General features: G+C 65.7%; 40 protein-coding genes and 2 pseudogenes. 21 read left to right on the plus strand and 21 right to left on the minus strand.

Features of this window, described 5'->3' with window-relative positions; translation table 11 throughout:
* Positions 1-88 precede the first annotated feature (88 nt).
* Together JHD82_RS30480 and JHD82_RS18685 are read left to right on the plus strand one after the other, a co-directional pair.
* Positions 89-181 (plus strand): annotated as a pseudogene (locus tag JHD82_RS30480) (hypothetical protein); the annotation flags it as partial.
* A gap of 18 nt (positions 182-199) precedes the next feature.
* Positions 200-337, plus strand: a complete 138-nt coding sequence (locus JHD82_RS18685) for a hypothetical protein (RefSeq protein ID WP_233174796.1) — start codon at positions 200-202, stop codon at positions 335-337.
* Between the two features lie 62 nt (positions 338-399).
* Here JHD82_RS18685 and JHD82_RS18690 read toward each other — a convergent pair whose 3' ends face one another.
* The gene (locus JHD82_RS18690) at positions 400-1,242 is read right to left on the minus strand and encodes a hypothetical protein (RefSeq protein WP_199138053.1); all 843 of its coding nucleotides are present in this window, start codon (positions 1,240-1,242) and stop codon (positions 400-402) included.
* Positions 1,243-1,343: 101 nt separating this feature from the next.
* A complete protein-coding gene (locus JHD82_RS18695) occupies positions 1,344-1,778 on the minus strand; it encodes a hypothetical protein (RefSeq protein ID WP_199138054.1) in 435 nt (144 codons plus the stop codon).
* A gap of 371 nt (positions 1,779-2,149) precedes the next feature.
* Between JHD82_RS18695 and JHD82_RS29920 the strand changes: the two genes are divergently transcribed.
* Together JHD82_RS29920 and JHD82_RS18705 are read left to right on the plus strand one after the other, a co-directional pair.
* A complete protein-coding gene (locus JHD82_RS29920) occupies positions 2,150-2,500 on the plus strand; it encodes a hypothetical protein (RefSeq protein WP_233174797.1) in 351 nt (116 codons plus the stop codon).
* Positions 2,501-2,592: 92 nt separating this feature from the next.
* Positions 2,593-2,889 carry an H-NS family nucleoid-associated regulatory protein gene (locus JHD82_RS18705; protein WP_199138056.1) on the plus strand — a complete coding sequence of 99 codons (297 nt, stop codon included), beginning with the start codon at positions 2,593-2,595 and terminating at the stop codon, positions 2,887-2,889.
* 284 nt (positions 2,890-3,173) lie between these two features.
* Here the strand turns inward: JHD82_RS18705 and JHD82_RS18710 are convergent, their stop codons facing one another.
* Positions 3,174-3,812: a hypothetical protein gene (locus JHD82_RS18710; protein ID WP_199138058.1), complete on the minus strand. Its 639-nt coding sequence runs from the start codon at positions 3,810-3,812 to the stop codon at positions 3,174-3,176.
* A gap of 133 nt (positions 3,813-3,945) precedes the next feature.
* Between JHD82_RS18710 and JHD82_RS18715 the strand changes: the two genes are divergently transcribed.
* Positions 3,946-5,784 (plus strand): DNA cytosine methyltransferase, encoded by a 1,839-nt coding sequence (locus JHD82_RS18715; protein WP_199138060.1) that lies wholly within the window; start codon positions 3,946-3,948, stop codon positions 5,782-5,784.
* Positions 5,785-5,975: 191 nt separating this feature from the next.
* The gene (locus JHD82_RS18720; protein WP_199138062.1) at positions 5,976-6,221 is read left to right on the plus strand and encodes an AlpA family transcriptional regulator; all 246 of its coding nucleotides are present in this window, start codon (positions 5,976-5,978) and stop codon (positions 6,219-6,221) included.
* On the opposite strand, the gene JHD82_RS18725 is transcribed toward JHD82_RS18720, so the two are convergent.
* Positions 6,208-6,642: a hypothetical protein gene (locus tag JHD82_RS18725; RefSeq protein WP_199138064.1), complete on the minus strand. Its 435-nt coding sequence runs from the start codon at positions 6,640-6,642 to the stop codon at positions 6,208-6,210. The two genes, JHD82_RS18720 and JHD82_RS18725, sit on opposite strands and share 14 nt — an antisense overlap.
* Positions 6,639-7,481, minus strand: coding sequence for an integrase arm-type DNA-binding domain-containing protein (locus JHD82_RS18730; protein ID WP_199138066.1), 843 nt, complete (start codon positions 7,479-7,481; stop codon positions 6,639-6,641). The genes JHD82_RS18725 and JHD82_RS18730 overlap by 4 nt, the downstream gene beginning before the upstream one ends.
* A 188-nt stretch (positions 7,482-7,669) precedes the next feature.
* Between JHD82_RS18730 and JHD82_RS18735 the strand changes: the two genes are divergently transcribed.
* Entirely contained in the window at positions 7,670-8,686 is a 1,017-nt protein-coding gene (locus JHD82_RS18735; RefSeq protein ID WP_043781876.1) for a D-2-hydroxyacid dehydrogenase family protein, read from the plus strand.
* A 46-nt stretch (positions 8,687-8,732) separates the two neighbouring features.
* On the opposite strand, the gene JHD82_RS18740 is transcribed toward JHD82_RS18735, so the two are convergent.
* The 3 genes from JHD82_RS18740 to JHD82_RS18750 are packed head-to-tail and all read right to left on the minus strand — an operon-like array spanning position 8,733 to position 11,624.
* Positions 8,733-9,566 (minus strand): hypothetical protein, encoded by an 834-nt coding sequence (locus JHD82_RS18740; protein ID WP_199138068.1) that lies wholly within the window; start codon positions 9,564-9,566, stop codon positions 8,733-8,735.
* Between the two features lie 3 nt (positions 9,567-9,569).
* Complete coding sequence (locus tag JHD82_RS18745; protein ID WP_012205376.1) at positions 9,570-10,001, minus strand: DNA polymerase III subunit chi; 432 nt, start codon at positions 9,999-10,001, stop codon at positions 9,570-9,572.
* Positions 10,002-10,046: 45 nt separating this feature from the next.
* On the minus strand, positions 10,047-11,624 hold the full coding sequence (locus tag JHD82_RS18750; RefSeq protein ID WP_199138070.1) for a leucyl aminopeptidase: 1,578 nt from the start codon (positions 11,622-11,624) through the stop codon (positions 10,047-10,049).
* 23 nt (positions 11,625-11,647) lie between these two features.
* Here JHD82_RS18750 and lptF point away from each other — a divergent pair, with 23 nt between their 5' ends.
* From lptF to JHD82_RS18800, 10 genes are all read left to right on the plus strand, one after another.
* Complete coding sequence (gene lptF / locus JHD82_RS18755) at positions 11,648-12,775, plus strand: LPS export ABC transporter permease LptF (protein ID WP_199138072.1); 1,128 nt, start codon at positions 11,648-11,650, stop codon at positions 12,773-12,775.
* On the plus strand, positions 12,775-13,884 hold the full coding sequence (gene lptG / locus JHD82_RS18760; protein WP_199138073.1) for an LPS export ABC transporter permease LptG: 1,110 nt from the start codon (positions 12,775-12,777) through the stop codon (positions 13,882-13,884). Before lptF ends, lptG begins: the two co-directional genes overlap by 1 nt.
* A gap of 10 nt (positions 13,885-13,894) precedes the next feature.
* Entirely contained in the window at positions 13,895-14,308 is a 414-nt protein-coding gene (locus tag JHD82_RS18765; protein WP_199138074.1) for a sirohydrochlorin chelatase, read from the plus strand.
* Positions 14,309-14,372: 64 nt separating this feature from the next.
* On the plus strand, positions 14,373-15,314 hold the full coding sequence (locus JHD82_RS18770) for a CysB family HTH-type transcriptional regulator (protein WP_034398475.1): 942 nt from the start codon (positions 14,373-14,375) through the stop codon (positions 15,312-15,314).
* A gap of 58 nt (positions 15,315-15,372) precedes the next feature.
* Positions 15,373-16,539 carry a pyridoxal phosphate-dependent aminotransferase gene (locus JHD82_RS18775; RefSeq protein WP_199138075.1) on the plus strand — a complete coding sequence of 389 codons (1,167 nt, stop codon included), beginning with the start codon at positions 15,373-15,375 and terminating at the stop codon, positions 16,537-16,539.
* 105 nt (positions 16,540-16,644) lie between these two features.
* The gene (locus tag JHD82_RS18780; protein ID WP_199138076.1) at positions 16,645-18,339 is read left to right on the plus strand and encodes a tannase/feruloyl esterase family alpha/beta hydrolase; all 1,695 of its coding nucleotides are present in this window, start codon (positions 16,645-16,647) and stop codon (positions 18,337-18,339) included.
* Positions 18,340-18,449: 110 nt separating this feature from the next.
* A complete protein-coding gene (locus JHD82_RS18785) occupies positions 18,450-19,412 on the plus strand; it encodes a helix-turn-helix transcriptional regulator (protein ID WP_199138077.1) in 963 nt (320 codons plus the stop codon).
* A 77-nt stretch (positions 19,413-19,489) separates the two neighbouring features.
* Positions 19,490-21,709, plus strand: coding sequence for a TonB-dependent siderophore receptor (locus tag JHD82_RS18790; protein WP_233174798.1), 2,220 nt, complete (start codon positions 19,490-19,492; stop codon positions 21,707-21,709).
* A 234-nt stretch (positions 21,710-21,943) separates the two neighbouring features.
* The gene (locus tag JHD82_RS18795; protein ID WP_199138080.1) at positions 21,944-23,635 is read left to right on the plus strand and encodes a PQQ-binding-like beta-propeller repeat protein; all 1,692 of its coding nucleotides are present in this window, start codon (positions 21,944-21,946) and stop codon (positions 23,633-23,635) included.
* Between the two features lie 522 nt (positions 23,636-24,157).
* Positions 24,158-25,150 carry a tripartite tricarboxylate transporter substrate binding protein gene (locus JHD82_RS18800; RefSeq protein WP_013802632.1) on the plus strand — a complete coding sequence of 331 codons (993 nt, stop codon included), beginning with the start codon at positions 24,158-24,160 and terminating at the stop codon, positions 25,148-25,150.
* Here JHD82_RS18800 and JHD82_RS18805 read toward each other — a convergent pair.
* The 9 genes from JHD82_RS18805 to JHD82_RS18845 all read right to left on the minus strand — a co-directional run bounded on the left by JHD82_RS18805 (position 25,086) and on the right by JHD82_RS18845 (position 35,313).
* Positions 25,086-26,315, minus strand: a complete 1,230-nt coding sequence (locus JHD82_RS18805) for an NAD(P)/FAD-dependent oxidoreductase (protein WP_199138082.1) — start codon at positions 26,313-26,315, stop codon at positions 25,086-25,088. The two genes, JHD82_RS18800 and JHD82_RS18805, sit on opposite strands and share 65 nt — an antisense overlap.
* Before the next feature lie 9 nt (positions 26,316-26,324).
* Positions 26,325-28,226: a LodA/GoxA family CTQ-dependent oxidase gene (locus JHD82_RS18810; RefSeq protein WP_199138090.1), complete on the minus strand. Its 1,902-nt coding sequence runs from the start codon at positions 28,224-28,226 to the stop codon at positions 26,325-26,327.
* 178 nt (positions 28,227-28,404) lie between these two features.
* Positions 28,405-29,892 carry a ribonuclease G gene (gene rng / locus JHD82_RS18815; RefSeq protein ID WP_199138092.1) on the minus strand — a complete coding sequence of 496 codons (1,488 nt, stop codon included), beginning with the start codon at positions 29,890-29,892 and terminating at the stop codon, positions 28,405-28,407.
* Positions 29,893-30,053: 161 nt separating this feature from the next.
* Positions 30,054-30,668, minus strand: a complete 615-nt coding sequence (locus JHD82_RS18820) for a nucleoside triphosphate pyrophosphatase (protein WP_043820971.1) — start codon at positions 30,666-30,668, stop codon at positions 30,054-30,056.
* A 127-nt stretch (positions 30,669-30,795) separates the two neighbouring features.
* On the minus strand, positions 30,796-31,263 hold the full coding sequence (rlmH, locus tag JHD82_RS18825) for a 23S rRNA (pseudouridine(1915)-N(3))-methyltransferase RlmH (RefSeq protein WP_012205361.1): 468 nt from the start codon (positions 31,261-31,263) through the stop codon (positions 30,796-30,798).
* A gap of 21 nt (positions 31,264-31,284) precedes the next feature.
* Entirely contained in the window at positions 31,285-32,070 is a 786-nt protein-coding gene (gene rsfS, locus JHD82_RS18830) for a ribosome silencing factor (RefSeq protein ID WP_199138099.1), read from the minus strand.
* A gap of 249 nt (positions 32,071-32,319) precedes the next feature.
* The gene (gene hemF, locus JHD82_RS18835; RefSeq protein ID WP_199138100.1) at positions 32,320-33,309 is read right to left on the minus strand and encodes an oxygen-dependent coproporphyrinogen oxidase; all 990 of its coding nucleotides are present in this window, start codon (positions 33,307-33,309) and stop codon (positions 32,320-32,322) included.
* Between the two features lie 4 nt (positions 33,310-33,313).
* The gene (gene purD / locus JHD82_RS18840) at positions 33,314-34,597 is read right to left on the minus strand and encodes a phosphoribosylamine--glycine ligase (protein ID WP_012205358.1); all 1,284 of its coding nucleotides are present in this window, start codon (positions 34,595-34,597) and stop codon (positions 33,314-33,316) included.
* Complete coding sequence (locus tag JHD82_RS18845) at positions 34,594-35,313, minus strand: YebC/PmpR family DNA-binding transcriptional regulator (RefSeq protein WP_012205357.1); 720 nt, start codon at positions 35,311-35,313, stop codon at positions 34,594-34,596. Before JHD82_RS18845 ends, purD begins: the two co-directional genes overlap by 4 nt.
* Before the next feature lie 78 nt (positions 35,314-35,391).
* On the opposite strand from JHD82_RS18845, the gene JHD82_RS18850 reads away from it, so the two are divergent.
* From JHD82_RS18850 to upp, 3 genes are all read left to right on the plus strand, one after another.
* Positions 35,392-36,918: a helicase HerA-like domain-containing protein gene (locus JHD82_RS18850; protein WP_199138101.1), complete on the plus strand. Its 1,527-nt coding sequence runs from the start codon at positions 35,392-35,394 to the stop codon at positions 36,916-36,918.
* Positions 36,919-37,065: 147 nt separating this feature from the next.
* The gene (locus tag JHD82_RS18855; RefSeq protein ID WP_043783498.1) at positions 37,066-38,043 is read left to right on the plus strand and encodes a threo-3-hydroxy-L-aspartate ammonia-lyase; all 978 of its coding nucleotides are present in this window, start codon (positions 37,066-37,068) and stop codon (positions 38,041-38,043) included.
* A 56-nt stretch (positions 38,044-38,099) separates the two neighbouring features.
* Positions 38,100-38,729 (plus strand): uracil phosphoribosyltransferase, encoded by a 630-nt coding sequence (upp, locus tag JHD82_RS18860; RefSeq protein WP_012205354.1) that lies wholly within the window; start codon positions 38,100-38,102, stop codon positions 38,727-38,729.
* Positions 38,730-38,801: 72 nt separating this feature from the next.
* On the opposite strand, the gene JHD82_RS18865 is transcribed toward upp, so the two are convergent.
* A complete protein-coding gene (locus tag JHD82_RS18865; protein WP_012205353.1) occupies positions 38,802-39,503 on the minus strand; it encodes a YebC/PmpR family DNA-binding transcriptional regulator in 702 nt (233 codons plus the stop codon).
* Positions 39,504-39,795: 292 nt separating this feature from the next.
* Here JHD82_RS18865 and JHD82_RS18870 point away from each other — a divergent pair.
* Positions 39,796-39,936 (plus strand): annotated as a pseudogene (locus JHD82_RS18870) (PQQ-dependent sugar dehydrogenase); the annotation flags it as partial.
* A gap of 20 nt (positions 39,937-39,956) precedes the next feature.
* On the opposite strand, the gene JHD82_RS18875 reads toward JHD82_RS18870, so the two are convergent.
* From JHD82_RS18875 to JHD82_RS18885, 3 genes are all read right to left on the minus strand, one after another.
* A complete protein-coding gene (locus tag JHD82_RS18875) occupies positions 39,957-40,949 on the minus strand; it encodes a tripartite tricarboxylate transporter substrate binding protein (protein WP_199138102.1) in 993 nt (330 codons plus the stop codon).
* A 63-nt stretch (positions 40,950-41,012) separates the two neighbouring features.
* Entirely contained in the window at positions 41,013-41,846 is an 834-nt protein-coding gene (locus tag JHD82_RS18880) for an amidohydrolase (RefSeq protein ID WP_199138103.1), read from the minus strand.
* Positions 41,846-43,009: a CoA transferase gene (locus JHD82_RS18885; RefSeq protein ID WP_065345714.1), complete on the minus strand. Its 1,164-nt coding sequence runs from the start codon at positions 43,007-43,009 to the stop codon at positions 41,846-41,848. Before JHD82_RS18885 ends, JHD82_RS18880 begins: the two co-directional genes overlap by 1 nt.
* Between the last annotated feature and the right edge of the window lie 154 nt (positions 43,010-43,163).

Consider the following 43,163-nt stretch of genomic DNA (forward strand, 5'->3'; position numbering starts at 1 on the left):
CCCCCCCCCCCCCCCCCCCCCCCCCCCCCCCCCCCCCCCCCCCCCCCCCCCTTTTAGATGTGTATAAGAGACAGTGCCGGAAGTGATCGTGGAAGAGCGCGGCGCACCCCCTGCGCCTGGTTGGCACTGGGTGAACGGGTACTGGCGTTGGGAGCGGGACCAGTGGGTTTGGCAGAGAGGTCACTGGGTTGCCAACACCGTGCCGCCAATGCCTCCCGTCATCGTCGAGGTGAGGCCAGCGCCACCCAGCCCGGTTCACTACTGGGTGCCTGGCCACTGGGTGTGGCGCGCGGACATCAACAACTGGTTCTGGGTGAAGGGCCAGTGGCACGGCTGATCAGCCCAACTTCACAGGCCCGCCCAGCGGGCCTTTTTATTGGACTGGGACTGGCACGGGCGTCACGAGGCGATGAGCAGCCCCTTCTTGCCCTCGAAGATCTTGGCCAGGGCATCCCTCACGTTCTGCAGTTCGACGCCGGTGGCCTTCAGGTTCACGACGTACTGGCGTGTCCCATCCAACTCCCGCGCGACCTCCGGCGGCAAATCGGCGCGCAGCACGTTGCCATCCAAGATGACTTCGACATCTCGCACTCTCGTAATCGACTGGTCCAACACCCTCAGCTCGATCTCGTCCTGATAGGGGAAGCGCGAGAGCGAGAACACATAGTTCGCCTCATGATCCACGCAATACACGAGCGCCATCTCGTAGTGTTCGTCATGCGGCGACGCGAAAACCTCGGCCTTCAGGATTCGGGGTGCCTGATGCAGATCGGACAGTGAGATCGTTGGTGCCAATTCCCCAGCCAACCCCGAGAACAATGGTTTAGCGCTCTCCCCGGTCGAGCGATAGTTGTCCCAGAAGGACGAGTCGCGCCAGGTTGAGGCCACGAGCCAGGGAGTACCGCCCGTGTCCAGCAGGACGGCCATGAGCGCGAGCACGCTGGTGCCCAGGCCACCAAAGCCGAACCCGCAGGCCAGCAGGACCAGCAGCGATCCGATCCCTGGCGCACCTGAGACGTGCGAGAACTCGGTGAGGCCTCGGACCGTCGAGAGCCATATAGGGCGCAGGAAAGCCAAGGAGAAGTTGAATACACCCACCGCCAGCGCTGCGCCAGCCAGCCACAGAGCCTCTTCACGCGGATAGTTCACGGCCTGTGCCAGCGACGCCAACGCCAGCCAGAGTGGCAACAGACCCAGCAGAAGGCCGAGGCTGCGCCGCAGCCAGTTCTTTTTTTGTCCCATTGACCCCACCTCCATCTGCTGATCAGCGGCGCATCGTACGTCACGGATAGCCCAAAAACGACGAAGCCCGCGCGGGGCGGGCTTGGTTGGGGTACGGCCGGTTACTTGGCCGGCTGGGTCACAGCTGCAGCCGGGGCCGCAGGAGCAGGCGGGTTCTTTGCTAGGTCAACTTGCATGAGGCCGATGATGATCGCCGCTCCGCCGACTACAACAGTACCGACCACGAACTGCAGCATGTTGATCGAGGACTTCAGTCCATCAACCTTGCCTTCCAGGCCTTCAACTTTTCCACCTACGTTCGCAACAGCCACGCCAGTCGCCGCCATCTCCTTAGTGACGTCCTTCAGCATGTTGGCGAAGTCAGCGCGCAGACTCTGCATCTCGGTCAGCATCTGCCCTTGCATGGTGGCCATCTGCGTGTTGAGCTGGCCCATCGCAGCGACGGTCTCCTTGGATGACTCTGCGATAGATGCGCGCACCTCAGCGCACACGCTGTCGAGCTTCGCGTCGAGTAGTTCACGGGTCACTTCGGTCATGGCGTCAGTCTGCCCAATTGTTTCGGCCCCTGCAACCGCCGGGCTGCTTGCGGGAGCCTCAGGTTTCGGAGGGTTCGCATATGTGATGCTTCAAATCACAAGCGTTTTTGTGGTGGTCAGCTCTTCAGGGTTTCTGAAGCCTTTCACGCGAGAACACCCTGCTGGACCTGCTGGAGCCTGGTCTGCGCGAGCACCACTACTGCAATAAGGCGGCCACGGCCGGCCAGGAGGCGCTGCCCGGTGTCCTGATCCCGCTGCCGAACCTGCGGCACCCGCTGCTGCCCACCAGCTTCGCCTATGCCAAGAAGCAGAAATGGCACGGGTATCGCTTCATCTGGGACTACGGCCTGAACGACGCTCACGTCGATTTCGTGGACGCCGTCCTCAAGGGCCTAGAGTACGAGACCCACGAAGGCCGAAGCGTCACGATCCGGGGCACGGTCGAGTTCAACGACGACGAGCTCAACGACAACGTGCTCTACGGTGAGCTCTCTGGCCTGGCCTCCGAAAAGGAGGTCTACATCAAGCTGCTGGCCCCGGCGCAGCTGATCCAAGCCAAACGCGGCTACCGCGCCGGCAGGCCAGACACGCCCTCCAGCCAGCCGGACAACGCGGACCAGCGCGAGGAAGGCGAGGACGAGCCGCCGACCGACCCGAACCACCCTTTGAACCAGACGCCCGAAGACGCATTCGCGGCGGCCGTGACCGGCGAACCGGCCTGAACCATCCACTGAACCACTCACGGCGCCCGCGCGGCGCCACAAGGAACCACAAGGAACCACAAGGAACCACAAGGAACCACAAGGAACCACCCATGACCGCATACAAAGAACTGCTGGCCCAGAAAGCCACCCTCGACGCCCAGATCGAAGCTGCTCAGGCAGAGGCCAAGGCGAAGGCTGTGACCGAAGCCCGCGCGCTGATCGCAGAGCACGGCTTGACCGCTGCCGATGTCTTCCCGGCCCAGGGCAAGAAGCGCAAGGGCAGCGTCGGCGCCCCGAAGTATCGCGACCCCGCCAGCGGCGCCACCTGGACTGGCCGCGGCAAGCCGCCGAACTGGATCAACGGCAAAGACCGCGGGCAATTCCTGATCGAAATGGCCAAAAGTTAGGCGAGGGGCTGCCGATACACCAAGTAAGGAGGTGCGCGCCAAGTCTAGGCGGCGCCTCAAGCCCCTGGGGTGTGCGCTCCAGGGGATTTTTATTCCCAGGCGGCGCCCAAACTGGATCGTTGGCAAGGATCGGGAGCAATTCCTGATTGCAAGTCAGTGGCAGACGTATACACCACTGATTAAGAGTTTGTACAAAATAGCGAGCCATGAGAAATTAATATCTCGCATGGTCGCCTAAAATACAACTCAACGTAATTTATTTGCAAATGCAAATACTCTAACTATTAATTTGTGTGCCTTACCCCAAAACCACGCAAATTATCCAAGTATCCCGGGGCATTATTTGCATCACATTGCTTGCAGACGCCATCAATCCCTTTTCGAAGCAACTCTTCGATAGTGACTGGCGTTGTTGGGAGCGGGTTCTGTTCCTGTGTGACGACTATTGTGAATGTATCCCAATATATTCCTTCACCCCACGACCAACGATATTCTCCCGGTCTAAGCCCTAAACTACTAAGGGTCCAGTCATTCCATCTAGCGAGTGATTGAAGAGGTGCGCCGGACACATACCCGTTTGGCACCATTAGAGTACCCCACGATGCATCAATACCTACAGCATCACCTTCTGCATACGTGGCATCTATAACCCCGGGAGCAAATCCAAATCGATCAGGCCCAGTAACTTGCCCTAGATATATACCGGGATTACGCTTGCCTAATGCCAAAAGCCCATAACCAGAGGCAATATTGGGTTGAATAACGCGAGTATATACATCCCCCTTTAAACTTATCATATTAATTGACCCACTCCCCACCGCAATAACGTCACTGCCAGACTGATAAATTGTCACTGTGTAATGCGCATGCGCACAAACGGAAGTAGCAAAAGCAATTGCTGCAATCAGTTTTTTAAATTTCATTTAACCCCTCTTTGTTGATTACCAAATTTTACAACAAACCATTCTAATTTATCTTGAGCAATCGACAGGTATCTCGAAGCCGCCCGGCCCTGCCGCGAGCGGCTTTTTTTTGGCCCAAATTTCAAGGAGCCGCATGCTTACCCCTCAATTTCTCCTGCCGCTCGCAGCCAAGCTGGTGATCGACCTGTTTGCCGGCGGCGGCGGCGCATCCACAGGCATCGAGCAGGCCATCGGCCGCCCGGTCGATGCCGCCGTCAACCACGATGCCGACGCCATCGGCATGCACGAAGTTAACCATCCGCAAACCAGGCACTACCGCGCCGACATCCGCGAGGTGGACCCGCTGTCCGTGACCAAGGGCGAGCTGGTGGGCCTGCTGCACGCATCCCCGGACTGCACACACCACAGCCAGGCCCTGGGCGGCCAGCCGCGCAACGGGGAAATCCGGTCGCTCGCGTGGATCGTCATCCGCTGGGCCGGCAAGACCCAGCCCGATGTCATCACGCTGGAGAACGTCGAACAGATGATGCAGTGGTCCCCGCTGATTGCGAAGCGCGACCCCGCCACGGGCCGCGTCATCACGCTGGACCGCATCACGGACCCTGCCACGGGCAAAGCCACCTTCCGCGTAGCCGAACCCGGCGAGGTGGTGCCGCGCGGCAATCAGTTCCTGGTGCCAGAACCCAAGCACAAGGGCCGCAACTGGCGCCACTTCATCCAGGCGCTGCGCGACCTGGGCTACAAGGTGGAATGGCGGGTGATCTGCAACGCCACCCTGGGCTCTCGCAGCACCCGCACACGGCTGTACCTGATCGCCCGCCGCGACGGCCTGCCCATCGTGTGGCCAGCGCAGACGCACTGGAAGCATCCGAAGGCGGGCCAGAAGCCATTCCGCCAGGCAGCCGAGTGCATCGACTGGAGCATCCCCGGGCAAAGCATCTTCGGGCGCAAGAAGGAACTGGCGCCGGCCACCATGCGGCGGATCGCGCATGGCCTGGACAAGTTCGTGCTGAACAGCCCCCAGCCGTTCATCGTGAACATGGCCCATGGCGGGAAAATCGAAAAGCTCGACAGACCCATGAGCACCATCGCCACGGAGAAAGGCGGGTGCCGTGCCCTGGTGTCACCGACCCTCATCCAGATGGGCTACGGCGAGGCCAAGGGCCAGGCCCCGCGCGTGCTGGATCTGTCCCAGCCCCTGGGCACGGCCGTGGCCGGCGGCATCAAGCACGCCATCAGCTCGGCATACCTGGTGGAGGCCGGGCACGGCGAGGGCAAGGACGGCAGCAAGCGCTGGAGCCACGGGGCCAACGACATCCGGGGACCTCTGGGCACGGTGACGGCAAGCGGCGGTGGGCAGAGCCTGGCATCCGCGTTCATGGTCCAGGCCAACGGCAGGTTCAACAGCACGCCGGCACGCGACCTGCGCGACCCCGTACCGACCGTGACCACCAGCGGCAGCCAGCAGCAGCTGATCGCTGCCCACCTGTGCACGCTGCGCCGGAACAGCGTTGGCCGCGACGTGCGCGAGCCGGTGCCCACGGTCACAGCCGGGGCCGAGCACCATGCCCTGATCCAGTACCACCTGTCGCCCGAGCAGGAAGCCGGCGCCCTGCGTTGCGCAGCCTTCCTCATGCGCTACCACGCCAGCGGCGGCCAGTGGGCGGACCTGCGCGACCCGATGACCACCATCACCACGCGCGACCGCCTGGCGCTCGTAACCGTCTGGCTCAAGGGCGAGCCCTGGGTAATCGTGGGCATCACGCTGCGCATGCTGGTGCCGCGTGAGCTCTACAACGCCCAGGACTTCCCTCCTGGCTACGTCATTGACCGGACCGCCTCCGGCAAGCCACTGACGAAAACCGCCCAGGTGCGGATGGTGGGCAATTCCGTGAGCCCCGTGCCCATGCGGCAAATCGTCTCGCTCAACTCGCCCGAGTCCACGGCCTGGCAGCTACGCCGGGCCGCCTGATTCCTCCAACCCGGCCCACCACGCGCGGGCCGCCGCAATAACGCGGTTCTGCGAGCGTGCCCACGACAACAAGGAAACCTGACCATGGCCAGCAAGAAGCCCAAGAACTGGCGCGACAAGCGCGCGCCACACCGCGACGACGAACCAATCACCTGGCCAGCACCCGCTGGCCTTTTTCATTGAGGACGCCCATGTCCAAGAGCATCACCCTGAACTTTGCACCTGCCGTGCTCGGCCGCGAGCATGCCGCAGCCTACGTGGCGCTGAGCGTCAGTTCCTTCGAACAACTGGTGCGTGAGCGCCAGATACCCCAGCCACGCCAGCTGTCTGCCAGGCGCGTTGGCTGGCTGTGCGCGGAGCTCGATGACTGGTCCGCCCGGCGGCCGGCATCCGAGCTGCTGCCACCTGAGAACACCGGTGCCCCTAGGCCCCGATGAACTCCTCCAACTTCGCGTCGAGCGCCGCCAGCCATTGGCCGCGCTCGGCGTCGTACCGGTAGAGGTTGTAGCAGCCCGCCACGCCAGGGAGGACGTGGCCAAGGATCGCCTCCCCAACCTCATGCGGACAGCCCATCGACGCAAGGATGGCGCGCCCCGTCCGCCGAAGATCATGCGGCGACCAATGCGTCACGGTCAGCCGCGCCCGCTTGTGCTCGGGCTTCGTCTTGCTGTAAGGCTGCAGGTAGTGCACCTTGGTCTGCATGTAGGCCTGGGTCTGTCCTTTCAGCACAACATCGCGCCCGATGCTCGGGAACAGCCATGGCCCCTCATTCGCCAGCAGACGACGCACGATCTGCTCGGCACGACCGAACAAAGGCACACGAAGGTCATGTGCGAGCTCAACGTGCCGAATCTTCATTGCCTCCTTGGGCACGGTCCACCAAAGCCCCCCCCCTCCTCCGACAACTGCTTCTTCTGCATCTGGCAGATCTCCCCGCCTCGCGTGCATGTCCTCAGCTGCAGCGTCAGGAAATCCTGAACCTGCTGGCTGAACATCGACAGCTCACCGCCGATCAGCGTCTTGATCTCGGCGCCGCTCAGCACGCGTTTGCTGGTGCCTTTATGTTTTCCATCTCGCACTGCCCCTTTGCTGCGAAGCTTGTGGGACGTACGTTCCGCCCACCAGTTGGGCATGCCGTCTGGAATTCGCCCTGACTCCAGCCCCACGCGCCATGCAGCTGCCATCTCCGTCTTCACGGACTTGGCCAGCACGGGGCGGTCGGACAGACCTTCAATGACGTCGTAGACAAAAGAGCGCCCCACCTCGGCCACGGATGTCGACTCCCGTCCCGAGATCGCATTGCGCAGACGCTGCTCGATGTTGCGGGCGCCCTTGGCCTCCCGGTTGACCATGAGATACCGGGCGGCATAGTCGTCAACCAGCATGGTCAGTGTGTAAACCTGTGCAACCGGTTGCGCCAATGCCTTGCGCGCCAGCTTTCGCTCATCCGCCGGATCTCTTCCCTGCTCACGCAGGTCCCGTGCTGCCTGCCATTCGGCTGCAGCCTGGGCTGGCGACATGGCTGGCCATTGGCCGAGTTTGACCTGTTTGAGCTTTGCCGAATCCGCCAAGCTTCTGTAACGATAGGTCCAAGATTTCGTGCTGGCCGTCGCTTCGAGCCTCAAGCCTGGGCAACCTTGTACGACAATGTGTTCGCCCTGCTTTAGGGTCTTGGCTGAACGTGCGTCAAAGAACATCTGAAGCTACACCTCGAATGCCGGAAAAACCTACACAAAACCTATACCGAGCGGTGAAGTGCAGACGATTCCAGGCAAGCGCAGATGAAGCGCAAAGGTAAGCGCAGGAATGGAATAAATCATTTGCCGACAACATCTTGCGCGGCAAATCGGAGATAAATCAAAGGCTTATGACGGATTCACAGGCAATGAACATCATCATTCTTGACGACTACCAGGACGCCGTGCGCAAGCTGGACTGTGCTCGTCTGCTGGAGCCCTTCAACGCCAAGGTCTTCACCAATACCGTCAAGGGCGTTGGCCAGCTGTCGGTGCGGTTGCGCGATGCGGACATCATCGTGCTGACCCGCGAGCGCACGCAGATCAGCCGGCAGCTGCTGGAAAAGCTTCCGCGCCTGAAGCTGATCGCGCAGACCGGCAAGGCCGGCGCCCATATCGATGTGCAGGCCTGTACCGACCAGGGCGTTGCGATTGCCGAGGGCGTGGGCTCGCCCATTGCGCCGGCAGAGCTGACCTGGGCGCTGATCATGGCGGCCACGCGGCGGCTGCCGCAGTACATCGCCAACCTCAAGCACGGCGCATGGCAGCAATCGGGCTTCAAGGCTGCGTCCATGCCTGCGAATTTCGGACTGGGCAGCGTGTTGCACGGGCGCACGCTGGGTATCTGGGGCTACGGCCGCATTGGACGGCTGGTCGCGCACTACGGCCATGCCTTCGGCATGCAGGTTCTGGTCTGGGGCAGCGAAAGCTCGCGCCAGAAGGCGCAGGCCGATGGCTTTGCGGCGGCGGACTCGCGCGAGGCTTTCTTTACCGAATCCGACGTGCTGTCCATGCATCTGCGCCTGCATGAGGCCACACGCGGCATCGTCACGGCGCAGGATCTGGCACGCATGAAGCCGACCGCCCTGTTCGTGAACACCTCGCGCGCGGAGCTGGTGGAGGCCGATGCCCTGCTGGGTGCGCTCAACCGAGGCCGGCCGGGCCTGGCGGCCGTGGACGTGTTCGAGAGCGAGCCCATCCTCCAGGGCCATGCGCTGCTGCGACTGGAGAACTGCATCTGCACGCCGCACATCGGCTACGTGGAGCAGGACAGCTACGAGCTGTACTTTCGCGCTGCCTTCGACAATGTGGTGAACTTCGTTGCGGGGCAGCCCAGCAACATCCTCAATCCCGAGGTGTTCTCAGGCCCGGCCCGCGCAGGCTGACGACCGGATCAGGCGGGGGCTTGCGCCACCCGCCCTTGCCCTGCACTCAACGGCTGCCCTGGCCGGCGTCGCCACGTGCGGCCGTGGCGCGAAAGGCCAATTCATCGGCCACCGCCTCATAGACGGCCTGGCGCACGACGGATTCCACCTCCTCGCGCAGACGCACGACGATGGACCGTGTCTGCTGCTGAACCACGGTGGCAATGGCGTCGCGCAAGCGCTGGTCCAGCACCAGGTCCACACGCTGCATGAGGCGATGGACCAGATATTCCTCGGTGACCTGCTGCGCATGGCTGTCCCAGATGGACTCCATGGTGGGGGCTGCCGGCATGGCAGGGGAAGCCGGCGTCGGCCCGGCAGCTGCCTCTGCCACGACAGCCTGCACCACCGGGACCACCAGGTCGGCAGGGACCACTTCCCCGGCCGGTGCCACGTCGCCCGCTGAAGCCACATCTGCCGCACCTGCCACATCCGCCGCATCAGTCACGTCAGCCATTTCGGCCAGACGGCCTTCCTGGGCCAATTGCATTTCCACGGACGGGGCGCTGGGCGGCTGATAGTCCGAGAGCACGGGCTGCATTGCAGGTGTCGGGATTTCCTCGGGTGCAGCCTGCTCGGTGACCATGGGCCGCTGGGGTTCCAGGTCCTGCGGCAGTGGCGGCAGGGACGCAGGCAGGGTGACCACGCCACGCCGAGGCGCCAGCATGCCTTCGCTGGCCCAGGGCGTCGCTTCGTCCGTCAGCGGCAGTTCGGACACGGGGTGTGCCAGGGGTGCCTGGGGTTCGACCGTCTGAACCGATGCCTGCACCGCATCCACCGCAACGACATCGGTGAGCGTGGGAACAAAGCGCGGTGGGGTTTTGGAGGGAGGAGCGCTCATGGCTTACTCCTTGAGGACCAGGTCATGGCGCTTGATGGAAATACCCTGGGCCGCATAGTGCTTCCAGCGCTGCCGGGCCAGGTGGCGGTCTTCCTCGTCGGTGGCGGAAACCACTTCGACGACACGCGCAAAGCGCTCGAACCCTTCGGGCACTTCGCCGCCCAGGTTGACCAGCATGTCGTGGTGCGGCGCGCCGTCCAGCCGCTCCAGCAAAACGATGGGCGAGAAGGCCATGATGTCTGCCCCATCGCCTTCGCCCGCATGGGCCAGGAAGTCGGTGGGCGAGACACTCCACAGCCTGGGCGACAAGGCCTTGAGCAGCGGCGGCGACCCCAGCACCACCAGTTGCGTGCGGTGCCTGAGCGCCTTGCGCGCCAGGCGGCAGACATAGGCCAGCTTGTCGGGCGCGTTGAAATGGAAGGCCACTTCAGTCAAGCGATGCTCCCTTCAAACAGGCCCGGGCTGATGGGGACGATGCGCTCATGCCTGCTCCGGCTGAGCGGCAACTGCAGCCTTGCGGCGGCCGGCAGGTCCTGCCTTGGGTGGCACAGGTTTCTTGGGTGCAGCAGCTTTATGGGATGCAGCAGCCTTGGCCTGCGCCTTGCCAGCATCGATGCCGGCCAGCAGATAGTGCAGCAGCAGGCCCACGGGGCGGCCTGTACCGCCCTTGGCGGCGCCGCTCTTCCAGGCCGTGCCGGCGATGTCCAGGTGCGCCCAGGGAATGTCGCCCACAAAGCGCTGCAGGAACTTGGCTGCCGTGACTGCGCCACCCGCGCGGCCAGCCACATTGCCCATGTCGGCGAAATTGCTCTTGAGGCCTTCGCCGTACTCCTCGTCCAGCGGCATGCGCCAGCAGGGATCCAGTGCCGCATCGCCGGCCTGCTCCAGCGCGCGGGCCAGTTCGTCGCTGGGCGAGAACATGCCGCTGCGCAGCCCGCCCAGGGCGATGACGCAGGCGCCGGTCAGCGTGGCGATGTCCACCATGGCGCGGGGCTTGAAGCGGGCGGCGTAGGTCAGCGCATCGCAGAGCACGAGACGGCCTTCGGCATCGGTGTTGAGGATTTCTATGGTCTGACCGCTCATGCTGGTGACCACGTCGCCCGGCTTGACGGCAGCGCCGCCGGGCATGTTCTCGGACGCCGGAATGAGGCCGACGACATTGACGGCCGGCTGCAGCCGGGCCAGCGCATGGAACACGCCCAGCACGCTGGCGGCGCCGCCCATGTCGAACTTCATCTCGTCCATTTCAGCGGCAGGCTTGAGCGAGATGCCGCCGGTATCGAAAGTGATGCCCTTGCCGACCAGCACCACGGGCGCGGCGCCCTTGGTGCCGCCGTTGTAGTGCAGTTCGATGAAGCGCAGCGGCTGCTCCGATCCCTGGGCCACGGCCATGAAAGCGCCCATGCCGAGCTTGGCGACTTCGGCGGGGCCGTGGATCTTGCAGCTGATGCCGGGCAGCTTGGCCAGGGCGCGGGCCGCGTCAGCCAGCAAGGTGGGCGTGGCGTGGTTGGCGGGGCGATTGGCCCATTCGCGTGCCAGGGTCATGCCTTCGGCCTGGGCCACGGCGGTCTTGAAAGCGTCGGCAACGCCATTCTTGTCGCCCGCCTTGACGGCTGTGGCAATCACCAGCTTCTTGAGCGCCACGGGCTTGGCCTGCGGCTTGGTGTGGGTATAGCTGTAGCAGGCATCGGCCGCCGCCAGAACGGCGGCAGCAACGGCAGGACCTGCCGCATCGAAGCCAAAGCACAGCAAGGCCTTGCCAACACCGGTCGCCTTGAGCGCGGCACCTGCGCCGGCCACGGCCTGGCGCACTTCCCGTGCCGAGCCGTTGCCCGCGCCCAGCAGCACGACTCGGCGTGCAGCGACGGCTGGCAGGCCGTACAGTGCCAGCTGTTTGCCGGCTGCCGTTTCGAAATCTCCGGCCTTGACCGCGTGTGCGACCAGGGTGGACAGCGCGTCGCTGCCCGTGACCGTGGCTTCGGTCACCAGCACCAACAACAGGTCACACTTTTCACGTACTGCTGCGGCAGTCGTCAACGGCTTCAGTTCAAAGTTCATAATCGGCGTTTTCCTTTCAGCCAATGTTATTCGATTCATCCATACGCAAAGAGCTGGCCCGCAGCTTCGGTGCCACGGTCGTGGTGCTGATCACGGTCGTTATGACCATGATGCTGATCCGCACGCTGGGCCAGGCTTACAAGGGCAATGTCAGCCCTTCCGACGTTCTGCTGGTCATGGGCTATACGGTGCTTGGCCAGTTGCCCACGATTTTGGGCCTGGGGCTTTTCGTGGCCGTGGTCGGCTCGCTGTCGCGCATGTACCGTGACAGCGAGATGGTGATCTGGTTCGCCGCAGGCCAGGGGCTGGCCAGCCTGCTGCGCCCGCTGCTGCGCTTTGCCTGGCCGGTGCTGGCCGTGATCGCCGTGCTGGGCCTGGGCATCCTGCCCTGGGCCAACCAGCAGATCGAGCAGATCAAGACCCAGTTCGAGCAGCGCAGCGACATTGACCGCATCGCCCCCGGCGAGTTCCAGGAGTCTGCCGGCGGCTCGCGCGTGTTCTTCATCGACAAGGACGTGCCCAGCGCCACCGCTGCCAACAATGTGTTCATCGTGGCCAATGAGCGCGGGCGCGAGTCCGTGACCTCGGCGCGCGGGGCACGGCTGGAAGTGGTCAAGGGCGAGCGCATGGCCGTGCTGACCGACGGCCAGCGCATGGAAACGCAGACCAGCGACGGCTCGGTGAAGATCAGCGAGTTCAAGGAATACGGCACGCAGCTCGGCGGCGGCAGCAATCTGGCCGCCGCCGAGGAAATGGCCGCGCGCAGCACGTACACGCATGAGCTGCTGCCGCGCACCGAACCCATCTACCGCGCCGAGCTGGGCTGGCGCATAGGCCTGCCGCTGGCGGCGCTGAACTTCGTGATCCTGGGCCTGGCCGTGGCCAGCGTGAACCCACGCGCTGGCGGCAGCGGCAGCCTCATGCTCGCGCTGTTCGCCTTCATCGTGTACTACAACCTGATGACGCTGGGCGAGAACTGGGTGGCCTCGGGCAAGCTGAGCATGCCCGCCATGACGGCCCTGCTGCACGGAGGAACATTGCTGCTGGCACTGCTGGTGTTGCTGGCCCGGCACAAGCGCTGGTCGCCGCGCGACCTGTGGCGCAGGCCCTGCAAGCCGACTGCCCTGGATGACGCAAAGGCGGTGCCCTGATGAGAGTTCTGAGAAACCTGCTGTACCGCGACATCATCGCGGCCGTCGGCTATGTGACTCTGGCCTTCCTGGCGCTGTTCTTCTTCTTCGATCTGGTCGATGAGCTGCGCTGGGTCGGGCGCGGCGGCAACAACGGCTACCAGATCACGCACGCCCTGCTCTTCGTGGTGCTGCGCATCCCCAGCCACCTGTACGAGCTGATGCCCATCACCGTGCTGATCGGCACCATCTACGTGATGGCGCGCTTTGCCCAGAGCTCGGAATTCACCATCATGCGCACCAGCGGCATGGGCCCCTGGCTGGCGCTGCGCACGCTGATGGTGCTGGGCCTGGGTTTTGTGCTGGCCACCTTCGGCACGGGCGACTACCTGGCGCCGGCGGCCGAGAACGCGGGCCAGAACATCCGCGCCATCCACCTGGCCCAGCTGTCGCGCGGCGCCACGGGTGCCTGGCTCAAGGAACGCCAGGGCGATCACTCCATCGCCATCAACGTGCGCGCCATCCGCGGGCCCGGTGATTTCTCCAATGTGCGCATCTTCGACTTTGACGGCCAGGGCCGCATCTCGGCCCAGATCCATGCGCAGGCGGCGCAGGTCAGCGAGGATGGCGAATCCTGGACGCTCCAGGGCGTTGAGGCCAGCCGCCTGAAGGCGAAGGCCGACGGAGGCATGGTGCTGCTGCGCGAGAAGGAGGACAGCCTGGTCTGGAAGACCGGCATCAGCGCCGAAATGGTCTCGGCCGCGCTGCTCAAGCCCGACCGCATGTCCACCATCTCGCTGTTTCAGTACGTGCGCCACCTGGAGGCCAACGGCCAGGCCGCGCAGAAGTACGAGATCGAGTTCTGGCGCAAGGTCTTCTACCCCATGAGTTGCCTGGTGATGGTGGTGCTGGCCCTGCCCTTTGCCTATCTGCATTTCCGCTCGGGCGGCATCGCGGCCTATGTGTTCGGCGGTGTGATGGCCGGCATCAGCTTCTTCCTGCTGAACAACGTGTTCGGCTACATCGGCACGCTGCAGACCTGGTCGCCCTGGCTGACCGCTGCGGCGCCGGGCCTGCTCTACAGCCTTCTTTCATTGACCGCCTTCACCTGGCTGGTGCTGCGCCGCTAGGTCCGTTGCCATGCAAAACGACACAACAGCGGCCGGCATTGCCGGCCTGATCCTGCTGGCCCACGGCTCCCGCGACGCCCTGTGGCGCCAGCCCATCGAGGCCGTGCTCGGCGCCGTCAGGCAAACGCGGCCCCACAGCCTGGCTGCATGCGCCTACCTGGAAGCCTGTGCGCCCGACCTGCCCACCGCCGCGCGCGGGCTGGTCGAGGCGGGTGCCACGCGCATCACGGTGCTGCCCCTGTTCCTGGGCACGGGCAAGCATGCGCGTGAGGACATCCCGAAGCTGGTGCAGGAGATCCGCCACACCTACCCACAGGTGGCCGTGGAACTGGAGCCTGCCGTGGGCGAGCATCCACGTGTCACGGCCCTGCTGGCAGAGCTGGCGTTGGCGGCCACGGAGCCTTCCGGCAGGTCAGGAAGCTGAAATAACGAATCGCTTCTTTATATAAATGCAGCATAATGGCGCGCTGCACCCAGCTGTCACCGCCATGAACCTGCACCAATTCCGATTCGTCCAAGAAGCGGCGCGCCGCAACCTCAACCTCACCGAGGCGGCCAAGGCCCTGCACACCTCGCAGCCCGGCGTCTCCAAGGCCATCATCGAGCTGGAGGAGGAGCTGGGCATCGACATCTTCGCGCGCCACGGCAAGCGCCTCAAGCGCATCACCGAGCCCGGCCTGGAGGTGCTCAAGAGCATCGAACTCATCATGCGCGAGATCGGCAACCTCAAGCGCATCGGCGAGCAGTACAGCGCCCAGGACAGCGGCACGCTGTCGATTGCCACCACCCACACCCAGGCCCGCTACGTGCTGCCGCCCGCCGTGGCACGGCTGCGCGACCTGTATCCCAAGGTCACCATCAGCCTGCACCAGGCCACGCCGGCCGAGGTGGCGCGCATGGTCATCGACGAAATCGCCGACATCGGCATGGCCACCGAGTCCCTGGCCGACTACCCCGATCTCGTCACCCTGCCCTGCTACGAATGGCAGCATGTGCTGGTCATGCCCACGGGCCATCCGCTGGCGCAGAAAGAGCGCATCACGCTGGACGACATCGCCCATGAGTCGCTGATCACCTACCACCCCTCGTTCACCGGGCGCGGCAAGATCGACCAGGCCTTCGCCACGCGCCGGCTGCGTCCGCGCATCGTGCTGGAGGCCATTGACTCCGACGTGATCAAGACCTACGTGCGCCTGGGCCTGGGCATCGGCATCGTGGCCGAGATGGCCATGCGCGACGATCCGGTCAACGACCTCGTGGTGCGCCCCATGGGCCATCTGTTCGGCCAAAGCGTGGCGCGCGTGGCCATCAAGCGCGGCGCCTATCTGCGCAACTTCGTCTACCGCTTCGCCGAACTGCTCAGCGACCGCCTGACGCGCGACCTGATCATGCGCGCCATGAGCGGCCACGTGCACGACTACGAACTCTGATCCTCCGCCCCACCGGGCCCGCAGTGCGGGCCCGTTCCCGTTTTCCGCTGTCTCCGCCATGACCTCTGCCACGCCCCGCACGCCCGCCTTCCCCAGCCGCCTGCCCCATGTGGGCACGACCATCTTCACCACCATGTCGGCGCTGGCCGCCGAACACCAGGCGGTGAACCTGGGCCAGGGCTTCCCCGACTTCGGCTGCGACCCCAGGCTGGTCGATGCCGTCACGGCCGCCATGCAGGCCGGCCACAACCAGTACCCGCCCATGCCCGGCCTGCCGCAGCTGCGCCAGGCCATGGCCGACAAGATGGAGGCGCTGTACGGCCGCCGCTACGACGCGGGCACCGAGATCACGGTCACGGCCGGCGCCACGCAGGCCATCCTCACCGCCATCCTGGCCACCGTGCATGCGGGCGATGAAGTCATCGTGCTCGACCCCTGCTACGACAGCTACGTGCCCAATATCGAGCTGGCCGGCGGCGTGCCCGTGCGCGTGCCGCTGACGCCGGGCAGCTTCAAGCCCGACTTCGCCAAAATTGCCGCCGCCATCACGCCGCGCACACGGCTGCTGATCATCAACAGCCCGCACAACCCCAGCGCCACCATCTGGAGCGATGCCGAGATGCTGCAGCTGCAGGAGCTGCTGGCGCCCACCGACGTGCTGCTGATCAGCGACGAGGTCTACGAGCACATGGTCTACGACGGCTGCCAGCACCAGAGCGCCGCGCGCTTTGCCGGCCTGGCGGCGCGCGCCTTCATCGTCTCCAGCTTCGGCAAGACCTACCATGTCACGGGCTGGAAGGTGGGCACCGTCGCCGCGCCGGCCGCGCTCACGGCCGAGTTCCGCAAGGTCCACCAGTTCAACGTCTTCACCGTCAACACGCCCATGCAGGCGGGCCTGGCCAGCTACATGGCCGACCCTGCGCCCTACCTGCAGCTGCCCGCCTTCTACCAAGCCAAGCGCGACCTGTTCCGCCAGGGCCTGGAAGGCTCGCGCCTGCGCCTGCTGCCCACGGCGGGGACCTACTTCGTCTGCGCCGACATCTCGGCCGTGTCGGACCTGGACGAAGCCGCGTTCTGCCAGTGGCTGGTCCGGGAGCATGGCGTGGCGGCCATCCCGCTGTCGGCCTTCTATGGCGACGGCTTCGACCAGCGCGTGGTGCGCTTTTGCTTTGCCAAGCAAGACAGCACGCTGCGCGCGGCGTTGGAGCGGCTGCGCAAACTCTGAAACCGGGCGCGGGGCAGCGCCCACGCCGGATTGTCCCGTCATCCTCTGAGATGACATGGCCCCTCCGTCCCTGGTCTTACGCTCGGGCGACAGGAGACACAAGCCATGCGAACCGACCACGCCCCACGCGCCTTGCGGCGCGTTTTTCCATCCACGGCCGCCTTTGCCGCATCCCTTCTCATGGCGGGCTGCGGCGGTGGCAGCAGCCCCACTTTGGCCGATGCCGCAACGCCGGCGGCCGCCTGCGCCGACCTGCCTGGCAGGGCAGGCCTTGCGGCCACCCGGCTGTCCACCAGCTATGTGCCGCCCGACACCCGCAGGCCGGGCGGCGCCAGCACCGGCGCGCTGCTGCCCGGGCACTGCGTAGTCACCGGCGCCATCAACCCGCGCGTGGGCGTGGACGGCAAGAACTACGCCATCGGGTTCCAGCTCAGCCTGCCGGACCAATGGAACGGCCGGTTTCTCTTCATCGGCGGCGGTGGCAACGACGGCATCCTGCGCGACACCTCGCTGAGCTCCAGCATCTCAGGCGCAACGCCTTCGCCCTTGGGCCAGGGCTTTGCGGTGGTCTCCACCGACGCGGGCCACACCGGCACCACGGCCAGCTTCGGTGCCGACCCTCAGGCCCGGCTGGACCACGCCTACAACGCCTACGACAAGACCGCCGTGGCGGCCAAATCGCTGATCTCCACGCGCTACGGGCGCAAGCCTGAGCACTCCTATTTTTCAGGCTGCTCGGGCGGAGGACGCCAGGGCATGGTGTTCTCGCAGCGATTTCCCGACTACTTCGACGCCATCACGGCCGGTGCCCCTGCCATGCGGGTATCGAGCGGCGCCACGGTGGCCGCGATGTGGAACACCATCGAGTTCGAAGCCATCGCGCCGACCGACAGCAGCGGCCGGCGCATCCTCTCCCGGGCCTTCAGCAACGAGGACCTGAACCTGGTGGCCAAGGCCGTGACCGCCTCCTGCGATGCGGCCGACGGCGTGGCCGATGGCATGGTGAACCACGTCAAGGCCTGCCATTTCGACCCCGGCGTGCTGCAGTGCGGCGGCGCCAAGACCGGCAGCTGCCTGAGCAGCGGACAGGTGAACGCGCTCAGAAACGTGTTTGCCGGGCCGCGCAACTCGGCAGGCCAGGCCCTGTATGCGGGCCAGCCGTGGGATCCGGGCCTGGCAGCGCCGGGCTGGCGCACCTGGACACTGGGCAGCTCCACCACCGCCACGCCGGATTCGCGCTACATCACGCTGATCGTGGATGCGCTGGTCAACGAATTCCTCACGCCGCCAGACCTGGGCTTCAACCCGCTGGCCTTCAATTTCGACACCGACCCGGCGCGCATGCAGGCCTACTCGGCCATCTATGACACCTACCGGGATGACCGGCTCACGGCCTTCCGGCAGCACGGCGGCAAGATGCTCTTCATCCACGGCATGTCCGACCCCATCTTCTCGGCGCTGGACACGCTGGACTATTACGAGCGCCTGGCCGCCAACAACGGAGGCATGCAGGCCACGCAGGACTTTGCGCGCACCTTCCTCGTGCCGGGCATGAACCATTGCTCGGGCGGCCCGGCCACGGACAGCTTCGACTCCATACAGGCCATGGTCGACTGGGTGGAGAAAGGCATCGCCCCGGACACCATCGCCGCCAGGGCCCTGCCGTCCAGCGCGGACTTTCCGCAGCGCACGCGCCCGCTGTGCCCGTATCCGAAGATTGCCAGGTACAGGTTCGAGGGCGCAGCCGCCGGCACGGGCAGTGTGGAGGATGCGGCCAGCTTTGTCTGCGCCCTGCCCTGAGCCTGCGCATCTGCGGGCTGGACGGCGCAGGGCCGTAGCAAGCCTGCAGCGATAATGAGAAGCGTTCACTGCAGCGAGCGCTTCCCGCCACCGCCTTTCCGCCTCCGCCCATGCCCGCCCCTTCCCAGCGCTACACCACGGCGCAGCTCGACGCCATGCGCCAGCGCCACGGTTTCAGCGTGCGCTTTCTCTCCACCGTTTCCGAAAACGATTGCATCTTCGAGGGCCAGGTGCAGGAGCATCAACTGCCTTCGGGCCTGCAGCTGGTCAGCTCCGACATCCGCATCAACCATGGCTATGAATCCACGTCCGAGCATCCGCGGCGCTTCACCGCCGTGGTCCTGTTGGACGGCCAGGCCGAGCTGCAGCTGCCCGGCGCCCGCAAGGCCCTGAGCGTGACGCGCCATGCCGCAGCGGCATTCTCCTGCGGCGACACCGAGGTGCTCAAGGCCACCCATGCGGCAGGCCAGAGGGTGCGTGGCTTCAACCTGTCCATCGAGACGCCCGAGGCCTGCGCCGATGCCGAACTGGCCGAGCTGCTGCACCATGCCCTGCGGCAGTCCGGCCCGCCGCTGCATGCCTGGTCGCTGCCCGAGCATCTGGCGGTGTCGCTGCGCCAACTGCTCGATGGTGTCTGGAGCGGCAGCCTGGCCCGGCTGCACCGCGAAGGCATTGCGCTGCAGGTGCTGGCCTGCGCGCTGCAGGCACATGCGCAGCCGCGGCCTGCGCCCTCGCCGCGCATCCACCCCCGGGACAGGCGCGGCCTGGAGCGCGTGCGCGAGTGCATGGATGCAGCGCCCGGCCAGGCGCACAGCCTGGACGACCTGGCGCGCCTGGCCTGCATGAGCCCGACCACGCTGCGCGAGAAATTCCAGGCCGCCTACGGCCAGACCGTGTTCGGCTGGCTGCGCGAGCGCCGCATGCAATTGGCGCGCGAGCGGCTGGCACAGGGCTGGAGCGTGCAGGAAGCGGCCGACTGCGTGGGCTTTCAGCACGCCAGCAATTTCGCCACGGCCTTTCGCCAGCGCTTCGGCCACGCGCCCAGCCAAGGCAGCCTGCGTCGCAAACCATAGGACTGGCGTCGCCGGGAACAGGCGGCGGCGGCGCACATTTCCCACAATCCGGGCTCACGCCCAGGACCATGGAAATGATGAGCATTCGCATTCAAAACCCCGCCCCGCGACACCTCCAAGGCGCGCGGACCCCGCTATCCCTGCTGATCTGCGCCCTGTGTGCCGCCCCTGCGCCAGCAGTCTGGGCCGCCGACGAGGACAGGCCCCCTGCCAGGAACAGCGACACCGAACTGGGCACCGTCACCGTGCGCGCCGCCGCCGATGCGGGCATCACCGAAGGCACGGCGCGCTACACCAGCGGTTCCACGGGAACGGCCACGGGCCTGCAACTGTCGGCACGCGAGACACCGCAGTCGGTCAGCGTGATCACGCGCCAGCTCATGGACGATGCCGGCCAGCTCACGGTCTCGCAGACGCTGGAGGCCTCCGCCCCCGGCCTGTCGGTCAGCCGCAGCGACAGCAACCGCTATCAGTTTTCCTCGCGCGGCTTTGGCGTTAGCAACTTCCAGTTCGACGGGCTGGCCTCGCCCATCAACAGCCTGTGGAACTTCGGCGCCACCGACATGGACACCGCCTTCTACGACCGTGTGGAAATCGTGCGCGGCGCCACGGGCCTGCTCAATGGCTCGGGCGATCCGTCGGCCACGGTGAACTTCGTGCGCAAGCAGCCGCGCGAGACGGCGGGCGGCCATGCCTCGCTGACGCTGGGCCGCTGGAACCTTCGCCGCGCCGAGGCCGATCTGTCCCTGCCGCTGGACCGCGAAGGCCGCGTCCATGGCCGTGTCGTGGCCGTGCAATCGGACAGCGATAGCTACGTCAGCCACTTTGGCCAGCGCAGGCAGGGCCTGTACGCCGTGGTCAGCGCGGCCCTGACGCCCGCCACCCGGCTCGTGACCAGCCTCGAATACCAGAAGAACACCAGCCCCGGCATGGGCGCCGGCTTTCCGCTGTTCTATGCGGACGGCAGCCGCACGGACTTCGACCGCTCGGTGTCCAACAACGCGCGCTGGTCGCATTTCGGCACGGAGAACACCACGGCCACGCTGGACCTGACCCACCGCCTGGACAACCGCTGGCTGCTGCGCGCCGCCTACAGCCGCAACGAAGGCAACTACGACATGCGCTACGTCTACCGGGGCGGCGCGCCGGACGCCACCACCGGCCTGGGCATGGCCAACTCCTTCATCAAATACCGGGGCGACCGCTCCCGCGACAGCCTGCACCTCACGGCCAGCGGCCCGGTCGCGCTGTTCGGGCGCCAGCACGAGATTGCCGTGGGATGGAACCATGTGCGCGACGACATCGACATCCGCCGCTATGCACCGCTGGGCACGCCGCCTGCCACGGACAACTTCCTCGACTGGCGCAACGGCAGCCTGGCCGAGCCGGGCTGGTCCGACGTCTCCAACGGCGGCGACGACAGCCGCATGCGCCAAAGCGGCGGCTATGCCGTGGGGCGTTTCTCGCTGGCCGATGGCTGGACGGCAGTGGCCGGCGCCCGCCTGAGCCGCTGGTCCACGCGCCAGAACTACTTCGGCAGCCTGCGCGACTACCGCTACAGCAACGAAATCACGCCCTACGCCGGCCTGCTGTGGGACATCGATGCCCGGCACACGGCCTACCTGAGCTACACGGAAATCTTCACGCCCCAGAACTACCGCGACAAGCAAGGCAGCATCCTGGACCCCGTCACCGGCCAGGCCTTCGAGCTGGGCCTCAAGGGCTCCTGGCTGCAGGACCGGCTGCAGGGTTCTGCCGCGCTGTTCCAGACCCGCCAGGACAACCTGGCACAGGACACGGGCGAATTCATCGACGGCACCACGGACCAGAAGGCCTATCGCGGCATCAAGGGCGCGCAGGTGCGCGGCATCGATCTGGAACTCAGCGGCGAGCCGGCCCGGGGCTGGCGCCTGGGCGCCAGCTACACGCACTACACGGCCCGCAGCGCCAGCGGCGCCGCCTTCAACACCGCGCACCCGCGCAGCCTGGTCAAGCTCACGGCCATGCGCAGCTTCGAGGGTGCGCTGCAGGGCCTGAGCCTGGGCGGCAACCTGCGCTGGCAAAGCCGCATCTGGCAGAACGTGACCAACCCGCTGCGCCAGAGCGTGCAGGTCGGCCAGGGCAGCTACCTGGTGGTCAACCTCTCGGCTCACTACCGCATCGACCCCACCTGGTCGGCCAGCGTGCAGCTCAACAACCTGCTGGACCGCCAGTACTACAGCCAGATCGGCTTCTACAACCAGGGCTGGTGGGGCGAGCCACGCAATCTGACGGTGAGCCTGAAGGCGGATTTCTGAGCCTGTGCCAGCAATTAATTCCGGTATGGTCCATTCATGCCATGGGCAACGACATACCTGTCACTTGATTGGTAACGCCATGCTGGTTTTCCAGAAAAATTGACGAACACCGCCCCTCTTACTGGTGGGAGCCTTGCAATTCAGCGAGAATCCGTGCCTTGGCTGCAAATCCATATTGTGGGATTTTCCAAGCTTGGAATGCGCAGCTTTGTTGAACAGCGAAGGTGAGATCGAATGAAAAAAGCGACAGGGATACTGCTGGCCGCAGTCTTGACGGCTTGTGGCGGTGGAGGAGGAGGAAACCAAGGAGGGGACAACACAGGCCAGCCGCCCGTCGTCAAACCCGATCCGGGACCTGGCGGTACAGGAGACAGCAGCATCCTGGCATTCGACCCGCCCCGGCTTGAAGCCATCGCTATACAAGGTGAGCCCCTGAAGCTGCAGGTCGTGGGTACGGCCTCATTAAGCATCCAGGAACAACTCAACCTGAGACTGGAGGCCAGCAGCGACTTCTCAACCGAGGTAACGATGGAGAGGCTGGACTCTCATCGGTATCTAGCCCAGCTCAAGACTGCCGAGAATGGCGCCCCAGGCGTGCGGTCGGGCTTTATCAACGTCTCACTGTGCCGGGATGACCCCAAGGTCTGCGCATCCCCCTACCCAGGGTCGCCCTGGAAACTGCCCTACCAGCTCAATATCCTGTCTACGGCAGACAACCTCAAGCCACTCGGAAAACTCGAAGGAGCCTCCGACTGGAGCAATGTGCAGGGCAATGCGGGACACACGGGCCGTGTCGAGACGAGCACCCGACTGGACCCGGCAAACTTCAGCCTGCGCTGGATGCGCAGCGCGCCAGCGGGCAACCAAGGCATCTATAACGAAGTGCTGGTGAAAGGATCACGCGTCTTCTACAACAGCCAGACCCTTCTTGACAAGGTTGTGATGGCGCTGGACGAGAAGGATGGCAGCGTCGCCTGGAGTCAGAGCTTGGACTTGATAGGCAACCCTGTTCTGTCGGCTGGCTACTTGGTTGCACAGACCAAAGAGCCAAACAGCTCGCTTACAAAGTTCATGGACCTTCAAACGGGCAAGGTCATCCTTCAGGAGAATATTTCCAGAAGGCCCGGTACAAACTTCTCTTGGCTTACAGGCGATGATCATTCCGTCTATCCCAGCAATCCACTGCGTCGCGTAGATACGAAGACTGCAACGCCTCAGTGGGAAAAAGCAGACAATGAGTCCGGCATGCTTGTTCTGCACAGCCCCTTGACTGCGATCGACACCAAGCATGTTTACGCCATTTTGGTCCGATTTAACCATAATGCATACCCAGATCAATTCCTGGAAATTTCCCGGATCGATGATGGCAGCAGAGTTGCATTGATTGCAGACCCGCAGCCTTTCACCAACGACTTCGTTGCGGGTGCTCCGGGCATTTCCGTGCTCGATGGAGCAGATCGGGTCATCACGGCACGCCACAGTGCAGGAAATGGCTCAATCAGCAGCTTTTCCATTTCTCAAAACAAGCGTCTTTGGACGAAGAATTTGAGCTTCCATAGCGCTCCGGTCGTGAGCAACGGCGTGGTTTACCTCGCGGCACCAGATCCCAACAGCAATATCGCAACACAGTTGCATGCCTATGACGGCGACACAGGGTCGCTGCTATGGTCCATGCGGCTGCCAAACGACACTGTTGCGCCTTATCGCTGGGGATCAGATTTCGGTTATCAAATCATTGCCATCAACAATCTGCTTTTCATATCTAGCGTAACTCAAGAAAAAGGCAACCGGACCTACGCCATCGATCCCGCAACTCGAAAGATCGTCTGGCAGTTTCCGTCCGCCGGTCGTCTTTCAGCCTCTGCCAACGGACTGTTACATATCGCTAGGCCTGATGGCAAGTTGTTGGCTGTTCATTTGAACTGATACGTATTCAGCATGGGCTGACCGAAAGGCCCATGTCACCGGTTCAGGCAAGCCCATTCTTCCAGCCGGGATTCGAGCAAGCAAGATTCCAGGCCATCCGGCAGTCCGAGATCTGCCTGGGTCAATGCGCTTGCCTTGGTCCCCGGCTCCGCACACTCAGCGACTGACCAGCGAGGGGGGCGCATGCAACATGCTGACAGTCAGCGTTCTCAAAAGGGAGGACACCTGCCTCCCTCCTGCATCCACGGCGGCTTTTACGCAGCGACGCAAGGTATGTTCCAAATCAACCTAGCCAAGGCAGCAGAGGCTTTACCCGCGCATGCGCTCCTGCCAACGAGCGCATGTCATGCAATCCATTCTCATTTGCCGAGCAAGGCCGAACAGGTCATTCGCCCGCCGCATGACGTCCTGCCAAAACATTGATTGACGTCAAGACGGCCACCGCCCAGCATGGGGCGCCTGAAAATCCGCTGCCGCCCAAGGCCGCTGCGCCTCAAAAACACCGACCAGGAGACATCCCCCATGCCCCGCACCCTTTCACGCAAGCAATTCCTGCGCGCTGCCGCGCTGCTTGGCGCCACGCTGCTGCCCCTGCCCCAGGCCTGGGCGGATGCCTATCCCACCCGACCCGTCAAGCTGGTCGTGCCCTTCGCCCCTGGCGGCAATACCGATGTGCTGGCGCGCATGGTGGCGCAGGGCCTGTCCGAATCGCTGGGCCAGCCCGTGATCGTGGAAAACATCTCCGGCGCCAACGGCTCCATCGGCGCCAGCCGCGTGGCTTCGGCGGCCAATGATGGCTACACGCTGCTGTTCGGCACGGCCGGCACCCAGGCCATCAACCAGAGCCTGTACAAGAACCTCAGCGAGAAGAACCTGGGCGATTTCGAGTACGTGGCCCTGGTGACCACCATTCCCAATGTGCTGGTCGTCAACGAGACGCGCACGCCCGCCAGGACGGTGAAGGACCTGGTGGCACGCGCCGCCGCGCAAAAGACCGGCATGAGCTATGGCTCGCCGGGCAGCGGCTCCACGATCCACCTGTCGGGCGAGCTGTTCAAGAGCGCCACCCAGCTGGACATGGTGCATGTGCCCTACAAGGGCAGCGCGCCGGCCCTGACCGACCTGCTGGGCGGCCAGATCGATTTCATCTTCGAGAACGTGACGCCCGCCCTGCCCTTCGTGCAGTCGGGCAAGCTCAAGGCCCTGGCCGTGACCTCCGAGCAGCGCCTGCCCGCCCTGCCCGATGTGCCGACCATGAAGGAAAGCGGCTACCCCACCTTCGTGACCGGCACCTGGAACGGCGTGCTGGCACCCAAGGGCACGCCGGCCGCCATCGTCAAGCGCCTGGAAGAGGCCACGCTCAAGGTGGCGGGCCATGCCGACTTCAAGTCCAAGGTGACGGCGCTGGGCGGCGAAGTGCGCCTGCTGGACTCCAAGGCCTTCCGCGAATTCACGCGGGCCGAGTACCAGCGCTGGAATGCGATCGTGCAGACGGCGAAGCTGGAGCGGCAATAACGTCGGCTCCGGTCCCCGCCTCCGGCGCCCGCTGGCGGCGGGCCCAGAACGTCTCGTTCGCCCAGCGCGGCTCCAGCGCATAGTAGTGCTGGTGATGGCTGCGGTACGCGGCGCGTATCGACCGGATCCACGCATCCCAGGCAGGCAACGCACCGGCGTCGCCCGCCAGGCTGCGGCGCACGGCCTGGGCGGCCTCGCTGCCCGTGACCAGGCTGTTGAGCAGGCCCTGCGATGCCAGCGGATCGAAGGACAGGCCTGCATCGCCCACGGCCAGCCAGTCCGGCCCGCTGGCTGCATCAAGCCATTGTTCGTGGGCGGCAGCCACGCGCAGTGGCTCCAGCAGCCGGCTGCCCCTGCTGCGCGCGCCCACCAGGGCCGTGTGATGCGCCATTTCCAACAGATCGGCCGTGCTGCGCAGGCGCCGGGCTTCAGGCAGATCGATGTCGGTCTGCCAGGCAATCACGCAACTGCCATCGGGCAGGTCAGCGCTGTACCACCAGCCTTCGGCGTCCGACTCGATCATGGTGGTGCCTGCATGCTCATGCGATGGCGGCTCCACCCAGGCGTGAAAGCAGACCAGGCGGCCACCACGGTGGACCTGGGCGCCCGCCTGCCGGGCCACGCGGGCCGCGCGGCCCGTGGCATCGACCACGATGCGGCAGGACAGCTCCAACGGGCCGTGCGCCGGGTCGCCCTGCGCCCTATCGATCAGGCAGCGCCAGCGCATGGGCGCGCCCGGTGGCTGGCGCTGCAGGCTGCGCAGCGTGGCAGGCACCAGGCAGGGCACGCCACGGCTGCGCGCAGCCTCCAGCAGCATGGCGTCGAAGCGCTTGCGGTCCAGGTGCCAGCCCGCGCCATGCGGGTCGAACAGCGCGTCCTGAAAGATGACCTCGGAGCTTCCCCACAATGACCGCCGCGACCAGGCAGGACGGTGGCCCTGTGCCGCGAACGCATCCCACACGCCCAGGTCGGACAGAATCACTCGGGCCGCAGCAGGCAGGGTTTCGCCAATGGCCCGCCCAGCCTGCACGGCGCGTCCTACCAGCGCTACGCGGCAGTGCCCTGCCAGTTGCGCGGCAACGGCCGCGCCCGCCGGCCCTGCGCCCACGACGAGCACATCCAGCTCATCCGGCAGCGGCGCGGCGGCCATGGCGTGCGACGGCATGGCCGGCACTCAGCGCGGCAGCACCGGGCCGCGCTGCGTCATGGCGCGCAACTGCTGCTCGTTGTCTGCATCGAAGGGCTCGATGCGGGGAGGCGCCTCCTGCCCGTCCGGTTGCACCGCAGTCTTGAGCATGTGCGACGGCGCCGGGGCGATGCGGTTTTCCACCTGCATCACCGGCGGGAAGTCCTTGTCGCCTCGCAGGCCGGGCCGACTCTCGATGACGCCCATGTCACCGAAGTGGCTGATCATGCGGTTGATCTCGCTCTCATAGCCTTCCTCACCCAGTGTGCGGAACCACGACTCGCGCCGGTTGAAGGCGGCGACACGCTGCTCGCGCGGCAGCTCCGTGTCGATGACCCTTTCATAGGCCTCCTGCGTCAGCACCTGGTTGGGCACGCGGGCCGGCCAGAACGTGGGCAGGTAGGGGTCGTAGCGTGGGCCATAGCCGGCGTAATAGCCGCTGCGGCAGCTGGCGGTGTCGGTCTGCCAGGGGACCGCCATCCAGCGCGTGAGGTCGCCGGCCACCTGCGCATACAGCGGCCCGCTCTCGGACAGGGCTACCGCAGGCGTGAGCCGGGAGCCGTAGAGCTGCAGCTCGGGCGGATTCACTGCCGCCTCGCGGATGCGGAACGGCGCCCGGTACATGCTGGCGTGCCGCATGGGCCAGGTGATCTCGCAGCCCGGGTGGAAGGCATCGGCCAGGCAGTCGTCCATGGCGGCATGGTCGAGCATGGCCGGCTGCTCCTGCAGCGGCACGTCGGCGAGTTGGGCAGGGTACTGCTGGCCGGGTTTCCAGTCGGAGAGGAAATGGCCGCCGGCCCACAGGTCCAGCATTCTCAGCTGCGTGGCCGTCAGCGCCGCATGCTGGCGCGGCGTGTCGGCGGGCGGCACGGCCATGGCGTCGCCATACAGCCAGGGCCAGGGCTGGGGAGATGCGCCATCGCGGTCAAAGCGGCGAAAGGCATTGGCCACCTGCTGGCGCAGCTCGGCCCAGGTCGTGCCCGGGCTGTTGAGCCTGGCGATCCACGCCTCGTCATCCGCACTGGCCGCCCCGCCCCAGCCGAACTGGGATGCAAAGCCCTTGTTCGCCCACTGCAGGCTGCTCTGGCGCTGGAGTATGGGCAGGATGTGCCGGCTGAAGGAGACGTGCAGCGGGAAGGCGGCCATGCCCGAGTGGATGTACACATCCTCCATCAGGTCCTTCATGGTGCGCACCGACTTCATCTGCGGGCCGTAGTTGGGCGGCGCAACCGTGACCCATGCCGCATCCACCGGCACGGAAACGCCAGCCACGACGACCTTGGCACGCACGGGGCCGTCGGCCACATCGTCATGCCAGCCCTCGTTGTTCGCAAACGTGGTGGCCTTGGAGCCATCCACGGAGGCAGAGACGCCACGGCCTCCCAGCACGAGAAGCTGGCCCGTCTTTTCAATGCGCAATTCGCCCAGATAAACCGGCTTGCCGCAGAAACTGCCGCTGTCGAATGCCACCGGGGCCGAGCCTTTGGCAATGCGGCGGGCTCCAGGTCGAATGGCCAGGCTTTTCCGGTCCTTCACCGTGGCATTGCGCAAAATCGTGGGATCGGCCGTTGCGGCTTCAGGCACGTCCAGCGCCAATTGGAATTGATACCAGGCGGCCTTGGTATTGGCCAGTTCGACTTCCCATTCGATCTGGTCCTGGTCGGACGTGAGTTCACGCACCACCTCGCCCGCGGCGTTGTAGCCGTAGACGCGAAAGCGCGCCGCCTGCCGCTTGAGCGCGCCCTGCGCATCGCGCAGGCTGCCCGGCGCCATGGGCGGCACATGCATCAGCTCGGGGCCGACATAGTACTCATCCGGACTATTGCCAATACGCGCCACACCAATTCCCGGGTGTATGGCTGCACGCACAATGGTGGAGTCGATTCCCATTCGTCGCCCTTTCAGTTGCTGAGGCACTGATTGCAACAAACAGTATCAAAAAAGCCGAGACAAAGTTAATTATCGGGAATCAACAATCCATAGCAACGCAAGAATGAGTTCAATTGAACCCATTCATTCACCAATAGATGGGCTGCTATTGATAATGAATTAGCAGGATAAAATCGATTCACAGCAGCACGACGTCGTATTGCTCCTGTGCCATGGCTGTCTCGGCCTGCAGCGAGATGGGCTTCTTGATGAAGTCGGACAGACCGGCCAGGTGCTGGCTTTCCTCGTCCAGGAACATCTCCACCACCTTGGGCGAGGCCACGATGCGGAACTCGCGCGGGTTGAACTGGCGCGCCTCGCGCAGGATTTCGCGCAGCACCTCGTAGCAGACGCTGCGCACGGTCTTCACATGGCCCTTGCCCTGGCAGACCGGGCAGGATTCGCACAGCATGTGGGCCAGCGATTCGCGCGTGCGCTTGCGCGTCATCTCCACCAGGCCCAACTGCGAGAAACCGCCCGCCATGGTCTTGACGCGGTCGCGCCCGAGCTGGCGCTTGAATTCGGACAGCACCTCGGCCTGGTGGTCGTCGCGCACCATGTCGATGAAGTCCACGATGATGATGCCGCCCAGGTTGCGCAGGCGCAGCTGGCGCGCGATCTGCTGGGCCGCTTCCAGGTTGGTCTTGAAGATGGTGTCGTCGAAATTGCGCGCCCCCACGTAGCCGCCGGTGTTGACGTCCACCGTGGTCAGCGCCTCGGTCTGGTCCACGATCAGGTAGCCGCCGGACTTGAGGTCCACGCGGCGGCCCAGCGCGCGGGCGATTTCCTCGTCGATGGCGAACAGATCGAAGATGGGCCGCTCGCCGCGGTAGTGCTGCAGCTTGGGCACGGCCGCCGGCATGTATTCCTGGCCGAAGGTCATGAGCAGGGCGAACTGCTCCTTGGAGTCGATGCGGATGCTCTGCGTGCCCTCGCCCACCAGATCGCGCAGCACGCGCTGCAGCAGGTTCAGGTCCTGGTGCAGCAGCGACATGGGCGGCAGGCGCACCGAGGCGTCCTTGATGCGGCTCCAGGTCTTGCGCAGGTAGCGGATGTCGTCGGCCAGCTCGGCGTCGCTGGAGTCTTCGCCATTGGTGCGCAGGATGAAGCCGCCGCCCCCGCCGGTTTCCTTGGTGCCCACCAGGCCCTGCAGGCGGGCGCGCAGCGCGTCGCGCTCGCCCTGCGGGATTTTCTGCGAGATGCCAATATGGTCATCCTGGGGCAGCAGCACCAGCAATCGCCCCGCAATGCTGATCTGCGTGGACAGGCGCGCGCCCTTGGTGCCGATCGGGTCCTTGATGACCTGCACCATGATGGTCTGGCCTTCGAAAACCTGCTTTTCGATGGGCACGACAGGCATGTCCTTGCGCGCGAACATGGGAGCCTCGCCCCCTTCCTGCCGCTGCCAGACATCGGCCACATGCAGGAAGGCCGCGCGCTCCAGGCCGATGTCGATGAAGGCCGACTGCATGCCCGGCAGCACGCGCGAGACCTTGCCCAGATAGACGTTGCCGACCAGGCCGCGCTCCAGCGGGCGCTCCATGTGCAGCTCCTGGACGGCGCCGTTCTCGATGATGGCCACGCGCGTTTCCTGTGGCGACCAATTGATCAGAATGTCTTGCTGCATGCTGTGCCTGTGGTGTGCTTTGTCGTTTGTATTTCTCGGCCATGGCGGCCCGGCAATCATTGCGCCGGTGGCCGCTTGCCACTATCTTGCCGCGCCATCCGCTGCCATCGGCGGTCTGCGCATGCCTGCACGCCCCTGCGGGCCCAGGTCGGGGAGCCGGCCTACAGTGCCCAGCCCAGCTCGCGCAGCAGCGCCGCCGTCTCGAACAGCGGCAGGCCCATGATGCCCGAGTAGCTGCCGTGCAGCCACTGCACATGGGCCGCCGCGCGGCCCTGTATGCCATAGGCGCCGGCCTTGCCCATGGGCTCGCCCGAGGCCACATACGCGTCGATCTGCTGCGCGCTCATGGCCGAGAAGCAGACCTGGGACACCGACAGAGCAGCCAGGCGCCGCGTGCCGTGCTGTATGGCGACGGCGGTCAGCACCTCGTGCTCGCGGCCCGCAAGCGCGGTCAGCATGCGGCGGGCATCGTCGGCATCGGCAGGCTTGCCAAGAATGCGGCCATCCAGCGCCACCGTGGTGTCCGAGCACAGCACGGGCGCCACCGCCAGGGCGCGGCGCGCATGGCGGGCCATGGCGGCATCGAGCTTGAGCGCGGTGACGCGCTGCACATAGTCGCGCGCTGCCTCATCGGCCAGTTCGGCCTCTATGGCCTCGGCATCTTCGGCAATGTCGCCCTCGGCGTTGGGCAGCAAAAGCTCATGGGCCACACCCAGCTGCTCCAGCAGCTGGCGGCGGCGGGGGCTCTGGGAGGCAAGGTAGATGAATGGCGGCATGATAAGAATGAGAAATGCCTTCAGCCCTTTGTTGCAAAGCGCTGAAGGCTATCAAAATCATAGTATCACGAGATCCTCGGATCCGCGTGACAGGGCCGCTGGCAGAGCCTGGGAGCCGGGACAGGCCCTATTCCCGGTGGTAGGGATGGCCGGCGTTGACCGACCAGGCACGGTACAGCTGCTCGATGAGCAGCACCCGCACCATGGCATGCGGCAGGGTCAGGTCCGACAGGCGGATGCGCTCGTGCGCAGCCTGCCTGAAGGCGGGGTCCAGTCCGTCCGGGCCGCCGATGATCAGGGCCACGTCGTCGCCCTCCAGCTGCCAGCCCTGCAGGCGCTGGGCCAGGGCCTTGGTCGTCAGATTGGTGCCGCGCTCGTCGAGCACGACGATGCGCGTGCCGCGCGGAATGGCGGCCTCGATGCGCTTGCGCTCGGCCGCGTACAGGGTCTCTACCGTCTTGGAGCCGCGCGGCTCGGTCTTGACGGCCTTGAGCTCCACCTTGAGCTCCGGGGGAAAGCGCTTGGCATAGTCGTCGTAGGCCGTCTGCGCCCAGTCGGGCACATGCTGGCCTACGGCCACAATCAACAGCTTCATGCAGCGTCAGTCCCGAACCGTTCAGGCCTTCGCGCGGGGAGCGCGCTTGGCGGCCGGCTTGGCAGCGGCACCTGCCTTGGGCTTGGCGGGAGCGCGGTTGACCACCACGGTCTTGATGGCCTTGGGCGCTGCCGTCTTGCGGGCCGGCGCCTTGGCGGCGGCCGACTTCACGGCGGCGGACTTGGGAGAGGCCGACTTTGCAGCAGCCGTACGGGATGCGGCCGGCTTGGCAGCTGCGGAACGGGGCGCAGCGGCCTTGGCAGGAGCTGCCTTCTTGGCAGCGGGCTTCTTGCCTGCAGCAGGTGCGGCGGCAGAAGCGGCCTTCTTGGCAGCAGGCTTGGCGGCCGTTGCAGCAGCCTTCTTGGAAGCGGCCTTCTTGGCCTTTTCCTCGGCCTTGTCGGTGGCGGCAGAGCGCGTGGGCTTGGGAGCACCCAGCTTCAGGCGCACAGGCGTTTCGCCCCAGATCTCTTCCAGGCGGTAGTACTGGCGGATGGCTGGCTGCATGACATGGACCACGGCCTGGCCGCAGTCCACGATGATCCACTCGCCGTTTTCTTCGCCTTCCTGGCGTGGCACGGGAAAACCGGCCTGCTTGACGGCGTCGCGCACGCTGGAGGCCAGCGCCTTGGTCTGGCGGTTGGAGGTGCCCGCAGCCACGATCACGCGCTCGAACAGCGGCGAGAGCTTTTCGGTATTGAAGACCTGGATGTCTTGGGCCTTGACGTTTTCGAGGCCGTCAACAATGGCGCGTTGCAGCTTGGTCACGTCGCGCTTGGCTGCGGAATCCGATTTGGTGGAAGTGGTCATCAGGCGGTGATCAGTGGAATAGAAATGGGATCAATATAGCGCGAGCGCCGTGCGGCCCGTAGAGGGCTTGGCTGTAGCGGCGCTCCAAAATGCATGGAGTTCGCCCACAGATCGCCGGAAGATTTCGCGCCGAAGAAAGTGGAGAACGCAGCCAACGCTGCGCCTCAAGCTATTGAAATTATAGTTTTGCCGCCTATTCCCTTGCACGCGCGGATTTCGCCACGCGGCCGGAGATGGCGGCAATGGAGCTCAAAGCCAGTCGCGGCGCACCAGGAATTGCTCCAGCAGCGCCCGCTCGGGCGTGCCGGGCGCGTCCTCGCGCTGGTAGCTCCAGCTCGCATGCGGGGGCATGGACAGCAAGATGGATTCCGTGCGCCCGCCGGACTGCAGGCCGAAGTGCGTGCCCCGGTCCCAGACCAGGTTGAACTCCACGTAGCGGCCGCGGCGGTAGCGCTGGAAATCGACCTGCTGCTGCCCGTAGTCCATGGCCTGCCGGCGCTCGACGATGGGCAGGTAGGACTCCAGAAAGGAATCTCCCACCGAACGCAGCATGTCGAAGCTGCGCGCCTGGCCCAGTTCAGAGAAGTCGTCGAAGAAGATGCCGCCGATGCCGCGCTGCTCGTTGCGGTGCTTCAGGCAGAAGTACTCGTCGCACCAGGTCTTGAAGCGCGGGTAGAGCGTGTCGCCAAAAGGCGCCAGCGCATCGCGGCAGACGCGGTGAAAGTGCTGTGCATCTTCCTCGAAGCCGTAGACCGGTGTCAGGTCCATGCCGCCGCCGAACCAGCAGGTGGGCTCGTTGCCCGGTTGCCCTGCCGCACCTGAGCCGGCCGCACCTGAGCCGGCCGCATCTGAGCCGGCCGCAATCATTCGCACATTCATGTGTACCGTAGGCACAAAAGGATTGCGCGGATGGAAGACCAGGGACACGCCCATGGCCTCGAACGGCGCACCCGCCAGTTCAGGCCGGTGCTGCGTGGCCGAGGGCGGCAGCTGCGGCCCGCGCACATGCGAGAAGCCGCAGCCCGCGCGCTCGAACACGCGGCCGCCCTCCATGATGCGGGTGATGCCATCGCCCTGCAGGCGCTCGCCGGGGCCCTTGCTCCAGGTGTCGGACAGAAAGCGTGCACCGCCCTCGCCTTCCACCTGCTCCAGCGCCTGCGTGATGCGGGCCTGCAGGCCCGTCAGGTACTCGCGCACCTGGGCCACGGGCAGCGCCTGCCCGGTCGATTGCTCTGCCATGGACTCAGTTCTTCACGGCACGGAAGCCAATGTCGCGGCGGTACTGGGCACCATCGAAATGGATGCCGCGCGCCACGTCATAGACCTTTTGCTGGGCCTGCTTGACGCTGTCGGCCAGCACGGTGACGCACAGCACGCGGCCACCGCTGGTGACGGGCACGCCGTCCTTGAGCTGGGTGCCGGCATGGAAGACCATGGCGTCGGCGGCGTCCTGCGGCAGCCCGCTGATGGCATCGCCCTTGCGCGGGTCCTCGGGGTAGCCTGCTGCGGCCATGACCACGCCCAGCGCCGTGCGGCGGTCCCATTGCAGCTCGACCTGGTCGAGCTTGGCATCGGTGGCCGCCAGCATGACGTCCACCAGATCGCTCTTAAGGCGCATCATGATGGGCTGGGTCTCGGGGTCGCCCATGCGGCAGTTGAACTCCAGCGTCTTGGGATGGCCGGACGCGTCGATCATCAGGCCCGCATAGAGGAAGCCGGTGTAGGGAATGCCGTCCTTTTCCATGCCGCGGATGGTCGGCAGGATGATCTCGCGCATGGCGCGGGCATGCACGTCGGCCGTGACCACGGGCGCGGGCGAGTAGGCGCCCATGCCGCCCGTGTTCGGGCCCTGGTCGCCGTCCTTCAGGCGCTTGTGGTCCTGGCTGGTTGCCAGGGCCAGGACGTTCTTGCCGTCGCACAGCACGATAAAGCTGGCTTCCTCGCCGGCGAGGAATTCCTCGATCACCACGCGGGCGCCGCCGTCGTTGTGGGCCACGCCGTACTTGTTGTCCACGAGCATGAAGTCCACGGCGTCGTGGGCTTCCTGCAGCGTTGTCGCAACGACCACGCCCTTGCCTGCGGCCAGGCCGTCGGCCTTGACCACGATGGGCGCACCCAGGCGGTCCACGTAGGCATGGGCCGCCACCGGGTCGGTGAAGGTTTCATAGAGCGCCGTGGGGATGCCGTGGCGCGCCATGAAGTCCTTGGAGAAGGCCTTGGAGCTTTCCAGCTGGGCGGCCGCCTTGGAGGGGCCGAAGATGCGCAGGCCGTGGGCGCGGAACTCATCGACCACGCCGGCAGCCAGCGGGGCCTCGGGGCCGACCACGGTCAGCGCGACCTTCTCGGCCTGCGCCCACTCGCGCAGCGCCTGCGGGTCGGTGATGTTGAGGTTTTCCACCTTGCCGCCGGCCAGGCCCGTGCCACCGTTGCCGGGGGCCACATAGACCTTGGTCGATTTCGGCGATTCAGCCAGTTTCCACGCCAGGGCGTGCTCGCGGCCTCCGCCACCAATCACAAGAATTTTCATAGTTCAGCGTTGTGGTAGACGTCCTGTACGTCATCCAGGTCTTCGATCATGTCCAGCAGCTTTTGCATGCGGGCTGCGTCATCGCCTTGCAGGGCGATGGTGTTTTCCGGGCGCATGGTGACTTCAGCCACCTCCGGCGTCAGGCCCTTGGCCTGCAGCGCGTCGCGCACGGTTTCGAACTCTGCGGGTGCGGTCAGCACCTCGATGGCTCCCTCGTCATCGGTGATCACGTCCTCGGCGCCGGCCTCCAGAGCCACTTCCATGATCTGGTCCTCGTCGCTTCCGGGAGCGAAGATCAGTTGTCCGACATGCTTGAACTGGAAGGACACGGAACCCTCCGTGCCCATGTTGCCACCGTACTTGCTGAAGGCGTGACGCACATCCGCCACAGTGCGCACGCGATTGTCGGTCATGGTGTCCACGATGATGGCCGCGCCGCCGATGCCATAGCCTTCGTAGCGGATTTCCTCGTAGGTCACGCCTTCGAGGTTGCCCGTGGCCTTGTCGATGTTGCGCTTGATGTTGTCGGCCGGCATGTTGGCCGCCTTGGCCTTTTCCACCGCCAGGCGCAGGCGCGGGTTGGCGCTGAGATCGCCCCCTCCCGTGCGTGCCGCCACCATGATTTCACGGATGATGCGAGTCCAGACCTTGCCGCGCTTTTCGTCCTGGCGGCCTTTGCGGTGCTGGATATTGGCCCATTTACTGTGTCCTGCCACAGGCTGTCCTTTGATATTGATTTAACCTTGCGGCTGGGATTTTACTTTTGACCGCATGCTCCCCCGAGGAAACCCGAAATGGCCGCTCCACTTCTGATCGCCCGCCACTCTGCCACAGAATGCCTGCTGCTGCCGGCACTGGCCAATCGACATGGCCTGATCACAGGCGCCACCGGCACCGGCAAGACCGTGACGCTGCAGAAAATGGCCGAGGGATTCTCCGAGATCGGCGTGCCGGTGTTCATGGCCGACATCAAGGGAGACCTGTCCGGCATCAGCCAGCCCGGCAGCACGGGCGCCAAGATGGCAGCCTCCCTGCAGGAGCGCGGCATCGAGATTCCCCAGCCCCTGGCCTGCCCCACAACGCTGTGGGACGTGTTCGGCGAGCTGGGTCACCCGGTGCGCGCCACGGTCTCGGACATGGGTCCGCTGCTGATCGGCCGCATGCTGGCCCTGAACGACACGCAGATGGGCGTGCTCAACCTGGTCTTCAAGATTGCCGACGACAACGGACTGCTGCTGCTGGACCTCAAGGACCTGCGCGCCATGCTCCAGCATGTGGGCGACAACGCCAAGCAGTTCACCACCGAGTACGGCAACATCAGCGCGGCCAGCGTGGGCGCCATACAGCGCGGACTGGTCGCCATCGAGTCGCAGGGCGGTGACAAGTTCTTTGGCGAGCCCATGCTCGACATCAACGACCTGATGCAGACCGATGCCGGCGGCAAGGGCGTGGTCAACATCCTGGCCGCCGAGAAGCTGATGAATTCGCCGCGCCTGTACTCCACCTTCCTGCTGTGGATGCTGTCCGAGCTGTTCGAGCGCCTGCCCGAGATCGGCGACCCCGACAAGCCCAAGCTGGTCTTCTTCTTCGACGAGGCCCACCTGCTGTTCAACGACGCGCCCAAGGTGCTGCTCGAACGCATCGAGCTGGTGGTGCGCCTGGTGCGCTCCAAGGGCGTGGGCGTGTATTTCGTCACGCAAAACCCCATGGACGTGCCCGACACCGTGCTGGCCCAGCTGGGCAACCGCGTGCAGCATGCGCTGCGCGCCTTCACGCCGCGCGACCAGAAAGCCGTCAAGGCCACGGCCACCACCATGCGGCCCAAGCCCGGCCTGGATATCGAGGCCGCCATCACCGAGCTGGCCGTGGGCGAGGCCCTGGTGAGCTTCCTCGACGACAAGGGACGCCCCGGCATCACCGAGCGTGCCTACGTGATCCCGCCCGGCAGCCAGATCGGCCCCATCAACGAGGAGCAGCGCAAGACCCTGCTGGCACAGTCGCTGGTGGCCGGCGTCTATGAAAAGGCGGTGGACCGCGAATCGGCCTACGAGGTGCTGCGCGGCCGCACGGCAGCGACCGGCGACGGCGCAGCGCCAAACGGCACGGGCCCGGCCGGTGCCACGCCTGCGGCGAGCGAAGGGGGCGCCATGATGGACGGGCTCAAGGACCTGCTGTTCGGCACCACCGGCCCGCGCGGCGGCAAGCACGACGGCCTGGTGCAGACCATGGCCAAGTCCACCATGCGCACCATGGGCAATTCGCTGGGCAAGGAAATCCTGCGCGGCGTGCTAGGCGGCATCCTGGGCAACAAGAAGCGCTGAAGCGCTGGCGCACCGGCCCTGCGCCGCATCAAACACCATAGCACCCAGCCGTTGCCATGCAACGGCTGGCGCATTTCAGGGCTCTGAAAGCCCGCGCATGCGGCTATGATCGAAAGCGCCTCCATCCACTTTGCGGAACCGCACGCCATGACGACGAACAGCCCACCCTCGCTGCCCACCTATGACGATGTCGCCGCCGCCGCCGGCCGGCTGGAGGGCGTGGCCCACCGCACACCCATACTGCGCAGCCGCACCGCCGACGAGCTGCTGGGCGCCCAGCTGTTCTTCAAGTGCGAGAACCTGCAGCGCACGGGCGCCTTCAAGATACGCGGCGCCTACAACGCGCTGTCGCAGTTCACGCCCGAGCAGCGCAAGCGCGGCGCACTGGCCTTCTCTTCGGGCAACCATGCCCAGGCCGTGGCACTGGCCGCGCAGATGCTGGACATGCCCGCGCTCATCGTCATGCCCGAGGATGCTCCCGCCTCCAAGATGGCGGCCACGCGCTCCTACGGCGCCCAGGTGGTGACCTATGACCGCTTCACCGAGGACCGCGAGGCCATCTCCCGCCGCCTGGCCGACGAGCGCGGCATGACGCTGATCCCGCCGTTCAACCACCGCGACGTGATCGCCGGCCAGGGCACGGCGGCCAAGGAACTGTTCGAGGAGGTGCCCGACCTGGACTACCTGTTCGTCTGCCTGGGCGGCGGCGGCCTGCTGTCGGGCAGCCTGCTGGCGGCCGGGCAACTGGCGCCGCGCTGCAAGGTCTACGGCGTCGAGCCCCAGGCCGGCGACGATGCCCGCCAGTCGCTGCGGGCAGGCCAGATCGTGCAGATCCCCACGCCCCACACCATTGCCGACGGTGCCCAGACCCAGTCCATCGGCGATATCACATTCGCCATCATCCGCGAGCATGTGGAAGATATCCTGGCCGTGGCGGACGAGCATCTGGTGCAGGCCATGCGCTTTTACGCGGAACGCAAGAAAATCGTGGTCGAACCCACGGGAGCGCTCTCGCTGGCGGGCGCCCTGCATGGCGGGGTTGCGCTGTCGGGCGCGCGCGTGGGCATTCTGATCAGCGGCGGCAATGTGGACCTGGCGCGCTACGCACGCTTTCTGCACGACTGAACCGCCCCCTGGCGCCGGCCGCAAATGCCGGCGCCCCTTTTTTCCAGAAGAAAACCATGAGTACTCTGCACCTGATCGACCACCCGCTGGTCCAACACAAGCTCACGCTGATGCGCCGCAAGGAAGCCAGCACCAACAGCTTCCGCCGCATGCTGGGCGAGCTGTCCACGCTGATGGCCTACGAGATCACGCGCGACATGCCGCTGCAGGACATCGAGATCGAAACCCCGCTGGAGACCATGACCGGCAAGGTCATCGACGGCAAGAAGCTGGTGCTGGTGTCCATCCTGCGCGCCGGCAACGGTTTCCTCGACGGCATGCTCAACGTCGTGCCCGGTGCGCGCATCGGCCACATCGGCCTGTACCGCGACCCCGAGACGCTGCAGCCCGTCGAGTACTACTTCAAGATGCCTTCCGAGATGGAAGAGCGCGACGTGCTGGTCGTCGATCCCATGCTGGCCACGGGCAATTCGGCCGCCGCCGCCGTGGCGCGCCTGAAGCAGCTGAACCCGAAGTCCATCAAGTTCATGTGCCTGCTGGCCGCGCCCGAAGGCGTGGCCACCATGCAAAAGGCCCATCCCGACGTGGACATCTACACGGCCGCCGTGGACCGCCAGCTCGACGCGCACGGCTACATCCTGCCGGGCCTGGGCGACGCGGGCGACCGCATCTTCGGCACCAAGTAGGCCTGGTGCACGCACCCACAAAAAAGCCGCACATCGTGCGGCTTTTTTGCTGGGGAGCGGGGGGCAGCGGGATCAATCCACCAGGCCCGCGTAGACGTGCTGCACGTCGTCATCGTTCTCGATGCCGGCCAGGAAGTCCTGCACTTCCTCCTGCTGCTCGGCCGACAGGCTGGCCATGCTGACCGGCGTCTTGGCCTTGTAGCCCAGCTTGGCCGACAGCACCTTGAAGCCCTGGGCCGGCAGCGCCTTGCTCACGGTATCCAGGTCCGTCGGGTCGGTGATGAACAGCGTCGTGCCCTCTTCCTCGCCGGGCTCGAAGTCCTGTGCGCCGGCCTCGATGGCGGCCAGCTCGGCATCGGCACCGCCTTCGGGCTCGCCCTCGATCATGCCCACATGGTCGAAGTCCCAGGCCACGGCCGTCATCTGGCCCTTGCGGAAGCACACGCGCATGTTGGGCGCCGTGCGGTTCACGTTGTCGGTCAGGCACTCGATCATCACGGGCACGCGGTTGGGGCCGTAGCCTTCATAGACCACGCGCTCGTAGTTGACGGCATCGGCACCCACGCCCGAGCCCTTCTTGATCGCACGCTCTAGCGTGTCCTTGGGCATGGAGGCCTTGCGGGCGGCTTCCACGGCCATGCGCAGGCGCGAGTTGCCTGCCGGATCGGCGCCGGCGCGCGCCGCGACGATGATTTCCTTGGCCAGCTTGCCAAACAGCTTTCCCTTGGCATCGGCGACCAGCGCCTTGCCCTTTGCTTTCCATTGCGCGCCCATGGCTGCTTTTCCCTTGCGGATTCTCTGGTGGGTAGGAGGCGCCGCCGACCGCCCCACGCAGGGACCCGGCCCGGCGCCGAAAGAGCGCTGTTTATACACCCGCGCAAGTGGCTGCGCGGGCTTTTTGCGCAGTGGTTGACAGGGCGCCGCTGGCTCTGGCCGCGTCGTGCATGATGTTTGCCAGATCAAGGCCGGCCGACTGCGATACAGCGCAGTCGGCCGGGCCGCATGCGCATCGTGCACGGTGACGGGCGCCTCGCGCCGGCACTGACTGGCCTGCCCCCTGTGGACCGGCAAGGTAACGACCAGCGAGCAGGTGCTGACGCGCCTGGGCCAGCGCATCCGTGATGTCCGCCAGGGACAGGACGGCTGGCTTCACCTGCTGACGGACGCCCAGGGCGGGCAGTTGCTGCGCGTCACCGCCACGCCCTGAGCCCCGTCACGCGCGGCGGCTCACTGCACGGTGATGCCATTGGCCTTGACCACGGCATCCCAGCGCTTGCGCTCGGCCGCCACGAAGCCCGTGAAGGCGGCGGAGGAACTGCCCACCGGCGTCAGGCCCAGCTTTTCAAGGCTGGCGCGCGTGGCCGGCAAGGCCAGGGCCTTTTGCACCAGGTCCTGCAGCTTCTGCACGGTCTCGGGCGCGGTACCCGCAGGCAGGAAGAAGCCGTTCCACTCCGTGACCTCGAAGCCCTTGATGCCGCTTTCCGCCACCGTGGGCACGTCGGGCAGGTCCGGCATGCGCTTGGCCGAGGACACGGCCAGTGCCTTGAGCTTGCCGCCCTTGACGTAGTTGATGCTGGAGGCCGCGTTGGCAAAGTACACATCGACCTGGCCGCCCATGACATCGACGATGGCGGGAGCCCCGCCCTTGTAGGGAACGTGGACGGCATCGAACCTGGCGTCTGCCTTGAGCAGTTCCGTCGCCATCTGGGCCAGGCTGCCCGGACCGTAGGAGGCATAGGTGAGCCTGCCGGGCTTTTGCCGCGCGGCATTCATGAAGTCGGCCAGGCTGTTGTAGGGCGAGGACGGCGCGGCCACGAGGATGTTGGGCACGCTGATGGCCTGGGACACGGCAATGAAGTCCTTGGCCGGGTCATAGGGCAGCTTGCGCAATGCGGGGTTGATGGCGAAGGACGATGCGTCATACAGCACCGTATAGCCATCGGCCTTGGCACGCGCCACGAGGGCGGCGCCGATGGCGCCGCTGGCGCCGGCCTTGTTGTCCACCACCACGGTCTGGCCCGAGACCTCGCCCAGCGCCTTGGCGATGATGCGCGCCGCATTGTCCGCACCGCCACCGGCCGAGAACGGCACGACGACCGTGATGGCCTGCGCGGCCGGATAGTCGGCCGCATGCAGCGTGCCCTGGAACAGGCCCAGCCCCGCCCCAATACCCAAGGCCAGCACCGTCATGGCGGGCCGCAGTGTCTTGATCTTCTTCACGTTTCTGTCTCCTGTTGCTCAATGGTGAAAACCTGGGCTGCGAGGCTTGCGTGCCCCGCGCCCTCAATCGAATCCGTACAGCTCGGCGGCGTTGTCCACCAGCACGCGGGCGCGCAGCGCCGCATCGGGAATCCAGCGCGACAGCAGCGCCAGCAGCATGGGGGTCTGCGGCGGATGGGCAGCTTCAGTGACATGGGGCCAGTCGCTGCCCCAGACCAGGCGCTGCGGGGCCTCGGACACCCAGGCCTGCGCCAGCGCGTCGCAGTCGGCATAGCCTGCGGCCAGGCCCGCCCGGCTGTTCAGATACGGGCCCGAGAGCTTGACCCAGGCCCTGCCCTGCTGCACCAGCCCACGGACCACGCCGAAGGCAGACTGGTGCACGCCAGCGCCGTCAGCACTGTCAGCGAGCCGCGCCATGTGGTCGAACACCAGGGTGCATGGCAGCCGCTGCAGCAGCGCCGCATGGGCCTCGATCTGGCTGGCCAGCCAGTGCAGTTGCACATGCCAGCCCAGCGCGGCAATGCGCTCGGCCAACGGCTCCAGCATGTCCAGCCGCACGGCTGCATCGTGCTCGGTGTGCAGCGAAAAGCGGATGCCGCGAATGCCGCCGTCATGCAGCGCCTGCAACTGTGCGTCGGTGATATCGGGGTGCACCACGGCAATGCCGCGCGTGCTTGCTGCGCCTAGCGACTGGATGGCGTGCAGCGTGACCCGGTTGTCCGTGCCATGCGCACGCGGCTGGACGATGACGGCGCGCTCCAGCCCCATGGCGCCGCGCAGCTGCGCATAGTCGGCAGCCGTGGCATGGGCACCAAAACGCGTATCAAAACACGTACCAAAGCGCGGATCGAAGACGTGCAGATGGGCGTCGCAGGCGCCAGCGGGCAGTGCCTGCATCAGCAGCCCTCTTGCGCGGCGGCCTTCAGTGCCTCGGTATGCTGACCCAGCGTGGGGGCGGCAAAGGCCGGCGGGCCGGGCGTGCGGTCGAATTCGACGGCGCCGGCAAAGCCCCGGTAGCTGCCCAAGGTCGGGTGCTCGAAGCGGGTGACCATGCCCTCGGCCTGCACCTGCGGGTCGTCGAACATGTCTTCCACCGTGCGGGCCGCCGCGCAGGGCACTTCCTCGCCGAACAAGGCCTCCCATTCCAGTGCGCTGCGCCCCGCAAGCGCCTGGCGCAGCAGCGGCACCAGCACGTCGCGGTGCTGGGCGCGCTTGCGCACGGAGTCGTAGCGCTCGTCGCTGGCCACCTCGGGCAGATCCAGCTTGCGGCACAGCGCCGCCCAGAAATGCGCGGTGTTGGCCGAAATGTAGAGATATCCTTCGCGCGTCGGGTGGATGCCCGTGATGCCGCCGGAGCGCATGTCGCGCCCTACCTCGCGCGGCTCGCCCTCGGCCCAGACCATGCGTGCGGACTGCATGGTCAGCGCCGCGCGCAGCAGGGACACGCCCACATGCTGGCCCAGCCCGCTTTTCTCGCGCTCGTACAGCGCCGACGACACGCCGCCCGCCACCAGGGCCGAGGCGTAGTAGTCCACCACGGAGCCATAGAGAATCTCGGGCGGCCCGCCTGCCTTGCCCTGCATGGCGCACATGCCGGTCATGGTCTGCAGCACCTGGTCGTAGCCCGCCTTGGCCTTGAGCGGCCCGCGGCTGCCATAGCCGGTGACGCTGCAATAGATGAGGCGTGGGTTGATGGCGGCCAGTTGCGCAAAACCGATGCCCAGCCGCTCGGGCACGCCGGGGCGGAAGTTGTGGACCAGCACATCGGCCTCGCGCACCAGGCGCAGCAGCACGGCATGGTCGGCCTCATCCTTCAGGTCCAGCACCATGCCCCACTTGCTGCGGTTCACGCCCAGGAAGGCGCGGCTTTCCGCTTCCAGCGTGGAGGGGTACTTGCGCAGGTTGTCGCCCACGGGCGGCTCGACCTTGATGACCTCGGCGCCCTGGTCCGCCAGCAGCGAGCAGCCATAAGGCCCCGCGATATAGGCGCTCAGATCCAGCACGCGCACACCGCTGAGCGGGCCTTTCGGTCCCTGGCGTTCACCGGGAACAAAACTCATTCGTTTCTCCTGATAGGGAAGCGGGAAGGCCTGGGGCGCCTCCCGCCAGCGGCCGGGTTCAATCGGCCTGGATATTGCGGTCCTTGGCGAGCTGCTTCCAGCGCGCCACGTCGCTGCGGATCACCTGCGCGAACTGCTGCGGCGTCACGGGGTT

It is taken from the genome of Delftia sp. ASV31 (assembly GCF_016428765.1).
GTDB classification, from domain to species: domain Bacteria; phylum Pseudomonadota; class Gammaproteobacteria; order Burkholderiales; family Burkholderiaceae_C; genus Comamonas; species Comamonas acidovorans.

Bases quoted from the DNA above. Each gene is read 5' to 3' on its own strand.
- JHD82_RS18690 (WP_199138053.1), bottom strand. From the start codon at position 1,242: ATGGGACAAAAAAAGAACTGGCTGCGGCGCAGCCTCGGCCTTCTGCTG.
- JHD82_RS18695 (WP_199138054.1), bottom strand. From the start codon at position 1,778: ATGACCGAAGTGACCCGTGAACTACTCGACGCGAAGCTCGACAGCGTG.
- JHD82_RS18705 (WP_199138056.1), top strand. From the start codon at position 2,593: ATGACCGCATACAAAGAACTGCTGGCCCAGAAAGCCACCCTCGACGCC.
- JHD82_RS18710 (WP_199138058.1), bottom strand. From the start codon at position 3,812: ATGAAATTTAAAAAACTGATTGCAGCAATTGCTTTTGCTACTTCCGTT.
- JHD82_RS18715 (WP_199138060.1), top strand. From the start codon at position 3,946: ATGCTTACCCCTCAATTTCTCCTGCCGCTCGCAGCCAAGCTGGTGATC.
- JHD82_RS18720 (WP_199138062.1), top strand. From the start codon at position 5,976: ATGTCCAAGAGCATCACCCTGAACTTTGCACCTGCCGTGCTCGGCCGC.
- JHD82_RS18725 (WP_199138064.1), bottom strand. From the start codon at position 6,642: ATGAAGATTCGGCACGTTGAGCTCGCACATGACCTTCGTGTGCCTTTG.
- JHD82_RS18730 (WP_199138066.1), bottom strand. From the start codon at position 7,481: ATGTTCTTTGACGCACGTTCAGCCAAGACCCTAAAGCAGGGCGAACAC.
- JHD82_RS18735 (WP_043781876.1), top strand. From the start codon at position 7,670: ATGAACATCATCATTCTTGACGACTACCAGGACGCCGTGCGCAAGCTG.
- JHD82_RS18740 (WP_199138068.1), bottom strand. From the start codon at position 9,566: ATGAGCGCTCCTCCCTCCAAAACCCCACCGCGCTTTGTTCCCACGCTC.
- JHD82_RS18750 (WP_199138070.1), bottom strand. From the start codon at position 11,624: ATGAACTTTGAACTGAAGCCGTTGACGACTGCCGCAGCAGTACGTGAA.
- lptF (WP_199138072.1), top strand. From the start codon at position 11,648: ATGTTATTCGATTCATCCATACGCAAAGAGCTGGCCCGCAGCTTCGGT.
- lptG (WP_199138073.1), top strand. From the start codon at position 12,775: ATGAGAGTTCTGAGAAACCTGCTGTACCGCGACATCATCGCGGCCGTC.
- JHD82_RS18765 (WP_199138074.1), top strand. From the start codon at position 13,895: ATGCAAAACGACACAACAGCGGCCGGCATTGCCGGCCTGATCCTGCTG.
- JHD82_RS18770 (WP_034398475.1), top strand. From the start codon at position 14,373: ATGAACCTGCACCAATTCCGATTCGTCCAAGAAGCGGCGCGCCGCAAC.
- JHD82_RS18775 (WP_199138075.1), top strand. From the start codon at position 15,373: ATGACCTCTGCCACGCCCCGCACGCCCGCCTTCCCCAGCCGCCTGCCC.
- JHD82_RS18780 (WP_199138076.1), top strand. From the start codon at position 16,645: ATGCGAACCGACCACGCCCCACGCGCCTTGCGGCGCGTTTTTCCATCC.
- JHD82_RS18785 (WP_199138077.1), top strand. From the start codon at position 18,450: ATGCCCGCCCCTTCCCAGCGCTACACCACGGCGCAGCTCGACGCCATG.
- JHD82_RS18790 (WP_233174798.1), top strand. From the start codon at position 19,490: ATGAGCATTCGCATTCAAAACCCCGCCCCGCGACACCTCCAAGGCGCG.
- JHD82_RS18795 (WP_199138080.1), top strand. From the start codon at position 21,944: ATGAAAAAAGCGACAGGGATACTGCTGGCCGCAGTCTTGACGGCTTGT.
- JHD82_RS18800 (WP_013802632.1), top strand. From the start codon at position 24,158: ATGCCCCGCACCCTTTCACGCAAGCAATTCCTGCGCGCTGCCGCGCTG.
- JHD82_RS18805 (WP_199138082.1), bottom strand. From the start codon at position 26,315: ATGCCGTCGCACGCCATGGCCGCCGCGCCGCTGCCGGATGAGCTGGAT.
- JHD82_RS18810 (WP_199138090.1), bottom strand. From the start codon at position 28,226: ATGGGAATCGACTCCACCATTGTGCGTGCAGCCATACACCCGGGAATT.
- rng (WP_199138092.1), bottom strand. From the start codon at position 29,892: ATGCAGCAAGACATTCTGATCAATTGGTCGCCACAGGAAACGCGCGTG.
- JHD82_RS18820 (WP_043820971.1), bottom strand. From the start codon at position 30,668: ATGCCGCCATTCATCTACCTTGCCTCCCAGAGCCCCCGCCGCCGCCAG.
- rlmH (WP_012205361.1), bottom strand. From the start codon at position 31,263: ATGAAGCTGTTGATTGTGGCCGTAGGCCAGCATGTGCCCGACTGGGCG.
- rsfS (WP_199138099.1), bottom strand. From the start codon at position 32,070: ATGACCACTTCCACCAAATCGGATTCCGCAGCCAAGCGCGACGTGACC.
- hemF (WP_199138100.1), bottom strand. From the start codon at position 33,309: ATGGCAGAGCAATCGACCGGGCAGGCGCTGCCCGTGGCCCAGGTGCGC.
- purD (WP_012205358.1), bottom strand. From the start codon at position 34,597: ATGAAAATTCTTGTGATTGGTGGCGGAGGCCGCGAGCACGCCCTGGCG.
- JHD82_RS18850 (WP_199138101.1), top strand. From the start codon at position 35,392: ATGGCCGCTCCACTTCTGATCGCCCGCCACTCTGCCACAGAATGCCTG.
- JHD82_RS18855 (WP_043783498.1), top strand. From the start codon at position 37,066: ATGACGACGAACAGCCCACCCTCGCTGCCCACCTATGACGATGTCGCC.
- upp (WP_012205354.1), top strand. From the start codon at position 38,100: ATGAGTACTCTGCACCTGATCGACCACCCGCTGGTCCAACACAAGCTC.
- JHD82_RS18865 (WP_012205353.1), bottom strand. From the start codon at position 39,503: ATGGGCGCGCAATGGAAAGCAAAGGGCAAGGCGCTGGTCGCCGATGCC.
- JHD82_RS18880 (WP_199138103.1), bottom strand. From the start codon at position 41,846: ATGCAGGCACTGCCCGCTGGCGCCTGCGACGCCCATCTGCACGTCTTC.
- JHD82_RS18885 (WP_065345714.1), bottom strand. From the start codon at position 43,009: ATGAGTTTTGTTCCCGGTGAACGCCAGGGACCGAAAGGCCCGCTCAGC.